Here is a 57,671-nt window from a genome sequence, read left to right on the forward strand (position 1 = left end):
TATAAGCGATATGTAATGGCGAGCACAAAAAAGTGAGCAAAATAAATGGGATATACCAGTGCGGGTAAAGCACGTAACCGTTGCGGATGGTGTACCAGGTATTGAGCAGGTTTTGTTGCCAATCCAATCCGTCTTGCCACCAGCCCAGCATGCGGATGGTTAAAGCAACAAGAGAAATGGTTAAAAAGGGAAAGAGTAAGGCGCTAGCTTTTTTTGCAATAAACTTCTTGTAGTCAAAACGTGCGTAGAACACCCGATGAAAGAAAAAGCCGGAGATAAAAACAAACAGGCCGGTACCGCCGCGCAATAAATTTTCCAACAAAAGTGGAAACACCGGCTGTGCAAGAAAAATAGAGTGCCCGAGTACGATCATGACAATTGCCAGACCGCGCAGGTAATCAAATTCGACGAGTCGCTCCTTCTGTGTTGTCAGTGCAGCTGAACTCATGAAATAGTGCAGGCACTCTTAGGTTCAGGGCGATAAACCCCCACATTTAAATGGCCCGCATCTTTCAAGTTGGCCGCATGCAATTGGCTCATCACACCTTTTTGGCAATACAAATAATATTGCTTGCTCACATCCAAATTGTTGAATTGATTATTGAGCGAGTAAAACGGAATCGCGAGGATATCAATTCCAGCCAATTTTAGTGGATTGGCTTCTTGCTCATCGGGATGGCGAATATCGATAATCACATCCTGTGCGTTGACTTCGCCTACCATCGGCACGGATAAATCTGCATCCAGCTCGTCAACTATCTCATCAATGTTTTGCGCGCGGCGTTCTTCAATCGCGCGTTCCAATACCGCCATATCAAAACGCGATTCTTCATATTCCACTTTGTGCAATTTCGCACGCGTGGTTGGGTTAACCGAAATCACGCCGCAATATTCCGGCATGCTCGCGGCAAAACTTTCAGTGCCGATTTTGCGCGAGAGATTAATGATGTCGCCCTTGTCCATGGTGGCGAGTGGCCGCAACACGATCATATCAATCGCGCGATCAATTACGTTCAAATTAACCAATGTTTGGCTGGAAACCTGCGCAACACTTTCGCCGGTAACGAGCGCAGGAATTTCCAGCGACTCGGCGACCTTTTCCGCTGCGCGCAACATCATGCGCTTGAGTGTGACACCCATGTACGGGTTGTCGACTTTTTCGAGAATTTCGCGCACCACATCTTCAAATGGCACGGTGACAAATTTAACGCGATGTGATGCGCCGTATTTATTCCACAAATAATAGGCCACTTCTTTTACGCCGATTTCGTGTGCGCGTCCGCCGAGGTTAAAGAAGCAATAGTGCGCGCGCAGACCGCGCTTGATGCATAAATAAGTGGAGACGGTGGAGTCGAATCCACCCGAGATCAGCGACAGCACCGGATCCTGTGCGCCGAGTGGAAATCCACCGAGCCCTTGGGTTTTGCTGGTCAGCACCCATACGCGCTCGCCTTTGATTTCAAGCGGAACTATGACGTCGGGTTTGTGCAAGCTGACACCTTTGGCATCCGAATGTTGCAATAAACCGCCACCGACATATTGCTCCACTTCCACCGAGGTAAATGGATGCTTGCCCACGCGTTTGGCGCGCACGCAAAATGTTTTGCCGGCGATACCATCGCGCCAGTGACGTAAGGTGTGCTGGAAAATCGAGTCCAGATCGCCGAGCGGGTAGTCGTTCAGCAGCGCAAAGTTGGCGATACCGGGGGTGCGCGCCAGCACGTCGGATACCTGGGCGACCACTTGCTCATCGGCATCCGGACAGCGAATTTCAATCTTTTCCCAATCGCGCTGGACATCAATATCAACGCCCAGGTTGCCCAGCAATATGCGCAGGTTATCGCGCAGTTGCTTGATAAAGCGCTTACGCACCGGCGGGCTTTTGATGATGATTTCGGAAAAAACTTTAACGACAAAATGCATGGGTGTTGTGCCTGGCTAGGTGCAGCAACCGCTGCTAAGGGACGGCGCAGTGGCTGATTGGGGTAAAAAGGCGGCGATTATAAAGCAAGCGGGCGCTAAAAGTGCGCTTGAGCTGCTTCATTTTACTCATCTCAAGCGCTTCGGAAGAGCAAGCGGCAGTCGCACGCGAAGTGGATCGCAACATCATCAAGGTCAGCGACCTCTCCACCCAATCTGCTGCCCGTGCCAACCAGACCAGCGCTTCAGCACAGGAGCTGGCGCGCCTCGCCACTGAGCTGAACACGCTGGTTGCGCGGTTTGGTAGCTAAAAACGAGCTGCTTTTTTTGCCGGGTGAACGCCCGGCGTTCAGAAGCAGCTCGCCCTTCACTAAATCTCCTTTCCTGGCTCCCTTGCGAGCGCCGGATTTTTCGTGGCACGTGATAGTTATTACGAGAATTGCTGTGGGGGAAAGTGTCATTAATTCTGCACATAAGCTTCATTAAAAAGTAACAAGCTTTACATGTTTGGCTCCTAGAGTTGCGCGTGGCGTTTTGCCATCCACCGAACCAGGGAGAAGACGAAATAATGCTTAATAAAAAAATGCTTACGATATTGGCGCTGGTGTTTTCTGCGTCAGGTGTGAATGCTGCTTTTTATGATGACCTCGTGTATCACCATGCACCGATTCATTATCAGGACACCGACAGTTCCAATTATCCCGCTGAATATATTACGGCGATAGATTACGACTCGGATTGGGTGTCGACCAATAATTGGGAAAACCTTGCGACCGGAGATTTGTCCGCCAAGGTTTATTTCTCGGTGACAGAAAGTTGCAGTCACTATTTTATTATTTACGGTTTTTTCCATCCGCGCGATTGGAGTGATACTGCTTTTGATCAGGAGCATGAGAACGATATGGAAGGCGCATTATTTATTGTGCGCAAAAATGGATCGACTTATGGCGTGCTTGAAGGCGTGATGACGGTTTTCCATAAAGATTTTTTCTCCTTCACTCCTGCGGGAAGCCCGTTAACTAATGGCAGTGAAACAATCGACGGCAGCATTACCTTTACCAACTTCGATGGTTCAAATCGTGCGCGTCTGGCGCAGGAAGCGAAAGGGCATGGATTAAAAGCCTGGCCTTATATCAACAACTTTACCGGCGCGAATAATCAGGACGGCATTATTTATTTTCCATCGCGCACAATCAGCGAAGTTCCTTCGTCAGGTAATGATCGCTCGGTATATTACACATTGGTGAGTATGACCAAGAGTAATGGTCTGTGGGCGCGTGCATTAATGGAGGCACCTGTAGCGAGTGCATCAGCACAAACATTTAATAGCTTCGGCACTTTTAAAGGTAATACTGGCGGCGGTTGTGGCTCTGGTTTGAAAACCTGCAGTAGCAATTCTGCTAATACGCCCTGGGGATGGGATGATCAAAACGATGGTAATAATTATCGCGGTGCAATGGCATTGGATCCAATTTCATTAACCGATTATTACTTTAATGGTTTGGGTTCGTTCAGCACTAAATATATCAACAATCAGTTCCTGAAAGATTTGCAGGTGGCGGGTTACAGTTCCGGTAATGTGCCAGCGGGTTTTCCATCGGAAATAAATCTGAGTCAGTTGTATACCAAGCTGGGTAACACTTGTCCTTGAGTTTGGTTCGTTGGAATTTTAATTACAGGTTTGATCGACAGGCATGGTGCACATGCCTGTCGGATTGCGTAATTATTTCGAACGGAAAATCAGCTCGCGAATTTTTGCCAGCTTGGGCGACACCACCGGCACTGTGAGCATGGTACTGGCGACGGCCATAATCAGCAGCGCGGTGAAGGTCTCGCTGGTGATGATTTGTTTGTCGAGCAAAACGTTGGCGAAGATGATCATGATCAGTGCTTTGGTTTGCAGCAGCCAGCCGATAATCGACGCTTCACCTTTCTGCCATTTCAATATTTTGCCCGCTGCATGAACTCCCACCAATTTGCCCGATACCGATGCGACCAGCAGGATGGTGGCGGCGATAAATACGGTTGAGCCACCCACTTCCCAATTGGTGCGCAGGCCGGTACTGAGGAAGAAGACCGGCATGATGATCATCAGGACAAAATGGCGCAGCTTGTCCATGTCTTCCTGGTTAAACCACTCGGCATCCATCACCGCGCCCGCAAGGAACGCTCCCACCATAAAGTGCAGGCCGGCCCAGTCTGCCGCCAATCCACACAGTGCCAGCCAGATAAAACCGGAGTACCAGCGGTCTTTTTCCGGAATGGCCACCATCAACTTGCGGAATAGATAGCTCGCAACGGTGAAGGCCACGAGGAACATTCCCTGGCGACCCACGCGCTCCCAATCCAGCAGGATCAGCGCCAGTACACCCCAGATGGCAATGTCATCGAGGCTGGCGTAACGCAGGATGCGCTGGCCAATCGGCTGGCGCAGGACTTCCAGTTTCTCCATCAGCAAAATCAAAATCGGCAGCGCGGTTACCGCACAGGCCATGCCCACACCGAGGATAAATTGCCAGGTCATGCCTTTGGAGCCCATCCATCCGTCGCTGAATGACATAAGTGCAACGGCCGCTGCACAGCCAAACAGCAGCGGGGTGCCCAGCGCGAGGCCTGCAGTGATGCCGCTTTCGCGTTTGTATTCCCAGGCCTTTTTCAGGTCGAGTTCGATACCGGCAATCCATACAAAGATCATTACCGCCCACCAGGCGATGCCGTTGAGCGACTTGATGACATCAGGATTAAACACAAAGGTGTAGTACTCGGGGAAGGCATTACCCAGCACGCCCGGGCCGAGCACAATCCCCATAATGATCTGTATAACGACCAGCGGCGCCCAATAATCGGTTCGGCCGAGGCGCCAGATCAGGTAGGGAACGGTAAAGATGATCACCATGGCGATCAGGAATATTTCTGTTGTTGTCATGTGCATTATAGAAAGCCCTTGGTTCTTATAGATATTGTGTATTTTTATCTGCGCCGGAACAGCTGCGCGGCGCAGGCTACAGGGATTTTGTGTGCCACTCGAACCAAACTTTATAGATATTTACTATAGGTTATGCGCTGGAGGCTGGCAGTTGCGAAAAGGGCTGGGCAATCCTGCTAAACGGTGATGTGAGAGCGTAAAAAATGATGCAAATTGGCGCACGCAACTGGCACACTAGCGCTCGCTTTGCAGGGCAGCCAAGGCAGTAGGATTGAAGTGACAAATAATGATCCTTAATGGTGCAAATTTAAAATTTAATGCATTTATTTGGTGCAATTACTCTAAATTTTGATGTGTCTTATTGCGGGAAAGCCTTATTTTTAAAGGCGTGTTGCTATTTATTTTAAATGGCATATATTTTGCCCCTTTTCTGACACCCTAGTCTTGCCCCGCTCACCGAAATGAGTCGCGAGCCCGGATGAAGTGGGGAAAATTTTCAGGTAAATCGCCCGTCGGGTTGTTTATCGACCGCATAACAACTTTTCATAATCCGTAGCCTTCGGGCTATTACAACTTGGAGGCATTCAATGTCTAAGACTTTAGACCTGATCAAAGAACACGAAGCTCGCTGGATTGATTTGCGCTTCACCGATTTCAAAGGTAAAGAGCAGCACGTGACTTTCCCATCAAGCGTTGTTAACGATAGCTTCTTCGTTGATGGCAAGATGTTCGACGGTTCTTCTATCGCTGGCTGGAAAGGTATTAACGACTCAGACATGATCCTGATGCCGGACGATTCAACTGCCGTTCTGGATCCTTTCTACGACGAAGCCACCATCAACGTGCGTTGTAACATCGTTGAACCTGCAACCATGCAAGGTTACGACCGCGACCCACGTTCCATCGGCCTGCGCGCTGAAGAGTACCTGAAATCAACCGGTCTGGGCGACGTTGCCCTGTTTGGTCCGGAACCGGAATTCTTCATCTTCGACAGCGTTCACTTCCACTCAGGTATGGGCGGCGCATTCTACAAGATCAAATCTGAAGAAGCTGCATGGCAATCAGGTGATGACATCGAAGGTAAACACGGCCATGCTCCACGCGTAAAAGGCGGTTACTTCCCGGTTGCGCCAATCGATTCCCTGCACGACATCCGTGGCGCTATGTGTAACGCGATGGAAGCTATGGGCCTGGAAATCGAAATCCATCACCATGAAGTTGCTAACGCTGGCCAATGTGAAATCGGCGTAGGCGCTAATACCCTGGTTAAGAAAGCGGACGAAGTGCAGATCCTCAAGTATTGTGTACACAACGTTGCGCACCAATACGGTAAAACCGCTACCTTTATGCCGAAGCCGCTGATCGGCGATAACGGTTCAGGTATGCATGTTCACCAGTCTTTCTCCAAGAACGGTAAAAACCAGTTCGCAGGCGATTCATACGCCGGCCTGTCTGAAACTGCCTTGTACTACATCGGCGGTATCATCAAGCACGCCAAAGCATTGAACGCTTTCTGTAACGCTTCCACCAACTCCTACAAGCGTTTGGTTCCAGGCTTCGAAGCTCCGGTAATGCTGGCTTACTCTGCACGTAACCGTTCTGCTTCTATCCGTATTCCTTACACTGTTGGTGAGAAAGCCAAGCGTATCGAAACCCGTTTCCCTGATCCAACTGCTAACCCATACCTGTGTTTCGCTTCATTGCTGATGGCGGGTATCGACGGTGTTCTGAACAAGATTCATCCGGGCGAAGCGGCGACCAAAGATCTGTACGATCTGGAGCCGGAAGAAGAAGCGGAAATCCCGCAAGTGTGCTCATCTCTGGAAGAAGCGCTGTCTTCTTTGGAGGCAGACTACGAGTTCCTGTTGGCAGGCGGTGTATTCTCTAAAGACTTCATTGATGCTTACATCGACTTGAAGAAACAAGAAATCCAGCGCATCAACATGACGCCGCACCCGGTAGAATTCGAGCTCTACTACAGCGTGTAATGGGTCAGGTTTTGCTGGTTCGCTGGCAAAACTGCGAAACACTCCGGAAAAAGCCCGCACAGGAAACTGTGCGGGCTTTTTCTTTGGGGGATGCGGGAGTACCCTAGGGAAAACCGATTGATAAGGGGAAGCTAATGCGCAATGTGTTGATATTGATCTTATTGTTGGCGCAGGTTGTTGCTGCGGATGTATACAAAACTGTCGATAAAGACGGAAAAATCAAATATACCGATAAACCTGCGACTGAAAATGCTGAAAAACTGCAGTTGCGTGAAATCAATACTGTACCTGGCGCCCAGCCGCTGCCCAATTCATCGCCAGTGGATTCATTCCAATCGCAGCCAGCTGCAATCAACTATCAGATTGGCATTATCAGCCCGCGTAATGACGTGAGTATTCCGGTTGGGCAGCGCGATCTCGCTATCGCCATCACCCTGAACCCCGCGTTACAAGGTGGGCATTTGCTGGTGTATTTCATGAACGGCGAGCTGCTGGAGGAAACTACTGCAAACAACATCATTGTTAAGGATGTTCCGCGCGGTACCCATACTCTGGTGGTCGAGGCGATTGATGCGGATGGTCGATCTTTGGGCACTTCTGCGCCTGTTCTCGTGAACGTTATTCGCCCAAATATTAAAACCAATGCCCTTCCAAAGCCCAAGCCAAAATGAGCGCACCGTTTTGGTGCTATGATTTTCCTGAAAATCCCCAAAATGGACGACTACTGCTGCTAAACCCGCGAAATCAAGCTAATTTCTCACTTGGTTTGTTTTTTGCAGTAGCCTTCATGCCCATTGTCGAGGCGTTCAGGAGAGCAGTAGCTGGTGAGTCCGCGCGATATCTTCAAACCCATACTGGATAGCTTAAGTACTGCCATTATTCTGGTGGATACCGATTTGCTGCTCTGCCATATGAATCCTGCCGCCGAAGCGTTGCTCGCCATGAGTTGTGAGAGCAATACCGGCGAACCTATCACCTATTTTTTCTACGAATCCGATGAGACTGACCGCCAGTTAAAAATTGCGGCAGCCCAGGCAAACCATTACACCAAGCGCCATGCAGAGTGGCGTTTACTCAGCGGTGGCTCCATCACCGTGGACTACACCGTGACTCCGTTTGGCAATCACGACGGTTTGATTATCGAGATCCAGCCGATTGATCGTCTTTTGCGTATCAGTCGCGAAGAGATGCTCACCACCTCCCATGAAACCACGCGCACTCTCGTGCGTGGCATGGCACATGAAATCAAAAACCCCCTTGGCGGGATTCGCGGTGCGGCGCAATTGCTGGCGCGCGAGCTGCCCAATTCCGGTCTGACCGAATACACCAATATCATTATTGATGAGGCTGATCGCCTGCGTAATCTGGTCGATCGTATGCTCGGTCCCAACCAGTTGCCCAAATGGCAATCGCTGAATATCCACGAGGCGATTGAACGCGTCGCGAATATCATCAAAGCGGAAAGTAGCGATGCGATCAAGATCGTACGCGATTACGATCCGAGTATCCCTCCCATGCAGGGTGACAAAGAAATGCTGATCCAGGCGCTGCTGAATATAGTGCGCAACGCTATGCAGGCGCTGGTAGAGGCGAATGTCCTCAACGGTGTGATCCAACTGCGCACGCGTATCCATCGCCAATACACCATTGGCCGCAAGCATCACTCGTTGGTGTGTCGCATCGACATCATCGACAACGGCCCCGGCATTCCGGCCGACATGATCGAAAACATTTTCTACCCGATGATTTCCGGCCGCGCCGAAGGCACCGGGCTTGGCCTGACCATTTCACAACACCTTATCCATCAACATCATGGCCTCATCGAGTGCCAAAGCGAGCCGGGCAAAACCCGCTTCTCGCTCTACTTACCAATGGAAGCGCAACATGCAGAAGTCTAATAAAGTCTGGATTATTGATGATGATCGCTCGATCCGCTGGGTACTGGAGAAGGCCCTGCAAGGTGCGAACATTGAAACCCGCGTGTTTGACTCGGGCGATAGCGCCATGAGCCAGCTCAATCGCGATACGCCTGATGCGATCATCAGCGATATCCGCATGCCGGGCACCGACGGTCTGACGCTGTTGGGCAACCTGCACAACACCCATCCGCAGATCCCGATCATCATCATGACGGCACATTCCGACCTGGACAGCGCCGTTGCGGCCTATCAGGGCGGTGCGTTTGAATATCTGCCCAAACCCTTCGATGTAGATGATGCCGTCGCGGTAACCCAGCGCGCCCTCGCTCATGCGCAGGAGCAAAAAACCGAGCATGGCGCCGAGGCAGCACTGGAAACCAATACCGAAATCATCGGCGAAGCGCCGGCGATGCAGGAAGTGTTTCGCGCAATCGGCCGTCTGTCACAATCCAATATCACTGTGCTGATCAACGGCCAGTCGGGTACCGGTAAAGAGCTGGTGGCGCGCGCCCTGCACCGCCACAGCCCGCGCCGCAATGAGCCATTTATCGCACTTAATATGGCAGCGATTCCCAAGGATTTGATGGAATCCGAGCTATTCGGCCACGAAAAAGGTGCTTTCACCGGCGCGGCTGCCCAGCGCCAGGGGCGTTTTGAGCAGGCTAACGGCGGCTCATTGTTCCTTGATGAAATCGGTGATATGCCTGCCGAGACCCAAACCCGTCTGTTGCGCGTATTGGCGGATGGCGAGTTTTATCGCGTTGGCGGCCACACGCCGGTGAAAGTGGATGTGCGCATCATCGCCGCTACCCACCAAAACCTGGAGACCCTGGTGGCCGATAACCGTTTTCGCGAGGACTTGTTCCATCGCCTGAATGTGATCCGTATCCATATCCCCAAACTGGCCAACCGCCGCGAGGATATTCCCAAGCTGGCGCGCTTCTTCCTGCATAAAGCCGCGACCGAATTAAATGTCGATCCGAAAGTATTGCTGCCGGAAACCGAAGAGTATTTTTGCACCCTGCAGTGGCCGGGTAACGTGCGCCAGTTGGAGAACACCTGCCGCTGGATTACGGTGATGGCGTCCGGGCGTGAAGTGCATATTGAAGATCTGCCGCCCGAGCTGCTCGAAAACAAAGAGACCAGCACGCCGGCGGATGACTGGGAAAAAGCCCTGCGCCATTGGGCGGACCAAGCGCTTACCCGCGGCCAGCACCAGTTATTAAGTGAAGCCGTACCGACCTTCGAACGCGCCTTGATCGAAACTGCATTGAAATACACAGCAGGCCGCAAACGCGATGCTGCCAACTTGCTCGGTTGGGGTCGCAACACCCTGACACGCAAGCTCAAAGAGTTGGGAATGGCCGGCGGTAATGATCCGGACGGTGATGGCGATGATTAATCGCGAGTAAGTTAACCGGCAATGGGCAAAAATTGCCCGTTGCCTGACTTCTCCGCTATATTCTTTGCGGCATCAAAAACATCTTTTTAGATCTTCTTTTCCTGCTAAGGCAGCTTTACAAAGCTGTGTCTATACTCTGCTAACTGGTATACAAATGGCCGCCGGCGTAATCTGTTTCAGCATTCAGGTTCGCCGGTTTACTACTACAGCTCACTAAAAATTAGCCCCGTATCCAGCAAAAAAGGCAAATTCCCCATCGTCACCTCAAGATTGATGCAGGTTTGCCGTCAATAACAGCTGACATTCCAATAACTCTAATAGCCGAATACATTCGGGGGAAACATGGTACAAAAATCTTTACTCACCAAATTGATGATGGTGCTTACTGCTGCCATGGTGGCTATCGCAGTAATCGTGATGTTTACCAATTATCGTATTGCAGCGAGTGCTCAGGAGCAGAAACTTGACGCTGAAACCTCGGCAATGATCGCATTGACTAACAGCTCAATTCTTGAAGCTGTTTTTGCTTATGATTTCCAACAGATCCAAGCCATCGCCAAATCCCTCGTTAATACCTCGCTGGTGACATCAGTCAATGTTGTAGATCATCGCGGCCAGTTGCTTGCCAAAGCAGCGGACGATGACCGCAGCGAAAACCAGATTACCCGTAAAGCCATTCCGATTGTGTATGCCGGCAACACGATTGGCAGTTATGACATCAGTTTTTCTACGCAAGAACTAAGCGATACTCTGCATGACCAAATCCAGGCCAATGCGCTGACGGTTCTGGCATTGCTGGCGGCAAGTTTGATTACGGTGTATGTATTGATTCGCAGTGTGGTGCTGGCACCGGTTGATGAGGTGACCCGCTCGCTCGCGACTATTGCTGGTGGGGGTGGGGATTTAACCCGTCGCTTGCCGACCGACAGTAAAAATGAAATCGCCGCGCTCGCGCATAATTTTAATCTGGTGATGGAGCACATCGCCGATATTATTCGCAATGTGGTGCAGGTAAATGACAAGGTGCGCGTCAACGTGAATAAGATGAGTGGCGCGACCGAAAGCACTGTGAACTCCACCTCGCAACAACTGCGCGAAATTGAGTTGGTAGCCACGGCGGTAGAAGAATTATCCGCATCAGCGACAGAAATTGCACGTCACGCGGGGGACACTGCCGAGCGCACTAATGCCACCAGTATTCTTGCCGAAGAAGGCAATACTATCGTTAATCTTTCACTCGAAAACGTAAATCGTCTCACCGGGCAAATTGAATCTACCGCGCAAAAAATCCAGGTGCTGAAAAACAATTCCGTCAATATCGGCTCGGTGATGGAAGTGATCCGCACCATCGCCGAACAAACCAATTTACTGGCACTGAACGCGGCGATTGAAGCAGCGCGTGCCGGTGAACAAGGGCGCGGTTTTGCGGTGGTCGCCGATGAGGTCCGCTCACTCGCACAAAAAACCCGTTCATCCACCGAAGAGATTGAATCGATTATCGTGCAGCTGCAACGCGCCGCCGATGAAGCGCACCAGGCGATGAGCACCAGTACGGCATCCGCACGTGAAACGATTGATACCGCCTCGAAAGTGGGCGGGGCGCTCGATAAAATCCGCGCCAACATCGGCATCATTAACGATATGAACCATCAAATTGCTACGGCATCGCACCAACAAAGTTCGGTGGCAAATGAGGTGAGCAAAAACATTACTGCGATTCATGGTTTGTCAGAAAATGTGGTAGAAAATGCGCAGATTGTGAATCACAGTGGTAGCCAGTTGATCAACGAAACCGGCGAACTGAAAAAACAAATCGATAGTTTTAAAGTGTAATTCTTTGCACAGAGTAAAAAAATGGCGTACCGGTTGCGCCATTTTTTATGCTCGAATTTATTCTGTTTCGTTTTGTTTAAAGGGTAGATGGGCGCGAGCGTCTGCCGCATACACATGAATGGAATCTGTTTCAGTTTCGATAAAGTTTTCAATTGCCGCGCGAAATCCGGGTTCCTGAATCCAGTGATTGGAGTAAGTGATTACTGGCTCAAAACCACGCGCAATTTTATGTTCACCCTGCGCGCCGCCATCAAAACGTTGCAATTGGTTGGTAATGGCGTAATCAATTCCCTGATAGTAACAAGTCTCAAAATGCAGGAACTGGTATTCCTCGAAACATCCCCAGTAGCGCCCGTAGATGGTGGTGCTATCGCGCATAAATAATGCGGCGGCGATTATTTCCCCCGGGTGATTTCCTGCTAATTTGTGTGCGCTGATCATGACCAGATTGTCACTCATGCCGGCGCCAAGTTGTTGGAAAAAGGCTTCTGACAAATAACCGGTGTGCCCGCTACGTTTTAAATAGGTATTGCGGTAGAGCGCGTAAAATAATTCCCAATCACGCGAATCAATTTCGCTGCCTTCTTTTATTTCAAAACGGAATCCCTGTTCTTGTACCTGACGCCGCTCTTTCGCAATATTTTTGCGTTTGCGCGAACTCATCTGCGCAAGGAAATCATCGAAATTTTTGTAGTTGCGATTAAACCAATGAAACTGGCAGCCGATGCGTTGCGGAATTTTATTGCTGCGCAGTTGCGCGCTGAGATTGCTGTCAGGAAATAAACAGTGCCAACCGGAAAGTTCTTGCTCCTCACACAACCTGGTAAGTGAACGGCTAATGTTTTCGATCAATGCCGGTGTTTGATGCCCGGGGGCGCATAACAAACGCGCACCAGTGCAGGGCGTAAAAGGAATTGCACCAATCCACTTTGGATAATAGGGAAAACCGCAGCGGCGATAGGCATCGGCCCAGCCCCAGTCAAAGACGTATTCGCCGTAAGAGTGGTTTTTGATATAGCCGGGCATGGCGGCAATTAATTGCTCTCCCTCGCTCACCACCAGATGCTGTGCCTGCCAGCCGGTTGTTGCTGTGGTGCAGCCGCTATCTTCCAGCGCGGCCAAAAATTCGTGGCGGATAAACGGATAATCCGACGGGCGGAGGTGGTTCCACTGCGCGGCATTTATCTGATGGATCGAATTAATAAAACGGATTTGCACGGCATTGCCCCTGTGAATGGCGGAATCATGGCGGATCTTATGGGTTTTACGGGTTTAAAAAACGTAAAGTTTCGCAACCAGCGACCGGCGCGCTAGGCATTGTCATCCTCACTACAGTAGAATCCAGCCATCTTTATAACATCTGGTTTCTCAATGTCTTTGTCTGAACCCGACCCTGGATTTCCTGCCCAGCGTCATTCCAGCGCCAGTTTATCCTCCTTATTGTTGGCTTTTGCCGCAAACTTTAGCGCCGAACGGGTGCGGGTGCGCGACATTACCGAGTCCCTCGGTCAGCGCTCCTTCGGTTTTATTCTGCTGATTTTCGCCCTGCCCAACTCTTTGCCGATTATCGGCATTCCCGGCGTTTCGACTATTACCGGCCTGCCGATGTTGTTTGTCGCTGCGCAGATGGCGCTCGGCCACGATCGGGTCTATTTGCCGGGCTTTATCGCCAACAGTTCACTGGCCACTGCCGATTTCCAAAAGCTGATCACCAAAGTAGTGCCATGGCTGCAACGCGTGGAAAAACTGATGAAACCGCGCATCGCCATCCTCACTCAAGGTAGCGCAGAGCGCTGGTTGGGCGCGTTCTGTTTTCTGCTGGCGTTCCTGTTGGCGCTGCCTATCCCGCTCGGTAACCTGCTGCCGGCGCTAGGGGTTCTGTTTATCTCCCTCGGGTTGATTGAGCGTGACGGTGTGTGTGTGTTGGTGGGGTTGGGTATCGGCATCGCCAGTTGGATGTTTCTGAGCGGTTTGGTGTGGGTTCTATTCAAGACCACCTTGGCACTTATTGATCGTTTGATTTAATCCTGGGGAAATAATCGTGGAATGGATAGCTGATCCCGGCGCCTGGCTGGGATTGTTAACCTTGATCGTTCTGGAAATCGTACTGGGGATCGATAACCTGATCTTTATTGCGATCCTCGCTAACAAACTTCCTCCGCACCAGCGCGACAAAGCCCGCGTGATTGGTTTAAGCCTCGCGCTATTGATGCGTCTGCTGCTATTGATGGGCATTTCCTGGTTGGTCACCCTGACCGAGCCGCTGTTTAGCGTCTTCGATAAATCCCTCTCCGGCCGCGACCTGATCCTGTTACTGGGTGGAATATTCCTGCTATTCAAAGCCACTGTGGAGGTCCACGAACGCCTTGAAGGTAAAGTACATCTGCCGCGTAACACCCAGATACACGCCGCTTTTTGGGCGGTAGTTGCACAGATTATTGTGCTCGACGCGGTTTTCTCGCTGGATGCCGTCATTACTGCAGTGGGTATGGTTGAACACGTCGAAGTCATGATGATCGCCGTGGTGATCGCCATGGTGATTATGATCGTGGCGAGTAAAGCACTGACCGATTTTGTGAATCGCCATCCAACGGTGGTGATGTTGTGTCTCGGTTTCCTGCTGATGATCGGTTTCAGTCTGGTGGCCGAAGGTGCCGGGTTTGAAATTCCCAAAGGTTATCTGTACGGCGCGATTGCCTTCTCGGTGTTGATCGAGATTTTCAACCAGTTGGCGCGTTCCAATCGCACACGCAATTTGATCGGCGAACGGCCGTTGCGCGATCGCACCGCAGAAGCCGTATTGAAATTATTGGGCGGACGCAGCAATGCTGACGAAGTCGGACATGATATTGCCGGTATGACCTCGTCCGATAGTGAAGAGCTGGCATTTGAGCACAGCGAGCGCAGTATGATCCGCAGTGTATTGCAGCTTTCCGATCGCCCGGTGCAATCGCTGATGACGCCGCGCCCGGATATCGTGTGGGTCGATGCCAGCGCGACACCGGCCGAGTTATTGGAAATCCTTAAAACCACGCCGCAAACCCGTTTGCTGGTGGCGCGCGATGAGTTGGATAATTTGCTTGGCGTAGTACAAAGCCGCGACCTGCTGACCGCCGCACTCGATAACCAACCGCTCGATCTCGCCAAATTGGCGCTCTCACCGCTTGCGGTACCTGAGGGCACCAGTGCGCTAAAACTGCTGGAAATGTTGCGCCAGGAGTCTTTGCCGCTCGCCATTGTGATCGACGAATACGGTAGCATCAGAGGCTTGGTAACGACGGGCGATTTGCTTGCTGCGATTGCCGGTGAATTGGCCGATACCAACGACGAGCCGCTGGCAGTCCAGGCGGATGATGGCTGGATGCTTGACGGCAGTATTTCGTTAGAGCAGCTTGAAGAATTGTTGCACATCAGACTTGAACGCGGCGACAGCGATTATTTTACCCTCGGTGGATTAATGCTTGAACAATTGCAGCATGTGCCGGTAGTCGATGAAGAAATTACGCTTGCGGGTCACCTGTTCCGTATTAAAAATATGGAAGGTCGCCGCATATTGCACGTACATGTGATACCCATTGCGGATGATCCCGGTATCACCCAGATCGGTTATTGATTTGTCTTTTTTCTTTACATAAGTACCGTAAATCGACAACGTAAATGAATAAATAAATCGGTGTTTTATTGCAGATTTATTTATTTAATTTCTCTATTTTGAAAAATCAATTACCGATGAAATAGTTTCCTAAGTGTGTTTCCGCACATCTTTTTATTTCATCTTGTGCGAAATTTGCCAGCGAAAACGAATGGATAATATTTTTACGCGAAAAAATGTTGGCTAATGATTATTCGAGAACTGTCGCACTTCATCTTCGCAAACTTCATCAGATAATGCGCGCGCAAAAATACTATCCGCAACCTGTTCAGGATTCATTCATCCTCGCAACCTAGTATCACTCGCGAATTTCAGTTTTAACATTACTGCTGTATTACGATGATTGCACATCGTAGCAAGCAACCATACCGGAGAGACCATACTATGAAAAATTCAATTAAAAAAATGACTTGTGCACTCGCTGTTGTCAGTGCATTTGCCAGCGCGAGCGTAATGGCACGTGACGTGATCAGCTATAACTACGCTAGCCTTCAATATATTGATCAGGAAATAGACGATTTCGATTGCAGCCAGGATGGTTTGCGCATCGCAGGGAGCTACGCATTAAACAGCGACTTTTTTGTGGTAGGTTCTTTCAGTGATGTGAGCGGCGGCCGTTGTGGTTCAGAAAACTATAGCGCCGGTATCGGTTACCGCACATTGTTTGGTGCAGATTCAAGCATCTACGGCACATTGAGTGCGGAAAATACTTCAGTTGATCATGGCAGCAGCGATTCAGGTTTGATTGCAGCAGTAGGTGTGCGTGGCTTTTTCGCACACAACCTCGAAGGCAAAGCGCAACTGGCCCACCACACTGCATTTGACGGCAATACCGTACTGAGCGGTGGTGTGGCTTATTGGTTTGCGCCAACTATCTCGGTAACAGGCGATGCTGGTTTGGGCACGGAATCATCAGAAATTGCTGTAGGTTTACGCATGAATTTCTAATGCGTTAAACAATTTTCTGACAATAAAAAGCCGGCTTGTTGCCGGCTTTTTATTGTCGAGTGAAAACTATTGTTTCGGTCTTATTGGTTTGCCGCTTCCAGCTCTTCACTGACCATCAGCCAATTTTCTTCAGTCTCTTCAACGTGCGTTTGCAATTTGCCTTGCTCAGCGATCAGCTCTTGTAGTTTGGCTTTGTTTCTATCGTCGTAAATTGTGCTATCGCCCAATTGGGTTTCAATTTCACTTAAGCGTTTCTGCAGTTTTTCCAGCTGGGTTTCCAGGCTCTTCAGTTTATTGGTCAGCGGTTTTAACTGCGCGCGTTGCGCAGCAGATTGTTGGCGCTGGGCTTTTTTATCAACTTTGCTATCGCCATCATTGGTAGCGCTAGTTTCTTTTTCTGCCGCAACAGCATTGGTTTTTTGTTGCTGCATCCACTTGTAATAATCTTCCAGGTCGCCATCGAATTCGCTGACTTTGCCATCAGCCACCAATAAAAATTCATTTACGGTGTTGCGCAATAAATGGCGATCATGCGATACCACGATCACCGCGCCTTCGAATTCTTGTAGCGCCATAGTGAGGGCATGGCGCATTTCCAGATCGAGGTGGTTGGTGGGTTCGTCGAGCAACAGTACATTGGGTTTTTCCCACGCAATAATCGCCAGCGCCAGCCGCGCTTTTTCGCCGCCAGAAAAATGCGTAATAGGTTCAAATGCGCGTTCGCCGTGGAAATCAAAGCTGCCGAGGAAATCGCGAATTTCCTGCTCGCGCGCCATCGGCGATAAACGCTGTATGTGCAGCGCCGCAGAGGCATTGATATCCAACGCTTCTAATTGATGCTGGGCAAAATAACCGAGCTTAAAATGCTCGCCATTAGTGCGATCACCAGTAATCAAGGACAATGAGCCCGCGAGCGTTTTTACCAAGCTCGATTTACCGGCGCCGTTGGGGCCGAGCAAACCAATACGGGTTTCAGCGCGAATACTCAGCTCAACTTTATTCAATACCACTTTGGTGCCGTAACCAATGTCGGCGCGTGCGATATGCACCAGTGGTACCGACATCTTGTCATTGCATTTAAAGGTGAAGCTGAACGGCGAATCGATATGTGCGGGCGCAATTTTTTCCATGCGCTCCAACTCTTTAATCCGACTCTGCGCCTGGCGTGCTTTGGTGGCCTGCGCGCGGAAGCGGCGAATATAACTTTCGACGTGCGCAATGCGCTCCTGCTGCTTCTCAAAGCTCGCCTGTTGCTGCGCAAGTTTTTCGGCGCGCTGGCGTTCAAAGGCCGAGTAGTTACCGCTGTAGTTATCGAGTTTTTGTTTCTCGATATTCACAATGCGATCGACAATGTTGTCGAGAAAATCGCGGTCGTGCGAAATAATGATCAAGGTGCCGGGATAGCGCTTGAGCCATTCCTCCAACCACAGGGTTGCATCCAAATCCAAATGGTTGGTCGGCTCATCGAGCAATAGTAAATCGGACGGACACATCAATGCCTGCGCGAGATTCAAACGAATACGCCAACCACCGGAAAAATCCGATACCGGGCGTTTATCATCACCTGCTGCAAATCCCAACCCATTCAGCAATTGCTGCGCGCGTGATGGCGCGGTGTAAGCGTGGATGTTTTCCATATCGCTGTACAAATGCGCGAGCTTTTCACCGTTATGCTCAGGGTCGGTATTCGCCTGCGCAATTTCCTGCTCCAGCCGACGCAATTCGCTATCACCGTCGAGCACGTAATCCAGCGCACTGCGTGTAGTATGTCCTACCTCTTGTGCCATATGCGCGACACGCCACTGTTTGGGGATATCGAGTGTACCGGTATCGCTGTGTAATTTGCCCAGCAACAATTGGAACAGGGTGGATTTGCCGGTGCCATTGGCGCCGATTAAACCGACTTTCTGGCCCGGATAGATAGTGAGGTCGGCCGCATCCAATAAAAATTTGGTGCCGCGCTGTACGGAGATGTTTTGTAATTGAATCATGGCGCGCATTCTAGCAGACTTGTCCCAAACCACTGCTAGCGGATTTTGTTATGCAAACTGCTCCCTCTGTTTCTTGTCCTGGTTTGTGGAAGTTCTCCCTCGAACGCTATACACGCCCCGGTGTTGCCGATATTTGCCTGCATTTGCAGGATGAGCAGGGAGTCAACGTCAATCTATTGCTGTGGTGCGCGTGGCTGGATGCGCGCGGCCTGATGGTGGATGCCGCACGCCTGCACAATGCGCAAAAACGTATCCGCGGTTGGGATGAGCATTACGTGGTTCCCCTGCGACATCTACGACGCAGGATGAAGGTCGAATTTGGCGTCGCTGATGAAGGGATTGAAGCGGTGCGCACGCAGATTAAACAAGCCGAATTATTGGCAGAAAAACAATTGCAATGCTGGTTGGAAGCGCTTGTGCCAAGTTGGAATGACAATGGTAAGTCCAGCGCAAATTCCCCTGCGGATTGGAGCAATGTGCGTTTTTATTTGCAGCACATGAGTGTCACCGATGTGGCAATCACACAATTGCTGAAATTGCTTGGTGATGAGGCAGATTTATCAGCACCAGGAAGCGTCTAGTTAATTGGTGCTCTTATTGTGTTGCTTTGAATTTATTTTTTGGCAATAAAAAGGGCGCCCATGGCGCCCGATTTAGGTGTACATACTATTTAGTTAAGTGAGCCTTTATCGTCATCGAAGGGGAGGCGGGTATTCTCCACTACAGGCGATTCGACATTAGTTTCCACTTTATTGTTTTCTACTTTCGGCGTTTCTACTGCTGGGGTTTCTACCACTGCAGGAGTTTCTACCGCCGGTGGAACTTCACCGGGCAAGGGCGCATCAACTACTTCAGCTGCCTCAACAACTGGCGCTGGTGTGGCTTCTGTTTTCAGTTCCGGTTTCTTTGCAGGCGCTTTTTTCGCAACGGTTTTCTTCGGTGCTGCTTTTGGTTGTGCTGGTGCTACCGCTGCCACTGCACTTGCTTCCGGCTGCTTCACTTCAGGTTTTGCTTCTGATTTTACTTTGGCTTTTGTTCTTGCAGCCTTGGGTTTTGCCGTTGCAGTCGTTGCGGATGCAACTGTTTTACTTTCAACAGGCGCCGCTTTTTTAACTGCCTTTTTTGCTGCTGCAGTTTCAGCGACTTCCGCCTTGGGCAGTTTTGCTTTGATGGTTTTGGCCGCTTTTTTGGTTTTTCCTTTGAGTTGTTCGGCAACCGCTTTGGCGATTTCTTTGGCAGATGCTTGCGCTGATTTTAATTGGTCCAATGAAGCTTGTGCACTTGCAACCGCTTTTGTCTGCACAGCCAAGTCTTTTTTAGCTTGGCTCAGGCGCGCTTTGGCGGCAGGGGTCTTACTCTCTTTTGCTGCCAAATCCGCTGCTTTTTTCCTGGCGCTTGCCAAGGCCTTTTGTTCTGCTGCCACTGCTTTTTCAGCAGCAGTTAATTCTTGTGCGCGCGCTTTGTCCAGTGCAGCACTGAGTTTGGCGATTTCTTGTTCCAATTCGGCAATCGAATTTTTTGGAGTTTTGGGGGCGGCCATAAAAAATACCTGTATGAAAAAAGCGTTGGAAAAGAATAATGGGTAGCACAGCAAACTGTCGTTGTATTTCGGGCGAATTGTAGCTGTGCATCGCAAAAAAGTGTATGCCTGTATTGTTGGATTGGGTCTGAACTTTGTGAATCGTGCGCAGTCTGAATCGGTTCTGTTGTCAGGCAACTTTGTGCGCCTTGTAGTAAATGGGGAGGCAGTACACACTTTGGTCGACTGTTTAGCGGGGGTTGGCGCTAAAAACGCGCACTTTTGGCTGTAGTTGGTATACCATTGCCGCCTGCTCTGGCGCCGCAGTAAGGTGTCGGCTAGGACCAAGCGAGCGGTACGCTTGCTTCATACAGACAACGATTACAAATCAATGATTACTAATAAGGTGCATTATGTTTAACAAACGTTTATTGGTTGTTGGCCTGATGGCTGCTACTGCTGGCCTGATTGGCTGCAACAAAGAAGAAGCAAAACCAGTTGATGACAGCGCCAAGCTGGCTACCCTGGAGCAAAAAGCGAACTACATCATTGGCCAAAACCTGGGTAAAAACCTGCAAAACGGCGGCCTGACCATTGAGCCTGATTCACTGGCGTTGGCGCTGACTGATATTCGTGACGGTAAAGAGTCACGTATCAGCGAAGAAGATATGCAGAAGATCATGCAAGAAGTTCAGCAAAAAGCCATGGCTAAACAAGAAGAAGAACAAAAGAAGCTGAGCGAAACCAATATTGCTGAAGGCAAAAAATTCCTCGATGAAAACAAAGCGAAAGAAGGTGTGACCACTACTGCTAGCGGCTTGCAGTACAAAGTGATCACCGAAGGTAAAGGTGCCAAGCCAAAAGCAACTGACACTGTTACTGTTAACTATGTTGGTAAGTTGATTAACGGTACCGAATTCGATAGCTCCATCAAAAATGGCCAACCAGCTACTTTCCCTCTGGACGGTGTAATTCCAGGTTGGACTGAAGCTCTGCAATTGATGCCACAAGGTTCTAAATGGGAAATCGTAATCCCGTCAGAATTGGCTTACGGTGCTGGCGGTCAAGGTCCAATCCCGCCGTCATCAACTTTGATTTTCGAAGTTGAATTGCTGGAAATTAAAGCGCCAGAAGCTGCATCGAAGAAGTAAGGATCGCAACTGATCTACACCCCATAAAAAAACCCGCGTAATGCGGGTTTTTTTATGGCCGGACTTAACGCCAGTGCTTTATGCCAAGCCCGGTATGCACAAGGCTTAGCTAACGAGGTCTTTGTGCGAGGTATGCAATACCGAAATAAGGCGGTCTTCGGCGCTGAAGCGAACTTCCAGTGCTTCGCCCAAATGTGACAAGTCAGCGCTTAAAGAGCTAACGTCGTCGGTTTCCAGGTATTTGTCATTAAAGTCGAGCAGCTTTTCGGTAGTGGTATCAATAGTGTCGTAGAGCTTGCCGGCTTCCTGCAGGGCATCGGCATCCTCGAATTCGCGCCCTTCTTTGATTAACTGATCGTAAACTTCAAAATGCCCGGCAGATACATAATCCACCAAAATCTGGCAGAAGCTGCGCAATTTCTCGCCGCGCTGCAAATCACTTAAATCCTGGTCCAATCCGCTCAGTGCACAATATTGCACCAGCATTGCCTGACGTTCTTCCAGCCAACGATCAATAATTTCACTGACGCCGCCCCAGCGCTCTTTGGCAGTTTTGCAATTCTCTAACATCCGGTAATCCTATGCGTGTCTCTGCGCAGTCGGTCTTTAAGGGAGCCGCTCATCGGCCCCAGAAAAACATAAACATACTGCTGTTGGTTTTGAGTTGCCACAATAGGCCATCTCTTCCATCAGGGCAAGACACCTAGGCCAGTTTGTCGCGCTTGCGCAACACTTGGTAAAGATTCACGCCAGCAAGGCCAATAAACGCGATGAATGTCCAAGCCGCGAGGCTAAGACCGAGGATTTTATCCACATGGGCGCAATTACCATCACCTTGCAGTAGCAGCTTCAGCGCATCCATAAAAGGGAAAACTTCGAACATATAAGCGAGGCCCGGTCCGCAGGCTGGCACCTGGTCGGCCGGCAAACTTTGCAACCAGAGTTGGCGACCTGCAAAACAGGCACCGAGAATGGCGCTGGCAATGCCAAGGGTGGCGTAAACGCGGCGACCAATAGGCGCTGGATTATGCAGTGCTGCCGCAAGAGCCAGTAATCCGGTGAGCACAACAAAGCCGCGCTGGGTAATACAAAGTGAGCAGGGAATCATTTTCATCACATGCTCCATGTAGGCAGCAGCGAGCATCATTAACGTACAGACGATAAAAATAAGGAAGTTGGTTTTGCGAACACTGGGGATCATAGTGAATCCTTAAAAGTGGGTACTGCTTATAATGTGGTGACCGATTAATTTCGCGGTCTATGGTAAGCAATAATCCGGTGCCAGAGCCAGCAATTTTCGGCTGCGCGAGGCCGCCAGCAGGGTAAAAAATCGCGTACATCAAGCGGAGTGGTCTATGCTTTGGACAAGTGCGATTATCGCGTCAGTTGGAGCGCAGAATGTTGCGCAAGTTCAGGTGTGTGGAGTAAGTATGAAAGTGGCGGTTAACTATTTTATTGCACTGATGGCGTTGGCAGCCTTACCGGCGCTCGCCAGTGGCGGTGGTCCCAAGGTCGCCGAGGGCGTGAATTACATTGCCATCGAGCCGGCGCTGGTGGTGAATTATGGCGGGCCGGGTAAAGCGCGTTTTATCAAAGCAGAGCTATCGCTGCGCACGGAAACGGGCGCGGATGCGACGGAAGTGATGCACCACCTGCCGCTGATTCGCGATCGCTTGATCAGTATCTTCAGTGCGCAAACCGAAGAGATCATCAGCACGGCGGAAGGTAAAGAGTATCTGCGTGTGTATGCGTTAGCGGAAATTAATAAGGCGCTATTGAAAGTGGAAGGCCACAGTGTTGATGGTCACGACGACAAACACGGTGCAGATGACAAGAAAGGCAGCGATAAAAAAGCAGAATCTGATGCACACAAAAGTGCCGAACCTAAAAACGATGAGGTGAATGCAGTTGATCATGTCGACGCAACACCGGCACTTCCCTCCGCTGCTGATGTAAAACCAGTGAAAGGTCCTGCGTCCGATTTATTCTTCAATAATTTTGTAGTACAAAAATAATCAGTACAGAAGTAAGCTTTGTAGCAGTTGCCCACCAGGCAACTGCTCTATCCCTCTGCATTAATTCTCGCAGCTATTAATTCTCACAATTGCAACCGCGATACTGGGAATAATATTTTTCCAAATATCCGTCAAAATCCATGTGCTGTCCGGTTTCCAATTTTTCTTGCGCATGCAGCGATTGCTCGCTCATCTGCACAAACTCTGTGTATCTATTTGCATCCAATTCATGTGCTGCAAAATGAGCGCGATGTTGTTCCGCCAGTGCGAGCGTGTGCGCATAAAAACTTTGCTTTGCGCTGGTCATATCGCGCAATACGCGTGCGGAAGGTGTTAATTCTGCATCCTTGATTTTTGCCAACTGCAGTTCCAGCGCCTGGCGATAGGCATCACCGCCTTTGGCCCGGTCGAGCAATTCGGCGCACGCGTTGCTGCCCTGCAAAATTTCGTCGGCCCAGCTGCGCATGCTAATCGTGTGATCGCCGCGCAGTAATTCCAATGCTGGATCGCGCCCGCTATTCACAATGCGTTTTTGGTTTTCCTGACCCTGGTAAAATTCGCGCTCGTCAGTTTCCGGACTTTCACTCAGCAAACAGTAAAGCAAAAATGCATCCATCACCTGCATTTGCTCGATAGTAATACCCAGCGGTTCGTAGGGGTTCAAATCGACGCAGCGTACTTCCACATATTCCACACCGCGCAAACGCAATGCTTGCAATGCCGTTTCGCCGCGCTCGGTAGTGCGCTTGGGGCGGATGCTCGAATAAAATTCATTTTCGATTTGCAACAAACTGCTGTTGAGTTGTTGGTAATTTCCTTCAGCATCTTTTACGCCGATTTGCTCGTAAGCCGGATGGCTTTGCGTAATCGCACCGCACAGGGTTTTTAAATAATCATTCAGGTTGTTGTAATTTACCACCAGCGTTTTTTGTGCATCGCTTTGGTAACCCAAATCGCCCATGCGCAGTGATGTCGCATAGGGCAAATACATGGTTTGTTCAGCGGCGGGGAATGGTTGCAATTTGTGCGCGCGATTGTTGACAAAGCAGGCACAGACTGCCGGTGATGCGCCGAATAAATAAATCAGTAGCCAGAAGTTGCGGCGGAAATTGCGGATTAAACCAAAATAGCGCTCGGTTTTAAAATCCTGTAGCGATTGCTGGTTGCCACCCTGTGTTTGCAGCACACGCCAAAAATCGTCGGGCAGGCTGAAGTTGTAGTGGATGCCGGCGATGGTTTGCATGGAGCGGCCATAGCGATGGCCAAGGCCAATGCGATAGACAGTTTTCATTTTGCCGCTATTGGAGCTGCCGTAGCGCGCGACGGGAATCTCATCATCGCTGCCGAGGATACACGGCATGCTTGCCGGCCAGAGGCGTTCACGGTTACGGGCAAGCTGGTGGTAGGTGAAGCGATGGATATCATCCAACTGTGTCAGCAAGTGTTCGACATCGGCGAAGGGTTCAGTAATAAATTCGAGCAGGGCTTCGCTGTAGTCAGTGGTGATATGCGGATGGGTAAGTGCCGAGCCGAGCGTTTGCGGATGATCGGTTTGCGCCAGGGTGCCTTCCGGCGTAACGCGCAGGCTTTCTTTTTCCAGCCCGCGCAGGATTCCGCGCAAACTGGCGTTGTTAGCAGGTTCGGTAAAGGCGGCGAGCAGTTCACGCCCAATACCTTGAGATAGACCTTGAGATACAGACACTTCAGGTTCCTTTAGCTGCAAGAGCAATCAGGTAGGCCGCAAGGGCGACGATTGGCAAAGTTTAGGACAAGTCGCCCTGAGGCGCTGGCTCATCTGCTGCGCTGGTAGCGACATTATCCTGCTCCGGCGTTTCAAATAAATCCTTACCCGCCTTAGGCAACGGCTCGGGCATTATTTCCGGGTCGATGAGCGGCAATCCTTTTTCGTTGGGGCTGCAGCTAATCACTTTAATACGCTGTTTGTAGTCTTTCGAGCTGGCCTCGAACATCTGGTTAATCGCTTCATCTTTATGCGCCGTCTTATACAGGGCGGCCAAATCGCGCCCGTCCAGCCAGTTATTTTGTCGGCCGAGAAAGAGTTTGTCTTGGTTCTGCAGGATAAAAAGTTCGCTCATAACCCGATCAGTCCTGGTTGCCTACTATGGTGTAGGCGCGAATGTGGGGGTGACGGCGATTAACTTCAAGGTGCCGAAAGGCACCAGTGAGGCAATTTCGCCCATAGTTGTGCAGATTTTAGTCGGAGTGGGCCGCCACCGTGTGTGCGCCTATGTTTTGCATGTCGTAGCCAGAAGGGGATTGATAAACCCGCAAGCCGAACTCAGGCAATATCGCAAAAATGTGGTCAAAAATATCCGATTGGATCGACTCGTAATTAACCCAGCCGGTATCTTTTGAGAATGCATATATCTCCAGCGGAATACCGGTTGGCTCAGGTGCGAGCTGGCGAACAATTTGGGTCATACTGGTATGAATGGATTTATGCTGGCGAAGATAAGCGATCAGGTAGGCGCGAAATGTTCCCAAGTTAGTGAGCCTTCGTCCATTCACCAGTGAGCTTAAGTCAACGCCAGCCTGTTGGTTTTCGGATTCAATTTCGGCGATTTTTTTCTCGATATAATCGCTCAATAATGCTGCGCGACGCAGGCGAACAATATCGTCCGGCTGCAAAAACTTTACGCTGGTCGCATCGATAAAAATAGCACGTTTGATCCTCCGTCCGCCGGACTCGCTCATCCCGCGCCAATTTTTAAACGAGTCTGCGATCAACGCGTAGGCGGGAATAGTGGTGATGGTGTTATCCCAATTGCGCACTTTTACCGTCGTCAAACTGATATCGACTACCGAGCCATCCGCACCGTATTTCGGCATTTCAAGCCAATCGCCAAGCGCGAGCATTTCATTTGCAGAGAGTTGGATGCCGGCAACAAAACCGAGAATCGCATCTTTAAAAACCAGCAGCAAAACGGCGGTCATTGCACCCAAACCGCTAAACAAAATGATGGGTGATTTACCAATCAATATAGAGATTACAAAAATAAAGGTGATGAATGCTGTAATGAGTTTAATACTTTGAACAATTCCGCGAATGGGAATGTTGCGTTTACTGCTCTCCGGTTTAAATATTTCCTCCAAAAAATTAAGCAGTGCGAATAGCGATAGCAGTAAATAAAAGAGTATCCACAAATAGGCCATTGTTGTTGCCAACGTGGTAATTTCTTCATCTTTGGGTAGCCAGATGCGCACTTGTACCAAGAACACAAAGCCTTGGAAAACGAGTGCAATACGCTTGAGTAGATGGTGTTTATGAAGCGCTATACCCCAAGGCAACTGGCTTTTATCGGCACTACGCTTAAAAGCGCGTAAAATGACCGTGTGCAAGAAAAAATGCAGTACCACCGCTGTAACAAGAAAAATACCTGCAACAATCGCAGCGTAGACCCATTCGTTGTATTCCCAATTGTGGGTGTTGAGCCAGTGCACCAATTGTGCTTTGAGTTTTTCTCCCAATCCCATAAATTTCCCCGTTGGCATTGCTCAATTGTGGTCAGATTAACCATTCTGACCCAAAGCTAAGCGATTCTATCCCGCGAGGCAACCCCTTTCCAGTGCCATAAACGACAAACTCATTGGAAAAGTTGGATGTATCTTTCAAGTAGTTAATTAATATTTCTGTGTATGGAGCTACAGGAATAAGAGCTTATTATAGATGGAATAAAGGTAAAATCGAACCTATGTATAAGATGTCACTTCGAAAGTGCTAACCAGCCTAATTATAATCAAGTGCAAATTCTTTCGTAATTTTTGATAAATCTTTTATCAGCTTATCCTCATCTTTATATATAGAGTTTAATAAATTAAAAAACCAACATAATAATTCATCATTTGATTCTTGCAATTCAGGATATAAAACGCAGATAACTGCTCTAACTGCACAAAACTCATCCTCCTCAATATTGGTGGCAGCTGAGTTGTCATCCAAATAACTCCAACAATTCACTCTCGCCCTGTCCAAGTCAATTTGATTGACTGACATTTCAACCCAGTACTTTTGGGCGACATGTATGCCCTGAGTTCCCACTTCAGGGCATACGCTTTTTATTAAAGATAGAAACCTCAATAACAACAATATACAAACTTCATATCTGTTGGATGTAATAGAAACTATCTCATCAATTAAATCATCTAAAGACATTAATTATTAATCCCCGTTTTTTGCATAACGTTAAAACATGTTTGGCATGGCACTTTCAACACTCCATGCCCCGGAGGGGTTTTACCAATTGCAATCGTCCTCATAAAGCCATGACCTTTCCCCCAAAACCTAGGCCATGACGACGATGAGATTTCCAATTATCCTAACCCCAAGGAGATCTCATTATGAAAAAGCGTTACACCGAAGAGCAAATCATCAAAGCCATCAAAGATCATGAGGCGGGCGTCAAAGTTGACGATATTTGTCGGCACGTTCTACAACTGGCGCAGCAAGTATGCCGGGATGGAAGTCAACGAAGCCAAACGCATGAAAGATTTAGAGCTTGAGAACAATAAACTCAAGCGAATTTTGGCTGAAAAGCTGCTGGAGGTTGAAGCGCTCAAGGACGTGATTTCAAAAAAGTGGTAAAGCCTACAGGCAAACGTCAAATGGTAGGCCACCTAATCACTGAGCATAAATTGAGTGAGCGCACAGCCTGTAAGTTAATTGGTATCAGCCGAAGCTCGCATCGCTACTCATCAACCAAAGGCAATGATGAAGATCTTCGCGATCAGCTAAAGGCATTGGCTGTGCAATATCCCAAGTACGGTTATTTGATGCTGCATAACCTGTTGCGGCGAGACGGACTGGTTGTTAATAAAAAGCGAACCTACCGCCTTTACCGCAGTGAAGGCTTGCAAGTGCGCACGAAAAAACGAAAGCGCCTCCAGCGACCACGGCAACCAGTGGCTGTGTTAACACGAGTGAATGAAAGGTGGTCAATGGATTTTGTGTATGACCAATTAGCTAATGGACGCCGCTTTCGAGTACTCAATGTGATTGATGATTTCTCACTCGAGATGATCGGGCAATTGGTTATGTTTTCAATCAGTGGCTATCAGGTAACACGCTTTTTAAACCAGCTTATTGAGGCACGCGGAGCACCTGGCCGAATTGTTTGCGACAACGGTACTGAATTTACCAGCAAGGCGATGTTTTTCTGGAGTAAAGAATCGAGAGTTGGGCTGGGGTTTATACAACCAGGCAAGCCTACCCAAAATGCATTTGTTGAAAGTGTTAATGGCAAATTCCGGAACGAATGTTTGAATCTGCATTGGTTCCGGACGATTGAAGAAACGCGTTATGAAATTGATTTATGGCGGACTCACTACAACCATGAAAGACCACACAGTTCACTAAATTATTTGTCGCCAGTGGCGTTCGCGAAGCTGGCGGCTTAACATGGAAATCTCATCCTTGAAGTGGTACTGAGATTGGGGATAGGTCAATTCCAATGCTTATGCTCGCCTCAGGTTTCAACATATATGAAGAAATGAAGGCGCAAAAATTTTCGATGATAACTCTCGAAAAATGGCCACTAGAATCAATTGGGGTGAGAGTAGACTTAAAGCGAACTTTCATAGTGAGCCTCAAAAAGTTTCGAACTCTGAGGTCACGGTACAGGTTAAAATATATTCCAAGCGTGTAACTGACTTACCTATAGGAATTGACTTCGATAGTTTTCACCAGCAATGCGACGAGGATGAAGTGTTCGGTTATTCATACCTCCCTCCTCAGCCGAAAAACTCTTTCAAGCCTATCAAGAGCCTGACGACTCTATATACGATAAAAAAGAAGAAGTTGCTAAGGTAGAAAGATTTTATTACGTGGGTGGAGAAACTACCGAAACTGATTTTGATCCTGCGGTCATGCTGATGGAACTTATCAAAGGTGCAAATGTTAATTCCGCTTATACCTCCCTCGCCGATTTAAATGGATCAATTATAGTGGGACACCTTAGGACTAATAACGAGGTATGGCCTACTTCCTTGCAGTGGGAACTGAAATCAAGCGAGGGCCAGTTACTTCTTTACATGCCGTTTAAATTTATTAAGAACCAAGGTGGTCAATCTATTTCGAAGTATGTTGGGGTTTGCTTCCCCCAGCAATACTTTTGGAGCTCGAAGGAACTCTAGCTGGTCGCCAGTACGACTAGTTGATGAGAGAAAAGTTAGATTGTTTTTTGTGGATTCTTGAAAGTTTCACTTTGCAATATCTTAGCACTGACTGCGGTTACCACTGGTACACCTTTTCTCATTTCGATTGTCGTAATTTGATTTGACAACGAATTGCTCGAAATTACACCTACAGTTGCTCGTTCAAAAAAAAGAGGCGTCACTGTAACCAATCCGCCATCGTTCGAAACCTGTATAGAGTCTTTAACTTTTTGTGTTTGGTAAGTTGAAGGGAGACTAAATGCGAGGGTAGCGTACGCTTTATAATCCAACTTAGAAAAAATCTTAGTTTTTCCATCTTCTTTTTCGATAGAAATTTTTGCGTTGCTATCAAAAACAGAAAGAAGTTTTTCGGCGTCCTTATCACGCACTGCGGATTCAATTAGACTTATTACTGCTTGTGCCTTTTCTTCAGTGATTTCATTGGACGCAATTTGGCCTTTTTCTTCACGGTATGGCAGCTGGGATGGAAGGCTAAACGACCATATTAAAAACACAGCAATCACAAATGCTGAAAATTGGAGACGTGCGCGATGTCGACTAATCCTATCTGAAAATTTTAGGAAAATAATTACAATAGCTAAAACAACTAAACCGGGAACACCGTGTTCTTTGGCGCCGTTTAACATTTCAACCAAGATCTTATCAACAGACATATTACGCTCTAGAAACATTCATTGGAAATGGGATATTTGACTTGCGATGGTGTCTTTTGAGGAGCGAAATAACAAGGTTTAACTGTTCATTTAAGAGACAATTTTTCAATGGAGTGTAAGCACCTAACCAACTACACCCTATCTCTGCCAGTCATTTCCCACTAGCGTACAGCCTCTTTTTTACATCAGAGGCTTTATGAAAAAACGTAGCAATGAACAATGGCAAGACCTATTTTCGCAGCACGATACCAGCGGTGTATCGGCAGCAGAGTTTTGTAAACAGAATAACCTGTGCCCCAAGTACTTCAGCCTGCGCCGCAAACAATTGGGATGGACGTCCGGTGAAATCGAATCCGGTTTTGTGCGGGCACATGTGACACCGGAACCGCAGAGTGTTGTTGCAGATGCGCTGGCAGCCTCACTGGCTATTCACTGTCATGCTGGCAAACTGGTATTCGACACATTGCCACCCTCAGCATGGCTGGCCCAATTGCTCCGGGAGCTGGCATGATCCAGTGGGGCGATGTACCAGTGTATGTCCATCGGCAACCGGTAGATTTTCGCAAATCCATTAATGGATTGAGCCTGTTGGTACAGGAATCCATGGCACTGGATGTATTTTCCTCCGCACTGTTTGTGTTTGGTTGCCGTGGTCGCAACAAAATCAAAATCCTGTACTGGGACAAAACAGGTTTTTGTTTGTGGTACAAGTGACTGGAGAAGGATAAATTCAAATGGCCACGTAAAGGTGATGACGTATTACCCCTGACGCGTGAACAGTTTGATTGGCTGTTGCGCGGATTGGATATCGAGAAATTACAGCCACACACAGAAAAATATTTTTTCTCGGCGGGATAAAAACTATTAAGATTAGGGCCTATTGAATAAAATACGCGCATGAAAAATACCCCTGATCTTCTACAAGAAAATATCGATCTGCAAAAAATGGTTGCCGATAAAGATGATATTATTTCAGAACAGGAAAAGTCCCTTCACAGCAAAGAAAAGCGTATTCGAATCCTGGAAGAATACATCCTTTCCCTCCAGCAAAAACAATTCGGCAGCTCCAGTGAAAAACAGGAAGTGATGCAAAACGAGCTGGTCTTTACTGAAACGGAAGATACGGCGGAAGCCGAAGCCCCGGAGCAAGTAGATGCATTTGCCGATGAAACGATTGTAGTGGCAGCGCATAAACGCAAGAAGAAACGTGTATCCATTCCCAAAGAACTGCCTCGTATCGAGATTATCCATGACCTGTCAGATGATCAAAAGTGTTGCCCACACGATGGTACTGAATTAAAAGCGATTGGTTTTGAATCCCATGAGCAGCTCGACATTATTCCCGCCAGTGTTCGGGTGTTACATCACAAGCGTTTGAAATACGCCTGCCCGTGTTGCGAACACTATCTTGTCACCGCCAGGAAACCCGCACAACCGATTGAAAAAAGCATTGCTTCACCCGGCCTGTTGGCTCATATCGCCACGCAAAAATATGTGGATGCCTTACCCCTTTATCGCCAGACGGAGATCTTCAAACGTATTGGCATCGAAATGGACCGCACCACACTCGCCAACTGGATGGTTCGCTGCGGTGCAGTAGTACACCATTGATTAATCTGATACATGAAAGAATGTTGGAGCAAACCATTCTTCATGCAGATGAAACGTGCGTGCAAGTATTGAATGAGGCTGGTCGAGCTGCCGAAACACAAAGTTTTATGTGGGTATTGCGCAGCACACAACCAACCTGTGCAGCGGTGCTCTATCACTACGAGCCCACACGTAGTGGTAAAGTGATTACTGACTTATTGCATGATTTTGATGGCGCCCTCATGACTGATGGATATGCGGGCTACAATGCGCCTTGCGAAAAAAATGGAATTACCCATCTGGCCTGCTGGGCACATGCACGGCGGAAATTTATCGATGCACAAAAAATCCAGATGAAAGGAAAAACCGGCAAAGCGGATCAGGCGATTGCGTTCATCCAGCAGCTTTACGGAATTGAAAAAGCGATGAAAGACAAAACGCCGGAAGAAAAATATCAACTGAGGCAAACACAATCGCTGCCGGTGTTACAAAAAATAAAAGCCTGGCTGGATAAAAGTGTATCACATGCGCCACCGCAATCGTTGATTGGCAAAGCGTTGTATTATCTGCATGAGCAATGGCCAAAATTGATTCGTTATGTGGAATCGGGAGATTACCCGATTGATAATAATGCAGCGGAGAATGCAATTCGCCCGTTTGTGATTGGGCGAAAAAATTGGCTCTTCTCCGCCAGCCCAAAAGGTGCCACAGCGAGTGCGAATTTATACAGCCTTATTGAAACTGCCAAAGCGAATGGGCTGGAGCCTTATGCATATTTAAAAATAATTTTCACTGAGCTACCCAATGCAACAAATCTTGAACAGATTGAGGCGTTGTTGCCGTGGAATGTAAAGGGTGCAGTTGGTTAAGCGCTTACCAAACAACGATTCCATATTTTTCAGACCACAGCTCAACACGATCCCCAACATTGATTATTCGTCCATCAGAATAGTTCATGTAAAGCTCCTGGCTAGTTAGAACCTAGCATTCTTCACCTTCTGTACATCGCTCCAAATGCAGATTTTCGCCTAGAAAAAAGCCCGGCGATTTATTGCTGGGCTTAGATAAATGTTGGAGCGATTAACCTCTTATGAATCTTTGAAGTAGTTCTTATAAAAATTAATCAACAATTCTTTCTCAAGAACATTAGCTAAATCAACAGGTGTTTCTCCATTGTCATTCTTCCTTAAATAGTCTGCACCTTGTTTCAGTAGGTAATTGACAACGTCCACATAACCTTGTTCGGTTGCATTATGAAGAGGGGTATATCCATCCTCACCCGATGAATTGATATCTGCACCCGCTAATAAAAGCAATTTAACTTCAGCCAATATTCCACGGGTTGCTGCAATATTTATCGGGAATTCACCAAATAAACTCTGGGTAAAAACACCAATATTTTGCATCTCTGAATATTCAGGAAGGAGTGAATATTCCCTCAGGAGGCTGTCTAATGAAATACTATTTGCAGTCATCTTTACAGTTCTCACTAATCCAATTTTCTAACTTCTCAACAGCACGCTCCGTATTTTTAATTTCGGTCACATGCCCTGCATCTTGATCATTGAACCATTTCTGACTATAGCGCTGACGCAAAGATAAACACATTTTTAATCTATTCAAATTAGCTTTTGCATCATCGCAGCTATTCCCAGAAGAAGGAATTTGTTGTGTACAAATCCGTTTATATTCTTCACGCTCTTTTGCTTGTTCATTTCGATTTGGTTTATCCCAAGTAGAAGCCCAAGCGGCAAATCCAAGAGCCAATCCACCACTTGCAAGTGTACCACCGGATACCCCACCACCGAATGCAGGTATTGCAATGAGAAAAACCAATCGACCATCTGGATCGTAATGCGTTATTGGATTTTGATAGGCATATCCATACGTATTAATCCCACCCCCTAACCCAATCGGATCAGATTCAATATATCTCCCAATACTCGGGTCATAATCCCGAAAGTAGTTGTAGTAGTTGCCAGTCTCTGCATCAAAGTACTGTCCCGGAAAACGACTAAACACTTCAATACTATTACTCGCATTCGCAGCGACTTTACCAAAGGGCTCGTAATCACCCATCCAGACTACCTGCTGGCTTTGGTTGGTAATGACTTGCGGTGTATTTAAATGATCGTTGTGGATGTAATAAATTGTAGTGCCATTTACCAACGCAATTTGTTGATTGCCCCAATAAATATATTCACGCAGCGTAACACCCGTGCCGTTAAGTACCGCGATCAACTGACCGGATTCATCATAGTAATAAAGCTCCTTTGATCCATTCGGCAATGTTTTGGATACGCGCTGCCCCAACGGATTGTAAGTATAGGTTGCTGACTGCACACCGTTGACACTGACACTGCTTAAACGATTGGCCTTATTAAAACTGAAGCCTTGTGTGCTGTTATCGTCTGCTGTCCGCTGGATAGGATTACCCGCTGCATCATAAGTGAAATTGCGGTTACCGCTGGCACGTGTAATACCAGTGAGGCGGTTGCTGTTGATTTCGTATTGATAGGTATCGCTGTTGCTATTGCGGATTTCACTCAGCCGGTTGCCTACGCTGTCGTAGGTGTAAGCCAAGCTACCATAGCCGCCACTTGCAGTGATCAAGCGATTCAATGCATCGTAACTAAAGCTTTGGCTCTTGGAGCTATTAAGGCTGTTCACAATGCTGGTGATGTTATCGACCGGGTCGTAACCATAAGCACGGCTAAGCAAGCCACCCACTTCAATATTCGTCAGGCGATAATCCTGGTCATACTGATTGCTATGCGTCAGGTTGTTACCGTATTTATAAGTAGTGGCCGGACCGAAGGGCAAATACGCAGTATTGCTGATAAGCGTCTGCGTTGCACCGGTACCTATTTTGGTAGTGATGGTGCCAAGACGACCAAGATTGTCATAGGTGTAAAACACGCTGCGTCCGGAAGGATAAACAATGCGCGTCAAGTTTCCGCTTTTATCATAGGTATATACGTTCGCTTTAATGACACCTTCCGGGCTGGTATTTTTTTGGCTAACCAATCCCTGGAAGTTATACGCGTAAGTAGTACCCACACCGGATTTATTAATAGTGCCCAACCGACCAATGCCTTTATTAGTGGCAGAGAAATTGTCATAGGTAAGCGTGACATTCTCTGCTGGTGCTGCCGGATAACTTATCGTCTTGAGGCGATTGAGTGCGTCATAGGTGTAGTTTGTGACAACACCTCGGGCATCCGTACTCCTTGTTCTATTTCCCGCTGCGTCGTACAGATATGTAGTAGTTCCGGTATCAGGACTCGTTTGTGAAAGCAGGTTGCCCAATCCGTCGTAGTTATAGGTTGTAGTATTACCGCGCGCATCCGTAACTGTTTTTATTTGATCCTGTGAGTTGTAGGTAAATTGTGTTTCACCTAAATTTGGATCGATGATTTTTTTAATGCGGTTCAGTGCATCGTAGGTTTGCTGGGTGGTATTGGTACGACCATCAATAGTAGCGGTACGGTTATTGTTAACATCATACTGATGTCGATCCAGTTGCGCGTTATTCCCGGACACTTCCATTACACGATTGAGCTCATCATACAAACTGGTCACTGAGTATTTGATCGCGCCGCTGGAATTTTTGATAACTTGCTGAGTGCGATTACCCGCTGCATCCAGGGTGTATTCAATACGTTCATTCAGTGAGTTTTGAATGGCCACCAAACGACGTGCATCATCGTATTCATACGTAAGCGTACTGCCATTAGGTAGCGTTGTACTGGTTAATTGGCCGACGGCATCGTATGTATAAGTAGTTAGTGCATTCTGCGTTACATCCGTTGGATGCTTTAACAATGAGGTCAACAACCAACCGCGTTCATGGTAAGTAAACTCAGTAATGATATCGTTAGGATCAGTAACAGACAGCAAATTACCGCTGGCATCATAACTGTTATACGTCGTTACATGCCCGAGCGCATTGGTCGTCGTCGCGATCAATCCTTGAGCATTATAGGTATTGGTCGTGATGTCATTAACATCAGTCCGTGGGCCATCTTCTGTAAGAACCTGACCTGCTTCGTTATAGGTATAAGTAATCTTTGGTTCGCTGTTACAGGAACACTCATCAAGCATGCAAAGGCAACAATAGAAAAAGAAGCGGATAATTTCATCGTAATAGTTCCCTTATTACTGGACTGTAATAGATTGAATTGATTGGTTTAACAAACGCCCATTAGCGTCGTAGTTATAAATTGTTTCTTTTTCCGGTTCCGTCACTTTGGTTTTCACAAAAAGTGTGGGATGCCATTGGGTAGTAATGGTGCGGGCTTCTGGTGTGGCGAAGGCTTCGGTACGGGAGGTTTCCTGACCCAATGCATTATAGGTGTAAGTAGTCTTCACACCTTTCCAATCGGTTTTGCTCTCGATCCACCCCTCATTGGTGTAGGTATAGTTTTGATTTGCTCCAACACAATTCGCTGATGGCTGTCCTTCCACTTTTGTTACGCGGCGAGATCCTGCGATTTCATCAAAACGATAAATGGCTTTTTTATTTAATGCATTGGTTACTGTGGTGCTACCATCAGAATTAAATGTAAGTAATGTTTTTCCCACCCCACCTGCATTCTCGCTGGAAATTGCACGGCCTTGAGCATCGTAGGTCCAAGTGGCATAGCGTTTTCCTCGCTCGTCTATAATTGCAGTGAGGGCCTTCGGATGGCGAGTATCTTCATAAAGATATAGTCTGTGCGTGTTATCGGGACGCGTGACATCAGCAATTAGTCCCAGTGAATTGTATTCGTAGGTAGTCACTTTGTTATCGACTGTTTCAATGCTTCGTAACCTGCCATTTAGATAGCTAAAAGTTAGTTGTTTACCGGTCGAGTCGGAAACAAGCGACAACTGTCCAGATGCATCATAAACTAATGTTTGCTTAACTCCGTTTCCATATGTTTTTGAGAGTAAACTACCAGCCGGCGAATACTCTTCAATTACACCTTTATCCATGTATAACCAGTTTTTGTTTTGATTTAGCTTTAAAGTTGCGGTACTGCTGGTGTTTGAAATCCATGTACTACCGTTCTTTTGAAAAGTAAGAACGCTCCCGTTAGGTCTGGAAATTTGGATCGTATCTCGTAAATCCGGAGCATCCATCAACTGGTGTGGATTAACTCGCATAATAATAAGATTCCGCTTTACTGAATTGCCATTTGTAACTTGGCAAAAAAGCCCATTAATTTTTATATTCAGTGGTAACCATGCACCCCAAGGGGCACCCGGAATCTGTCGTAATCCAGATAACCAAGGGTCGCACAATTGGGTTGGCGTTGCCTCACTTGGGCCGGTTGTAAATCGGATTTTTTCTGTTTGAGAAATACCTATAGCTCGGATCGCTGTAGTTGCAGTAGTGTAAGTATCACTCCAAACGTTTTTCGGATTCATGCTGTCATAAGTTCGAGTGAACTCCACTTGCCCTTCTCCAGCAGCAGGAATATCTACTTCTTTCTCATACAGTCTGCCTGTGCTGACTTCAATTGGGTCGCCGACGCAGACCTCAGGAGGTGGATTGTCAACAACATCAGTCAATGAGTACTGTTTTTTTACTCCCTGAATTGGATAATTATTGTACCTCTCTTGCAGCACATTGGAATTCTCGGCGTAGTATTGCATTGTCCCGTGAACCAAGCCACTGGCAAATTGAGCACTGGCTGAGCAGGAACTTGCTGAAAACGATACACACTTGTCGGTAGTACCGGATGACACCCGAGGGAAGCTACAATAATTTTCGGCTGCCCACGAACAGGCATTTTCATAGTTCTCAAAATATACTGTATCGCCAGGGACTACTCCAAGATCTGTGTCAACGAACCAAATGAAATTTGTTAAAGGTTCACCTACAGCTGCCATTGGGCGTTCAGCAATGGCGAGTAAAGCCAATACAAAAATTAATTTTAAAATAATATGTATGTCTGTTTTTTGCGAGACCTTTACACATTCACTTTTGTCGTGCAGCGAAATGGGGGCGTGGCTTTTTGAGGAAGCAATTATTTTGTGATGAAAAAAACCTGCTTCTGAATAGGTGGGAAAATATTTTTTATATGAGGTTAATAACGGCATATTAAGAATCCTTTTTCAGTTGGGTATGCTATTTTCGGTTAATTTTTCGAAAATCAATGCGTTTATACGTAGATTCCTCTAGGTATTATTCGCGTTTTATGGGAAAGGGATTTTCTTTTTAAGATTGATTTGTTTTAGTTTTTTTGTTCATTGGGCTCCATCTAATTTTAATAATCCGTGAATGAATTGTATCGATCAAATTTTATTGATCTATCCCGTTTTGCAGCCAAGTGATCTTCACGTGAAATTATGTGTTTTAAAATACATTTCTTGATTAAAGTCACTTTTGTTTGTGTTCGTAGAAAAGGTAGGTGTTTCTTGATGCCCCTCCAATTGCACTGAATTACCCCGTACGTCCATGTAATGGGTTTAGCAACACCATCTACACCTTCTGTTTGGCGGCAGCGACTGATCGCACCATATGCGCTGAGTGACCAACCCAATCCCGCAATTCCGTTGCCGCCTCCACTGGAATAACTAAGGCTTACGTTCGGAACCATGCCAGCAGAGCCAGGAGCAGTGATCACAGGGATTTTGTAAGTAGCTTGGCCACTGCTGGTTACATCGAATTCGGCAGGTAGTGCACGAGTGGTATCAATAGTAGATGCAGCCGTTGGTATGGTTGCCATTTGTGGGGCTATCGGTGTTGTAACGCTACCTTGGTTATCGGGATCATTAGGATCTACTATCGCGCTAGCAATAATTGCTTGTAGTGCATTTTGATTTGCAGAAGAGAGAATTAGGTTTTTTGTTGTACGTTGTGATTCGGTATAGCTTTCTTCCATTGGCAACAAATAACCAACACCATGGCTATGCGTAACAAAACTGGCAGGAGCAGGCAATACTATTGGAGTAACAATATCGCCATGAAGCAGAATAAATTGAGGAACGCCATGAAAATAGTAGTCAAGCTTGTTATCGCCATTTAAATCTGCTTGATACACTTGATATTTATTAAGATTAGTATCAACAGTAACAGCTCACGTAGATGATACTCCAGATAACGCCCAAAACAGCAATCCCATAAAACGCTGCATACATGCCCCGAATAATTATTAAATTTCCGAGGGCTAATATCTCAGTATGCAATTTAGGTGTCAATTGCCAAACAAATCAATCCCACCGTAAATTAACATTACGGTGGGAGCAAGCATTCATCAACTTTCGTTAGTGGGCTTGCCAATCGTCGCCAAAATTCCACCATCAACATACACAATCTGGCCAGTTACAAAATCGCTTGCTTTTGATGCAAGGAAAATTGTTGCGCCTTGTAAGTCATCCGGGTCGCCCCATTTGCCTGCGGGGGTGCGGTTGATAATAAAATCATTGAATGGATGTCCATCAATACGAATAGGTTCAGTTTGGGCAGTTGCAAAATAACCGGGGCCGATGCCGTTGACTTGCACATTGTATTTTGCCCATTCGGTAGCCATATTTTTGGTGAGCATTTTCAATCCGCCTTTTGCTGCCGCATAAGCGCCGACAGAATTGCGGCCAAGCTCACTCATCATCGAACAGATATTAATAATTTTCCCTTGGCGACGCTCAACCATTTTGCGTGCGACCGGACGTGTCATAGTGAATACACCGGTCAAATCAATTTTGATCACTTCTTCAAAATCTTCCAATGACATTTCCAAGAGTGGCACGCGTTTAATAATGCCTGCGTTATTAACAAGGATATCTATTGGGCCGTGGTCATTTTCGATTTGTTCTACCGCCGCCGCTACTTGGTCTTCATCGGTCACATTAAATCTGTAACCAAATGCCTGAAAACCTTTTACGCGATATTCATTCACTGCATTATCAATTTTTTCCTGGGAGGAATTGCCGTTGATAATTAATGTTGCACCGGCACTGGCGAGGCCGCTAGCCATCGCCATGCCCAAACCGTGGGTTGCACCGGTGACCAGTGCAACTTTTCCGGTTAAATCAAATAGTGGGTGATTCATATTTTTTTTCCTTCACAACGTCATACCCGAATACTTGTTGGGGCGCTGTTTGCCGTGCCCTGTTCGGCTATTGGGAGTGACAAACATTGGACGCAGCAAGCAGCGCCCCTACGGTTATGACATACATATAATATTGATGATTTATTTCAGGTCGCTGGGGTTATGGAAATCCATATCGGTGTAATCATGGTTCTCGCCGGCCATGCCCCAAATAAATGTGTAGTTAGCAGTGCCTACACCTGAGTGCATTGACCAGGGCGGTGACACTACCGCTTGTTCATTGCCCACCCAAATGTGGCGAGTTTCTTCTGCCGGTCCCATAAAATGGCAAACGGCATGGGTGTCCGGAATATTAAAATAAAAATAGGCTTCCATTCGACGGCTATGGGTGTGCATTGGCATGGTGTTCCAAATGCTGCCGGGTTTTAATTCAGTCATCCCCATTTGCAATTGGCAAGTATCCAGCACAGTACTGATCATCAGCTGATAAATTTCGCGCTCATTACACGTATCACCTGCACCCACTTGTAATACTTTGCTGTTTTCCTTGTTCAGTTTTTTGGTGGGATAACTTTGGTGTGCAGGTGTAGAGTTCAAATAATATTTCGCCGGATTATTGGCATCATCACTACTAAAAATAACTTCTTTGGCTCCGCGGCCAATATAGAGTGCTTCTTTAGTTCCGATAGAAAACACTTCGCCATCAACGGACACTGTTCCCGAGCCGCCAATATTGATAGCACCCAGCTCGCGACGCTGAAGAAAAAAATCCGATTTCAATTGATCAAAGGTTTCCAGCGGCACAGGTTTACTCACCGGAAATGCACCGCCTACCATCAAGCGTTCATAGTGGGTATAAGTGAAGAGTACTTCGTCAGCAGCGAAAATATTTTCCACTAAAAAGTGCTTGCGCAATTTTTGCGTGTCGTAATATTTGTAGTCGTCGAGGTGGACTGCAAAACGTTCTTCCAAGACTTTCATAATAAAACCTTCTCAATATTCGGCTGGTTACTGCCTGCACTTACTAACGCGCAGGCATAATTCTGGTTGCTGATTACAGCGTAACGACATTCATCGCCAGGCAAAAATTAACCTGGCTGTGTGGTGAATTATTATTGTTTGAGTAATTTATATATTTCCAGGCTTGCCCCAATAAATGGGCTGTTGCCTTTAGGGTCATTGGAGAAAATGCGCTCGGTCATGTAGTAATCATAAGTGCCGTCGCGACCGAATCCCAAACCTGCAACCAGGCATTGGTTATTCATACTGACTTTGCCATCTTTGTGCAGGGTTATAAATTCATTAACAAGACCTTGATAACTTTTGATCGCTGCATCGCGATAAGATTCCGGCAAGTAACCTTTATTAATGGATTTCGCCAGGAAGTAAGTGAACATAGCGCTGGCAGATGATTCGCGATAGTTAGCGATCTCACCCGGTTTATCCGTTATTTGCCACCAGGTGCCGGTTGCTTGATCCTGATAGCGCAAAATGTCCGGCGCCAGTTCTGCGATAATATCGGTCAATGTTTTGCGTAATTCAGTTTCTGATTGAGGAATAAAATCCAGCACATCGACCAGCGCCATTGCATACCAGCCCATACCGCGCGACCAGAATTGCGGTGCGCGACCGGTTTCTTTGTCGGCCCAATCTGCTTTTTTGGATTCATCCCACGCGTGGTAATATAAACCGGTTTTTGGATCGCGCAGATGTTCACGCGCAATAACAAATTCATGCACTGTCTCTTTAAAGCTTTCATGTTGCTGCGCACCGGTCTCGTAAATTGAGGCATAGCGTGCGAGGAATGGCATACCCATGTATACACCATCCAACCACAGTTGATTTGGATAAGTAGCGCGATGCCAGAACGCGCCTTGGCTGGTGCGTGGATGGCGCTTTAAATTTTCACGCAAAAAATCTGCTGCTTTACGATATTTCTCCGCTTTGGTTTTTTGTTCCAGCAAAATAACCATTTCACCCGGCTTGGTTAAATCGATACTGAACAGATCCGGTTCAAAAGTTTCAATGTGTCCATCATCGCGAATATAACTGCCGGTTACTGACTCCAATGCATTGGTGTAAGCCGGATTAGGGCTTATTGCATTTAAATCCTGCAGCACAGCGATTTGCATACCCACAACATCGTATTCAAATTTGCCTGGGCGCTTGCGATATTCATCCCAACCTTTGTAGTGATAGTTAAGTGTTTTTCGCTCCAATTCAGAGTCCGCTAATTTTTTCCCCCAGTTAAGTGCAGTATCCGCATCCAGCGGTTTTTTTTTCGCATCTGCACTTAATGCCGATTCAAAACGTACCCGCGGTGTTTTAGTCAAACGTACAACTTCACGATCTAGATAAGCTTTAAAATCCGCTTCCGTTTTAATGCCATCCAATTCATGTTCCCACGCCGCGAGGAAATAATATTCCAGTTCGCCGCCTTTATCCTTCATAACGGAAACATAAGAGTTTTCATCTTGTGTCTGTTCTGAGCGATCATCGCGACGAAAAATAACTGCCATACCTAAATGATCATCCGCACCGCTCAAGCTTTGTTTGCCCCAGCTCGCAATATAAGTCCATGCATAACCACTGATTTCTTGCGGTCCTTCAATTAAAGTCGTGCCGGGGTGCTTTACCAAACCTATAGCAAGGTTGGGCAGCTGTTTACTTAAATCCAGCTTCACATTCACTAAACGACTGCCTGCCTGCATGGAAAAGTGTACGGCAAGATCTACTTTCTGGTTGGCAACCTGCCAGCCGTTGTAATTAATTTTAAAGCCGGAGTAGAGGTCGCCATTATTGGTGATGATGGCATCGCGAGTCTCCACGGTTGAAACTAAATCGACACTTTTGCCATTCCAGAAACCGAAACCGCCCATGCCGAGTGATTTGCCTACTTTAAGAACATCCACGCCCCAAGCAGAATTTTCATGATAGGAATCGTAGCCATCCAACCCGATATTTTGCAGAATTACATCGCTGGTTTTTTTGCCGAAGATATCAAAACCATTGCGCCAATCGAGATAGATACGGTAGGCAACTTTATCGGACTCAATGCCGGGACCTTCGTAGCGAATCCAGTAGGAGTGGTCGGTATATTGTGGTGGCGGAGTAACGCGGTCTACATTTTTAAATGTACCGCCGATATATTCCTTATCTTTCCATTCACCGCCTTCTTTGATAGAAATTTCAGCTTGGGTGTATTTTTTTCCTGCCGGTTTGGCAATTGCAGGATCATCGGAAATAATGAAAGATTTGATTTCGGCCGGGGCAAAATCACTGACCAATAACAAACCGTCAAGTGAACCATCACCATCGGAGTCCACAGTTTGCGAAGGTAACACTAGATCACCATTCAATACCGCAAGGTTTTTGGCTCCAGCTGCATCAATACCTAAATCGTAAAATGGAAAATAAACTGCTTCTTGTTGTAACGCGAAATTATTGGCATTGCTAATTTCTGCTGCTGCCAATGTGTGACCAGTGAGAGTGGATTGCGCAACCGGTGTTGTAGCAGTAGCTTGTTGTTTTTCGGTTTTTTCTGGTGAGCAACCGCCGAGTACTGCCAGAAAAATACCACCATAAATAATTCTACGAGCCGCTGTACTATCAATCAAGCCGACAATCAAACCGTCAATCAATACGCTCACGCTTCTCACCTCTCGTTGCTTAATAAAAAGTCACACACCACATAATCAAATAGGGATACCAGTTTGCTGGCATCCCTATTTTTTACTTTACATCAACATCGGTTATCAGAACTTATACTGGACACCCAGGTTGAATTGGCGACCGGTTGAGTGGTAGTAAGACAAACGTTGCTCGCTTTCAGAACCAACCCATTGGTCATCTACTTCATCAGTTAAGTTAAGTGCTTCGAAAGTGAATTTAAGGTGGTCATTAAAGTTGTAGCCGAAGGACGCATCAACGTTAACAGTACCATTGGTTCCATTTTCGCTACTGCCTTCTGTACCTACGGCTGCAGTGATATAACCACTCCGTTCTACTACAGAAACGCGACCACTGAACTTGTCATTTTCGTAATACAAGGTGGCAGCTGATGTTTCATCAGAAAGACCGGTTAGTGGTCTGGTTTTTACAACATTACCATTCACATCCAAATAGTCGATATCTGATTCAACACTGGTGTAGGAAAGAATTGCACCAAAATTACTAAGTGCACCTGGAAGGAACGTAAACGGTTGTTGGTAGCTAATCTCGTAACCATCCAAATCACCGCCTGGGCTATTGGCTGGTACAGATACAGCCCAGTCAACATTTTCGTTACAAGTCGTTGTTGACTGTCCAGCAGCAGCACATGCGTTAATTGCGGCCTGAATTGGTAGTCCTGTATCAGTATAGATAGTGCTGGTTCTTGAGGTTTGCACAAATGTTGCAATCTCCTTCTTGAACAGTGTTATCCCAATCAAGCCTTCTTCGCTGAAATACCACTCTACACCCAGGTCATAACTTTTAGCGTGGGTAGGATCAAGTTCAGGACTACCGGTGGTAATAGTACGGGTGGTACCGGTAGCGGCAACAGTGGTGGTTGGAACGATTTGGTTTGGGGCGGCTCTTGAAATACCTTCAGAGTAGCTAGCTTTAATGAACAAATTACTAATTGGCTCAACAGTTAAATTGAACGATGGTAATGTGTCGGAATAGCTATGTTCATAAGTGAGATATTCACGCGATGGTAAGTTACCATTGAGCCAACCACTTGTTGTTTGATCTGTTTCAAATTTGCGTACACCAATATTACCGCGAACCGGGATTGCGCCGATATCAAACTTGTAATCCAATTGTACGTAGGCACCAGTTGTTTTTTCACCTACTTCGAATGTGCTACCGTAGTTTGGCGACATTGCTGCGCTGAACAGATTGTACTCATTCATAATTAATCCACGATTTGGAATTAACCATGCGCGATCTTCGCCCAACCCGGAATCATATTGCTGAATAAAATCAGGATTAGATGCAAGTACAACACCGTTTACACCTTCGCCAGCAGCCAGCACAAATTGATTGGTCGCAAAATCAAAATCTTTGTTGTCAGCACCAAACTTTAGTTTCAAGTTATCGTTAAGATCGTATTCAAACGCAACACTTATTGCCTCACTTTCGTTGATAGTGGCTTGTGGACGTTGACGTACGGCACCTGCGGTCCATGATGCTGGATCATATGCAGCATCACCGAAGGTTAATACAGGTTTACTGTAATCACGATAATCGTAAGTAAAAGATTGGTTTTCGGCTTGCATCATTAATGTATTTTGAATCGGGTTATCAAAATCCGATTTGGTTTTTCCGTACATCGCATTCAAGCGGAAGGAGTCAGTAATGTCTTGTTTGAGTTTTAAGGTGCCTTGGGAGAAATCAGTACTCATTTCATCGTAGCGATTTTCTGAAATTAAACGAACACCACTCAAACTTGCATAAGCCATGGTGTTGTCTTCAATTACATAATCCAAAACACTGCCTGTAGTAAGGTTGGTGCCAGGGTTGAGAGAGCCTTGCATGAAAACTTCTCTACGTGTTGCGTCAAATTTTGCAAATAATCCATCAAGGCTAATTTCGGTAGAATCTGTTGGCCTGAATTGTAATGACAAGCTGGCGCCAGTGCGTTCCATAGTATGCTCATAAGAGTCATAACGTGGGATACGTGGCGCAAACGGACGATTTACATCTTGCAGTACGCAAGCAGTTGCAGGATCGTTATCAACATCCTTACACCAACCATTTACCATATCAAAGTCATTTGGATTTGCTGGCGCTGCTGTATAGCCTGCAGTTCCGCCGGAACCAACTGTCTGACCTTTTACCGTTCTAAAACGATTGGTCACTTGATTGCTCCAGCGTACGGTACTATAACCCTCGTCTTTAACTGAACGCTCAGATACTGCTACCGATAAAAGTGCACCGAATTTTCCATCGGCAAAAATATTACTTACTAAAAATGCCGCACTTGGATCACTCTCTTCAGAGAGATCGTTGTAGCCCATTTGGCCTGATGCGGTGAACACAAAACCATCATAGTCAAAAGGTTGCGCTGCTTTTAAATCAACGGTAGCACCCAATGAACCTTCTTGAATTTCTGCTGAATTAGTTTTGTGTACAATCAAAGAGCTGAATAAATCAGAAGAGAATGTATTAAAGTCGAAACCACGACCACGATTGTTGCCAGTACCTGAGTCAGTACCACCGGTGGTAGATATGGTTTCCATGCCATTCAAGCGTACGGTAGTAAATTGTGGGCCGAGACCGCGGACGGTAATTCCGCGACCTTCGCCGCCGGAGCGTTGGATCGCAACACCGGGAATACGCTGCAACGATTCTGCAAGGTTGTTATCCGGAAATTCGGCAATATCAGATGCAACGATTGCATCGACAAAACCACTCTGATTTTTTTTGATATTAATGGCATTCGCCAAACTATCGCGGAAGCTGCCGGTTACCAGAACTTCTTCGATAGTGTCGTCGGTGCTGTTTTGTGCATGGACACCAATAGGCAGTGCGCAGACCGCCATGGCTAACACGAGCGGGTTGAGTTTAAAACTTCTCATAGCTATTCCCCATCATTATTGTGATTAAATACATTGAGCTAGCAGAGCTGATGCTGTTCACTGAAGTTTCAGGCAGTGTTGAGCATGGTTTTCACAAACATCACAGATTCTTTCGCGCAACTGTGGCGATAAATCCGTTGTAATTTGTAACCTTTTTAACCGACCAACCTGAGCTTAGTCGATTTATGGTGGTTTTCATCGTGATTAAATGAGTTAACTACCATTAAAATTTTTATATTTCAAATTGCTGTATTAATAAAAATATTAAATCTCTTTTAATGTAAGAGATATGCATTAAATTTTAAATTCAACACCTTTGATGGTGACATTAGTGGCGGCAAAATTATCTAATTGCGCTAACACACCAATGTCGCCAACGTCGATAAAATGACAATTATTCAAATGCAGGTTTTGGATAGGTGAACGCTTGTAACCACGCACCTGGAAAACATGATTGGCTTTTTTACAGATAAGGTTGCGAATGTCGATGTTGCGCACTGTCGGGGTAAATTTTCCGGCATCACCTTCTTCGTAATCGAAATCGATCACAATGGCAGTTTGCACTTCGCCGATAACCACATTGCGCACAAATAAATTTTCAATCAAACCGCCGCGCACAGAATTGGTTTTTACGCGGATGCCGCGCTCCAGTTCCGGACTGCTCATTTCGCAGTCCTCAACAAATACATTGCGCACGCCGCCAGAAATTTCGCTGCCAATCACGACTCCGCCGTGACCGTTGCGCATTTTGCAATTGCTGATAAGGATATTTTCGGAGGGGATATTCAGACGGCGACCATCGGCATTGCGGCCGGATTTAATCGCGATGCAATCATCGCCAGTATCAAAAAAACAATTTTTGATCACCACGTTTTTGCATGATTCAGGATCGCAACCATCAGAATTGGGACCAATACTGGCAAAAGTTACCGTATCGATAGTTACATTTTCGCACTGCACCGGGTTGAGCAACCAGAAAGGCGCGTTAGTGATGGTAATGCCTTCAATCAATACATTGGTGCACTTATAAGGTTGTACAAACACGGGTCGCAAATAGGAGCCCTCAGCGTAAATCCGCTGGGCAACCGGCACATTGTTTTCCATGTCCTGCATAAGTTTGTTGCGTGCAGCTTCCTGGGTTGGAACACCGGGGACACCCCAGTCAACACTACTAAAATTGCTGCCTTTCCACGGCCACCAGGTGGTGCGATTGGCTTGGCCATCCACAGTACCTTCACCGGTCACGGCGATATTGGTTTGCCCGTAGGCATAAATAAGTGGCGAATATCCAATGATTTCCATGCCTTCCCAACGAGTAAATACCGCTGGTAGGTAGGCTTTGGGATCAGTGATAAAGGCGATGGTTGCGTCTTTAGTAATGTGCAGGTTCACGTCGGAACGCAAGTGAATGGCACCGCAAAGATACCTGCCCTGCGTAACCAATACTTTTCCACCGCCGGCTTTATGACAAGCTTCGATGGCGGCAGCAAATGCTGTGGAGTTGTCTTGTTGGCCGCCGGCTTTGGCTCCAAAGTCGCGAACATCAAAGGTGCGGTCTGGAAATTGCGGGGCGCTGACGTGCCGGCGAATTTGATCTGCCATAGACCAGGCGTCAGTTGTCGCTGCAGATATTTTTGGACTGCTGGCCGGAGCGCTGCAACCCGCTAATGTGCCCAGTGCACAGCTACCTGCAACACCGCCAAGGGTATTGGTAATAAAGGCGCGGCGGCCTGCTTGGAATAGGCGGAAATCTGTCACCGGTGTTAGCTCTCGTGTTATGTCTTTTGTAGTAGTTATGGACTTTTTTGTCCGCGCCTTATTTATCAGGGTATGGGCGCTTGTAACTCAAGGGTATTTGTTTCTTGTGGCGATAATCAGTTCACCTCAAAAAGATATTTATCCTCATATAGAGTGAAAATCATTCTGTATGTCATGTTGGATAAATGCAAGCTGGTAACCCAATAATTTTCATCTATACGCCATTTTTTACTGATTTTTACGTAAAAAATGCAATGTATACGTTTTCATTTATTGAATCATTTAAATGTAAACGTATACACATCTAGATCAATAAAAATTATTTAAAATATTTTTCATTTTTTAGAAAGTATTTTTATCCTAAAAAATATCATTTTTAATGATATTTTTAATTTATAGGATGTTTGCGGTTTGTGTAACAGGCTAACATTAGCCTAAAACGGTTTTGAAATCGGTTACATTCGTGGTTTTGTGGATTTTGGTGCTATTGCCGGAGTGAAAAATCGACTGTAGATTTGATCCCGGTATTGACCGAATACCATTGCCGATTTTGAGGCGCCGCAAGGCGCCTTTTTTTTCACGGCGAGAAAAAACGTCCTGCTAATGCCGTCTTTTACTATGCAAATGCAGCGACGAACTCCAGTGGCGAACTACACTCTATTAAGTAGCCGTAGTGGCATAAAACCTATTCATCGGTTAACGAATCAAGAGAGAGATCAGCGTGAGCAGCATTATTGTTTTGCATGACAGTGATAACGTTGGAATTTGTAAGGTGTCACTCCCCGCTGGTGTCTTGTTTGCAGAAAAAGATGTCACCCTCCTGCGCGATATCCCCGCCATGCATAAAGTGGCGGTGCGCAATATCGCCACAGGTGAAGCCATCCTCAAATACGGTCAAACAATTGGTTTTGCCAGCCAGGATATTCCTGCTGGCGACCATGTCCATGTCCATAACTGTGTGATGGGTGATCTTGAAAAAGACTACGGCTTCTGTGAGGAGGCCCGTCCGACTGAATTTCTTCCTGCTGAACAGCGTGCAACCTTCCAGGGTTACAAACGTATCAATGGCAAAGTGGGTACGCGCAATTATGTCGGCATTCTGACTACCGTGAATTGCTCCGCGACAGTAGCCAAGGCGATTGCCCAACACTTCACTTATTCCGGTGAACTGGAAAAATATCCACATATAGATGGTGTTGTCGCTATGACTCACGACAGCGGCTGCGGTATGCGCTCTGACGGTGACGGTTACGAAACTTTGCGACGCACCTTTAATGGCTACGCACGTCACCCGAATTTTGGCGGTGTGATGATGGTGGGCCTTGGTTGCGAGACGATGCAAATCCAGCGTGTGATGGAAGAATGCGGCCTTGCTAATTCCAACACTTTTACCGCTTACACAATTCAAGATGTCGGCGGCACTCGCCTTGCGATTGAAAAAGGCATCGAAACCTTGCGCGCAATGCTGCCGCTGGTGAATCAATGCGAGCGCGAAACTGTTTCGGCGAGTGAATTGATTATCGGTTTGCAATGCGGCGGTTCCGATGCGCTCTCCGGTATTACTGCCAACCCGGCGCTGGGTATTGCGGGCGATATTCTTGTGCGCCACGGCGGTACGGTTATTTTGTCGGAGACGCCGGAAATTTTTGGCGCCGAGCATTTATTAACGCGCCGCGCTGAATCGCCGGAAATCGCACAAAAATTATTGGACCGTATTAGCTGGTGGGAAGATTACACCGCGCGCAATGATTTTGAATTAAACAATAATCCATCGCCTGGTAACAAAGCCGGTGGCCTTACCACGATTATTGAAAAATCCCTTGGTGCGCAAGCCAAAAGTGGCTCGACTAATTTGCGCGATGTTTTTCTCTATGGTGAAGACATCACTACCAAAGGTTTTGTGTTTATGGATAGTCCGGGTTATGACCCGGTCTCTGCCACTGGCCAGGTTGCATCAGGCGCGCAAATTTTGTGTTTCACCACCGGCCGCGGTTCTGCATTTGGTTGCAAGCCGGCACCGAGTATTAAATTGGCGACCAACAGTCAAATCTATAGCCATATGCAAGAGGATATGGATTTAAACTGTGGTCGTGTGTCCGATGGTGAAATTAGTCTGGAAGAATCCGGGCAAGAAATTTTTGAAGAAATTTTGGCTGTTGCATCCGGTAAGCCAACAAAGAGCGAATTGCTGGGTTACGGTGATAATGAATTTATCCCGTGGAAAATTGGTGCGGTGGTTTAACATTAAAACTCTCCGCACAATAGATAACGGAGTCCATAAACTACACTGATTCAAAGAATATAAAAGTAATCCGAGGCCAATCAAAGAGTTGGTCCGTCCAAAAACCTGGTGAGAACCAGGTCTCTATAAAAAGAAATTTACTAGAAAGCAAATTACGGCAGCTCCATTCACATTGATGAAAACATTGATGCGGTTTTGTATTGCCAAAAATTTGCCACTATTACAGAGGACGATAAAAAAATGAAAATAGTCATTCCAAAAGAAAGGCGTGCGCATGAGCGCCGTGTAGCGGCGACACCGGATACCGTAAAAAAATTAATTGCCTTGGGTTTTGATGTGGCGATTGAAAAAGATGCGGGTATTGCCAGCCGAATTAGTAACGAATCCTATCAGGACGCAGGCGCAAGCATTAGTGATGATCTCGCCGGGTTATTGGGATCTGCGGATATCGTATTAAAAGTCCAGCGCCCATTGCTAACCGGTGAAGGTGACTTGAATGAACTGGCACTGATCAAACGCGGTGCAATGTTAATTGCAATGCTCTCACCCTACGCAGAACCTGCTGCAATTCAACAATATGCCGATGTTGGCATCACTGCCATGACACTCGAATTTGTGCCGCGTATTACGCGCGCGCAATCGATGGATGTGTTGAGTTCGCAATCTAACCTCGCTGGTTATCGCGCCGTGTTAGAAGCAGTAAATGTTTACGACCGCGCTATGCCAATGATGATGACCGCGGCGGGCACTATCGCACCCGCGCGAGTAATGGTGCTGGGCGCCGGTGTTGCCGGTTTGCAAGCAATTGCAACAGCCAAACGTTTGGGCGCAATTGTATCTGCCACTGATGTGCGTGCTGCGTCGAAAGAACAAGTAGAAAGCCTCGGCGGAAAATTTGTCATGGTAGAAAGTGACGAAGTAAAAAACGCTGAAACCGCCGGCGGTTACGCCAAAGAAATGAGCGATGACTATAAGCGTCGCCAGGCAGAATTGGTTGCCGAAACAATAAAGAAACAAGATATCGCTATCTGTACTGCATTAATTCCCGGTCGCAAAGCACCGACGTTAATTAATGATGAGATGGTGTACAGCATGCGCCCCGGATCGGTCATTGTCGATCTCGCGGCCGAGCAAGGTGGCAACTGCACACTCACCACACCCGGTGAAGTGGTTGAGGTAAACGGTGTAACTATTATTGGCTTATTCAATATTCCAAGCCGTTTGTCTGCCGATGCCAGCGCGCTCTACGCAAAAAATGTGCTGAATTTCTTAACCCCGATGATGAATGCCGATAAGCAATTCAATGTGAATTGGCAGGATGACATTATCGCCGCGACACTGCTCACGCGTGATGGTGCCATTATTCATCCTAACTTCAAACCGGCCGGCGCCGCTTAATCGGGAGTGCATCATGGAAGCCAATTTTGTTTCGCAATTATCAATTTTTGTATTAGCCATTTTTGTTGGCTACTACGTTGTGTGGAGTGTAACCCCCGCATTGCATACACCCTTGATGGCGGTAACCAATGCTATTTCGAGCGTGATTATTGTTGGTGCATTAATTGCCGTCGGCCCTGAAGGTATGAGCCTGTCCAAAGTGCTCGGTTTCTGCGCCATGGTGTTGGCATCGATCAATATATTTGGTGGCTTTACTGTCACCCATCGCATGCTCGCGATGTATAAAAAGAAAAATAAAGTGGGGGAAAAATAACCATGACATCACTTAATGAAAATTTAACATCGTTTGCTTATTTGGTGGCGGCGGTGTTGTTTATTATGGCGCTGCGCGGTTTGTCATCGCCCGAGTCATCGCGTAAAGGTAATTTGTTTGGCATGTTGGGAATGTTGATTGCGGTGGTCACTACCGTGCTCAGTCCAGCAGTGACCTCGTACGGTTGGATTTTATCGGCGTTGGCAATTGGTGCAGTGATTGGTATTTTTATTGCTCGCAATATTGCAATGACCGCCATGCCGCAATTAGTTGCCGCATTCCACAGTTTAGTCGGTATGGCGGCAGTATTGGTCGCCGGCGCGGCGTTTAGTAATCCGGCAGCGTTCGGAATTTTAAATTCAGCAGGCGATATTTATATCGCCAGTCGAATTGAAATGGGTTTGGGTGTTGTCATTGGAGCGATCACCTTTTCCGGATCAGTAATTGCATTTACCAAGCTGCAAGGTTTAGTGTCAGGCAAACCGATTGTGTTTGGCGGTCAGCATTTTATTAATGCATTTCTCGGTGCGGCGATTCTCGGTTTGATTGGCTATTTTTGTATTGATCAATCGCCCTGGGTGTTCTGGGGAATGACGGCCTTGGCATTTGTAATTGGTGTATTGTTGATCATTCCTATCGGCGGCGCAGATATGCCGGTGGTAGTGTCAATGCTCAATTCGTATTCAGGTTGGGCAGCTGCCGGTATCGGTTTTACTCTGCATAACGATGCATTAATTGTAACTGGTGCACTAGTCGGTTCCTCTGGCGCCATTCTCTCCTATATCATGTGCAAAGGCATGAACCGTTCTTTCTTTAACGTGATCCTCGGCGGTTTTGGTGCGGATACCTCTGCGGCAGCGGCGGGTACACACGAAGAAGAGCGGCCGGTAAAGCGCGGCAGTGCAGAAGACGCGGCATTTATTATGAAGAATGCCGGCTCGGTGATTATTGTTCCCGGTTATGGCATGGCGGTAGCGCAGGCGCAACATGCATTGCGCGAAATGTGTGAGGAATTGAAAAAAGCCGGTGTGAAAATCAGCTACGCAATCCATCCGGTTGCCGGGCGTATGCCGGGGCATATGAATGTGCTGCTTGCCGAAGCCAACGTGCCTTACGATGAAGTATTTGAATTGGATGATATCAACAACGAATTCCAAACTGCCGATGTCGCTTTTGTGATCGGCGCTAACGATGTAACTAACCCGGCCGCCAAAACCAATCCGCAGAGTCCGATTTTCGGTATGCCAATTTTGGAAGTGGAAAAAGCGCGTACGGTTTTATTTGTGAAGCGCTCAATGGCTTCCGGTTACTCAGGTGTGGAGAACGAACTTTTTCACAGGGATAACACCATGATGTTGTTTGGCGATGCCAAGAAGATGGTGGAAACGATTGTGAAAAATATTGTCTGATGCGGCAAATAAAAGTATGAAGCTACTGCTGGGTGCCTATTCTTTTTAAGAGCAGGCCCTCCTTTTTTAACGAACTTTTATTTTCAGTAAAAATTGTTGTTAATCGATGTATTTATGAAAATCGAACATTTCGCACTTAATGTACAAGATCCTGTCGCTATGGCGACATGGTATGTAGCTCATATGGGATTGACTGTTGTGCGCAAGCAGGATGGTGGTGCCAATACCCATTTCCTCGGTGATGAAAGTGGTGATGTGATGTTGGAAATTTACAACAATCCGCCGGATCAAGTACCGGATTATGCCAATATGAATCCGCTGTTGGTGCATCTCGCCTTTGTGTGTGAGAACCCGATAGAAAAGCGTGCAGAATTGGAAGCGGTCGGTGCGAGCTTTGCGGAAGAGGTAATTATCAAAGATGGATCGCATTTGGTGATGATGCGCGATCCCTGGGGATTAGCGATTCAATTGTGTAAACGTGGCAATAAAATGTTGCGGTGCCAACAGTAGAAATTTTTAACGTACTTAGAATTTGTTTGCCATTGGCGACTGTGTTTCAAAAACGCATAAATACCCGCAAGCGGGGCCTGCCAGCAATAAATTGCTGTCGTTCCGTGCGCGCAAAACATGTTGTGCTCTATGCGCACTACACCCATTTCGCCATCCATGGCTCAAGGGTTTTACAACGAAGTATTAACGGCAAACTCGTAACGTGCGATTTAAGCTACCGGCCTATGCGCCAAGTTCTTTATCAAAAATAGCCTTATCAATAATGGCACCGCGATGACGAATAATAATACCCGCGCAGCGAATGCCTTGCCTGGCAGAATCTTCGAGGGATTTTTTCATCAAGCGACCTGCCAGATAGCCAGCATTAAAAGTGTCCCCTGCGCCGGTGGTATCAATAACGCCTTGCACTGGCGGAACCGGAACACGGATTTCAGTGTCGGGTGTGATGATGATGGCGTCATCGGCACCGCGTTTTAAAACCAGTTCGGCAAGATTGAAGGTGGCGTAGCGTTGCTTGCAGCCTTCAACGCTGTCATCACCCCAAAGCAATTGTTCATCGTCGAGTGTCAGCAGTGCGATGTCGGTATATTCCATAATCGCGAGCATGGCTTTTTGTGCTTCAAATTTATCAGTCCATAAACGCGGGCGATAGTTGCTGTCAAATGCGATTATCACGCCTTGCTGGCGCAGCTTGTGCAAACTGTTATACAAAAATTCGCGCGATTTCTCGCCGATAATAGCGAGCGTAATACCGCTCAGGTAAACACAGTTGCAATCAACCAGTTTTTGACAGAGTTGGTTGGCAGCGTCTTGCGATGAAAAGAGTTCGCGCGCGGGAGCTTCTTTGCGCCAGTAGAAAAATTCGCGTTCGCCATCGGGAGTGTTGCGAATGATGTATAAGCCGGGTGAGCGACCGGGTAATTGCTTGATCATGCCGGTGCCGATATTTTCATTCGCTATCCGTTGCATGATCTGGACACTGTAAGGGTCTTCGCCAAGTTGGGTGACATAATCCGTTTTTAAGCCGAGGCGTGCCATATACACAGAAGTGTTGTAGGTGTCGCCTGCAAAAGATAGGGCCATAATTTCACGGCCATTGCTGTCGGCAGTGGGAAAGGGAGCCAGTTCCACCATGACTTCGCCAATTGCTGCTATGTGTGCCATTTGAGTAATTCCGGGAATGATATTTAATGTGTATTGCTTGTCGCTAATGCATTTTTTACATCAATAAAAGCAGCGCAAAATATAACACTCTTGCAGGGTAAAAAATAGAAATAGTTGGCCGTGGGAAGAATTTGATTCGATCAAAAAATTGTTTTTTTATTATTAATAAGCTGCTACGAATTTGCATAAAGGTTTACAATGTTCTCCATTGTAATTGCGAATATATGTGTGTTGCTAAATCAATCTTGCTGGATTTTTCTAATGACTCGTTTAAACCAAAAATTATTAAATGAACTTCCCAATGATATTATTCTCCCCACCTATGACCGTGCAGCACTTAAGCCCGGTATTGTGCATTTAGGGATAGGTGCATTCCATCGTGCGCATCAGGCGTTTTACACCGAGGCGGTATTGAATAAATTTGGCGGTAATTGGGGAATTGTTGGCAGCAGCTTACGTTCTGCCGGCGTGCGCGATCAATTAGTACCACAGGATTGTCTTTACACATTAGTTGAACGCTCGGGTGATGGCGAAAAATTGCAAATTATCGGCGCAGTATTGGACACCTTGGTTGGCCCGGAAAATCCTGCTGCATTGGTTGCGCAAATGGCTGCTACTACTATAAAAATTGTCTCGCTGACCATTACCGAAAAAGGTTATTGCCATGATCCAGCCACCGGCAATTTAAATCTTGCGCATCCAGATATTATTCACGATCTTGCACATCTTGATCAGCCGGTATCCGCTATCGGTTTTCTCGTCGCCGCATTAAAACAACGGTTTGATCAAAAGCAGAAGGCGTTCACTTTACTCAGTTGCGATAACTTGCCTAATAATGGCGAAGTACTTGAAAAAGTCGTCATGCAATTTGCCGAAAAAATTGCGCTGGACTTTGCTGCCTGGATTAAAACCAATGCGACATTTCCTTGCACTATGATTGATCGCATCGTACCGGCTACTACTGACGAAGATCGTCGCGATATCGAAGCGCGCTTGAGTGTAAATGGCGAAAGCGTGCGCGACGAAGGTATGGTGGTATGCGAGCCGTTCAGTCAGTGGGTAGTGGAAGATAAATTTGCCGATGGCCGTCCCGAGTGGGAAAAAGTTGGCGTGTTATTGGTTGATGATGTCCGCGTATTTGAGAAAATCAAATTGCGCTTGTTAAACGGCGCGCATTCAACTATGGCATACACCGGTTATCTTTCCGGCTTCCAATATATCAGTGAAGTGATGGAGCAGTCCGCTTTTGTCAATTTGGTTAAAACCTATATGGCGCGCGAAGCCGGTGAAACCATAAGCGCACCCGAGGGCTTTGATATTGAAGCCTATAAGCAACAATTGCGTGATCGCTTTTCCAATAAAGCGCTGAAGCATCGCACTTGGCAGATCGCAATGGATGGTTCGCAAAAATTACCGCAACGTTTGCTGGAAACTCTGCGCGAGCAATTGGCCGGCAATGGTCACATTGATATTTTATCTTTGGGGGTTGCCGCCTGGATTCGTTATGTCTCTGGAGTAGATGAGAAAGGTGCTCCGATTGAAGTATCCGATCCGCTTGCAAAAGAATTGCGTGCAGCCTGTGATGCAAACCAAAACAATCCGGCAGGCATGGTTAAGGCGGTGGTTGGAATTCAAAAAGTATTTGGTGCTGACCTTATCAATGAGCCGCGCTTTATTCAAACTACAACGCAATGGTTGGAGCGTTTTTACGCTAAAGGTGTATTGGCAAGCGTAAACGAAAGCTTTGCCGATTAACGTTGAAATGATGTGCCGGCGCCCGCGTAAGCGGGCGTAGTTTTTATGGAGACAAGAAAATCATGCCGCTTCGTTTTATTATCCTCCTGACGGTTTTCCTATTGCTCTTCGGCTGCGCCAACTTGCAACAAGATAATTACGATGCAATCGTCGCTAAAAACAGTGTTGTTGATAACTCTTTCGTCAGCGTGCAAGCGGCATTGGACGCAGCACCTGCCACTGCAAATAAACCTTATCGTATTTATATAAATCCTGGCGATTACTATGAAAAAATTATTATCGCCAAGCCCAATATTCAACTTATCGGTGCCGACAAAAATACTACACGCATTTATTACAATGCATATGCCGGGCAACAATCTACCGAATCTGGTGCAACCCAAGGCCAAATATGGGGTACGCTCGGTTCAGCTACCATTATTATTCGCGCCGCCAATATTCAGGTGCAGCAGATTACGGTTGAAAATACATTTGATTTTTTAAGCATTGATGCGCTTGCCATTGATGACCCCAAGCGCATTGCTAATACCCAGGCAGTTGCTTTGCATCTGGATAATGGCAGCGACCGGTTTTTAGCGCGGGATGTGCGTTTGCTAGGCTATCAGGACACCTTATTTGTAAATGCCGGACGCAGCTGGTTTGATAAAAGCCTGATCGCCGGCAATGTGGATTTTATTTTCGGTAAAGGCAATGCTCTGTTTACCCAATCAGAAATTAAAACCCTTGCGCGGGGCAAGCCAACTTATCCCCATGCTTTTTTAGTTGCACCCTCGACTAATATTGGCAGCGAGTACGGTATGACGTTTATTGGTTGCAAATTA

46 protein-coding genes and 2 pseudogenes (2 of these 48 running past the window's edge) are annotated in these 57,671 nt (G+C 47.0%); 25 read left to right on the top strand and 23 right to left on the bottom strand.

Annotated elements, in window-relative coordinates:
* Both AC1RJL_RS11140 and thiI read right to left on the bottom strand, forming a co-directional pair.
* Nucleotides 1–448, bottom strand: the 5' end (the start) of a protein-coding gene (locus AC1RJL_RS11140) for an acyltransferase (RefSeq protein WP_492913936.1). It extends 614 nt beyond the left edge of the window; only the first 448 of its 1,062 coding nucleotides appear in the window; its start codon is at nt 446–448; the stop codon falls past the left edge of the window.
* Nucleotides 445–1,923, bottom strand: a complete 1,479-nt coding sequence (gene thiI / locus AC1RJL_RS11145; protein WP_492913938.1) for a tRNA uracil 4-sulfurtransferase ThiI — start codon at nt 1,921–1,923, stop codon at nt 445–447. Before thiI ends, AC1RJL_RS11140 begins: the two co-directional genes overlap by 4 nt.
* Nucleotides 1,924–2,030: 107 nt before the next feature.
* Here thiI and AC1RJL_RS11150 point away from each other — a divergent pair, with 107 nt between their 5' ends.
* Together AC1RJL_RS11150 and AC1RJL_RS11155 are read left to right on the top strand one after the other, a co-directional pair.
* On the top strand, nt 2,031–2,231 hold the full coding sequence (locus tag AC1RJL_RS11150) for a hypothetical protein (protein WP_492913940.1): 201 nt from the start codon (nt 2,031–2,033) through the stop codon (nt 2,229–2,231).
* A 257-nt stretch (nt 2,232–2,488) separates the two neighbouring features.
* The gene (locus AC1RJL_RS11155) at nt 2,489–3,571 is read left to right on the top strand and encodes a hypothetical protein (RefSeq protein ID WP_492913942.1); all 1,083 of its coding nucleotides are present in this window, start codon (nt 2,489–2,491) and stop codon (nt 3,569–3,571) included.
* A gap of 72 nt (nt 3,572–3,643) precedes the next feature.
* Here AC1RJL_RS11155 and AC1RJL_RS11160 read toward each other — a convergent pair whose 3' ends face one another.
* Nucleotides 3,644–4,852 carry a cation:proton antiporter gene (locus AC1RJL_RS11160; RefSeq protein ID WP_492913944.1) on the bottom strand — a complete coding sequence of 403 codons (1,209 nt, stop codon included), beginning with the start codon at nt 4,850–4,852 and terminating at the stop codon, nt 3,644–3,646.
* A 581-nt stretch (nt 4,853–5,433) separates the two neighbouring features.
* Here AC1RJL_RS11160 and glnA point away from each other — a divergent pair.
* The 5 genes from glnA (at nt 5,434) to AC1RJL_RS11185 (ending at nt 11,988) form a co-directional block, all read left to right on the top strand.
* Nucleotides 5,434–6,834: a type I glutamate--ammonia ligase gene (gene glnA, locus AC1RJL_RS11165; RefSeq protein WP_492913946.1), complete on the top strand. Its 1,401-nt coding sequence runs from the start codon at nt 5,434–5,436 to the stop codon at nt 6,832–6,834.
* A 134-nt stretch (nt 6,835–6,968) separates the two neighbouring features.
* Entirely contained in the window at nt 6,969–7,505 is a 537-nt protein-coding gene (locus AC1RJL_RS11170) for a DUF4124 domain-containing protein (protein ID WP_492913948.1), read from the top strand.
* A 153-nt stretch (nt 7,506–7,658) separates the two neighbouring features.
* Nucleotides 7,659–8,732: a nitrogen regulation protein NR(II) gene (glnL, locus tag AC1RJL_RS11175; protein ID WP_492913950.1), complete on the top strand. Its 1,074-nt coding sequence runs from the start codon at nt 7,659–7,661 to the stop codon at nt 8,730–8,732.
* Nucleotides 8,719–10,155, top strand: coding sequence for a nitrogen regulation protein NR(I) (gene glnG / locus AC1RJL_RS11180; RefSeq protein ID WP_492913952.1), 1,437 nt, complete (start codon nt 8,719–8,721; stop codon nt 10,153–10,155). The genes glnL and glnG overlap by 14 nt, the downstream gene beginning before the upstream one ends.
* Nucleotides 10,156–10,497: 342 nt before the next feature.
* A complete protein-coding gene (locus tag AC1RJL_RS11185; protein ID WP_492913953.1) occupies nt 10,498–11,988 on the top strand; it encodes a methyl-accepting chemotaxis protein in 1,491 nt (496 codons plus the stop codon).
* A 57-nt stretch (nt 11,989–12,045) separates the two neighbouring features.
* Here the strand turns inward: AC1RJL_RS11185 and AC1RJL_RS11190 are convergent, their stop codons facing one another.
* Nucleotides 12,046–13,206 carry a GNAT family N-acetyltransferase gene (locus tag AC1RJL_RS11190; protein WP_492913955.1) on the bottom strand — a complete coding sequence of 387 codons (1,161 nt, stop codon included), beginning with the start codon at nt 13,204–13,206 and terminating at the stop codon, nt 12,046–12,048.
* A gap of 153 nt (nt 13,207–13,359) precedes the next feature.
* Between AC1RJL_RS11190 and AC1RJL_RS11195 the strand changes: the two genes are divergently transcribed.
* From AC1RJL_RS11195 to AC1RJL_RS11205, 3 genes are all read left to right on the top strand, one after another.
* On the top strand, nt 13,360–14,013 hold the full coding sequence (locus tag AC1RJL_RS11195; RefSeq protein WP_492913957.1) for an exopolysaccharide biosynthesis protein: 654 nt from the start codon (nt 13,360–13,362) through the stop codon (nt 14,011–14,013).
* A 16-nt stretch (nt 14,014–14,029) separates the two neighbouring features.
* Entirely contained in the window at nt 14,030–15,601 is a 1,572-nt protein-coding gene (locus tag AC1RJL_RS11200) for a TerC family protein (protein WP_492913959.1), read from the top strand.
* Nucleotides 15,602–16,024: 423 nt separating this feature from the next.
* Complete coding sequence (locus AC1RJL_RS11205) at nt 16,025–16,588, top strand: hypothetical protein (protein ID WP_492913961.1); 564 nt, start codon at nt 16,025–16,027, stop codon at nt 16,586–16,588.
* Between the two features lie 80 nt (nt 16,589–16,668).
* On the opposite strand, the gene AC1RJL_RS11210 is transcribed toward AC1RJL_RS11205, so the two are convergent.
* The gene (locus AC1RJL_RS11210; protein WP_492913963.1) at nt 16,669–18,579 is read right to left on the bottom strand and encodes an ATP-binding cassette domain-containing protein; all 1,911 of its coding nucleotides are present in this window, start codon (nt 18,577–18,579) and stop codon (nt 16,669–16,671) included.
* A 50-nt stretch (nt 18,580–18,629) separates the two neighbouring features.
* On the opposite strand from AC1RJL_RS11210, the gene AC1RJL_RS11215 reads away from it, so the two are divergent.
* The gene (locus tag AC1RJL_RS11215) at nt 18,630–19,160 is read left to right on the top strand and encodes a TIGR02444 family protein (protein ID WP_492913965.1); all 531 of its coding nucleotides are present in this window, start codon (nt 18,630–18,632) and stop codon (nt 19,158–19,160) included.
* 89 nt (nt 19,161–19,249) lie between these two features.
* Here the strand turns inward: AC1RJL_RS11215 and AC1RJL_RS11220 are convergent, their stop codons facing one another.
* Complete coding sequence (locus AC1RJL_RS11220) at nt 19,250–20,119, bottom strand: hypothetical protein (RefSeq protein WP_492913967.1); 870 nt, start codon at nt 20,117–20,119, stop codon at nt 19,250–19,252.
* A 392-nt stretch (nt 20,120–20,511) separates the two neighbouring features.
* Here AC1RJL_RS11220 and bamJ point away from each other — a divergent pair, with 392 nt between their 5' ends.
* Entirely contained in the window at nt 20,512–21,249 is a 738-nt protein-coding gene (gene bamJ, locus AC1RJL_RS11225; protein WP_492913970.1) for a BamJ family beta-barrel-assembly machinery protein, read from the top strand.
* Nucleotides 21,250–21,354: 105 nt separating this feature from the next.
* On the opposite strand, the gene rsd is transcribed toward bamJ, so the two are convergent.
* Nucleotides 21,355–21,819, bottom strand: a complete 465-nt coding sequence (gene rsd, locus AC1RJL_RS11230; RefSeq protein WP_492913971.1) for a sigma D regulator — start codon at nt 21,817–21,819, stop codon at nt 21,355–21,357.
* A 133-nt stretch (nt 21,820–21,952) separates the two neighbouring features.
* Nucleotides 21,953–22,450 carry a disulfide bond formation protein B gene (locus tag AC1RJL_RS11235; protein ID WP_492913974.1) on the bottom strand — a complete coding sequence of 166 codons (498 nt, stop codon included), beginning with the start codon at nt 22,448–22,450 and terminating at the stop codon, nt 21,953–21,955.
* Between the two features lie 154 nt (nt 22,451–22,604).
* On the opposite strand from AC1RJL_RS11235, the gene AC1RJL_RS11240 reads away from it, so the two are divergent.
* Complete coding sequence (locus AC1RJL_RS11240) at nt 22,605–23,264, top strand: flagellar basal body-associated FliL family protein (RefSeq protein ID WP_492913976.1); 660 nt, start codon at nt 22,605–22,607, stop codon at nt 23,262–23,264.
* A 76-nt stretch (nt 23,265–23,340) separates the two neighbouring features.
* Here the strand turns inward: AC1RJL_RS11240 and gshA are convergent, their stop codons facing one another.
* From gshA to AC1RJL_RS11260, 4 genes are all read right to left on the bottom strand, one after another.
* Nucleotides 23,341–24,966: a glutamate--cysteine ligase gene (gene gshA, locus AC1RJL_RS11245; RefSeq protein ID WP_492913977.1), complete on the bottom strand. Its 1,626-nt coding sequence runs from the start codon at nt 24,964–24,966 to the stop codon at nt 23,341–23,343.
* A 61-nt stretch (nt 24,967–25,027) separates the two neighbouring features.
* Nucleotides 25,028–25,360: a hypothetical protein gene (locus tag AC1RJL_RS11250; protein ID WP_492913979.1), complete on the bottom strand. Its 333-nt coding sequence runs from the start codon at nt 25,358–25,360 to the stop codon at nt 25,028–25,030.
* 118 nt (nt 25,361–25,478) lie between these two features.
* Nucleotides 25,479–26,759, bottom strand: coding sequence for a mechanosensitive ion channel family protein (locus AC1RJL_RS11255; protein ID WP_492913980.1), 1,281 nt, complete (start codon nt 26,757–26,759; stop codon nt 25,479–25,481).
* Nucleotides 26,760–27,012: 253 nt separating this feature from the next.
* Nucleotides 27,013–27,438, bottom strand: coding sequence for a hypothetical protein (locus tag AC1RJL_RS11260; protein ID WP_492913983.1), 426 nt, complete (start codon nt 27,436–27,438; stop codon nt 27,013–27,015).
* Between the two features lie 234 nt (nt 27,439–27,672).
* Here AC1RJL_RS11260 and AC1RJL_RS11265 point away from each other — a divergent pair, with 234 nt between their 5' ends.
* Together AC1RJL_RS11265 and AC1RJL_RS11270 are read left to right on the top strand one after the other, a co-directional pair.
* Nucleotides 27,673–27,867 (top strand): transposase, encoded by a 195-nt coding sequence (locus tag AC1RJL_RS11265; protein WP_492913984.1) that lies wholly within the window; start codon nt 27,673–27,675, stop codon nt 27,865–27,867.
* A gap of 20 nt (nt 27,868–27,887) precedes the next feature.
* On the top strand, nt 27,888–28,679 hold the full coding sequence (locus tag AC1RJL_RS11270; protein WP_492913986.1) for an IS3 family transposase: 792 nt from the start codon (nt 27,888–27,890) through the stop codon (nt 28,677–28,679).
* Nucleotides 28,680–29,449: 770 nt separating this feature from the next.
* Here AC1RJL_RS11270 and AC1RJL_RS11275 read toward each other — a convergent pair.
* A complete protein-coding gene (locus AC1RJL_RS11275; RefSeq protein ID WP_492913988.1) occupies nt 29,450–30,109 on the bottom strand; it encodes a hypothetical protein in 660 nt (219 codons plus the stop codon).
* Between the two features lie 196 nt (nt 30,110–30,305).
* Between AC1RJL_RS11275 and tnpA the strand changes: the two genes are divergently transcribed.
* The 3 genes and pseudogenes from tnpA to tnpC all read left to right on the top strand — a co-directional run bounded on the left by tnpA (nt 30,306) and on the right by tnpC (nt 32,568).
* Nucleotides 30,306–30,620, top strand: a complete 315-nt coding sequence (gene tnpA, locus AC1RJL_RS11280) for an IS66 family insertion sequence element accessory protein TnpA (RefSeq protein WP_492913990.1) — start codon at nt 30,306–30,308, stop codon at nt 30,618–30,620.
* A pseudogene (gene tnpB, locus AC1RJL_RS11285) lies at nt 30,617–30,967 on the top strand (IS66 family insertion sequence element accessory protein TnpB). The gene tnpA and the pseudogene tnpB overlap by 4 nt, the downstream one beginning before the upstream one ends.
* 39 nt (nt 30,968–31,006) lie before the next feature.
* Nucleotides 31,007–32,568 (top strand): annotated as a pseudogene (gene tnpC / locus AC1RJL_RS11290) (IS66 family transposase).
* Nucleotides 32,569–32,787: 219 nt separating this feature from the next.
* Here the strand turns inward: tnpC and AC1RJL_RS11295 are convergent.
* The 9 genes from AC1RJL_RS11295 to AC1RJL_RS11335 all read right to left on the bottom strand — a co-directional run bounded on the left by AC1RJL_RS11295 (nt 32,788) and on the right by AC1RJL_RS11335 (nt 48,059).
* Nucleotides 32,788–33,174 (bottom strand): ankyrin repeat domain-containing protein, encoded by a 387-nt coding sequence (locus AC1RJL_RS11295; RefSeq protein ID WP_492913991.1) that lies wholly within the window; start codon nt 33,172–33,174, stop codon nt 32,788–32,790.
* Nucleotides 33,161–35,803 (bottom strand): RHS repeat-associated core domain-containing protein, encoded by a 2,643-nt coding sequence (locus AC1RJL_RS11300; RefSeq protein ID WP_492913993.1) that lies wholly within the window; start codon nt 35,801–35,803, stop codon nt 33,161–33,163. The genes AC1RJL_RS11295 and AC1RJL_RS11300 overlap by 14 nt, the downstream gene beginning before the upstream one ends.
* Before the next feature lie 54 nt (nt 35,804–35,857).
* Nucleotides 35,858–37,786, bottom strand: coding sequence for a DUF6531 domain-containing protein (locus tag AC1RJL_RS11305; RefSeq protein WP_492913995.1), 1,929 nt, complete (start codon nt 37,784–37,786; stop codon nt 35,858–35,860).
* Nucleotides 37,787–37,953: 167 nt separating this feature from the next.
* Complete coding sequence (locus AC1RJL_RS11310; RefSeq protein ID WP_492913997.1) at nt 37,954–38,730, bottom strand: SpvB/TcaC N-terminal domain-containing protein; 777 nt, start codon at nt 38,728–38,730, stop codon at nt 37,954–37,956.
* A 213-nt stretch (nt 38,731–38,943) separates the two neighbouring features.
* A complete protein-coding gene (locus tag AC1RJL_RS11315; RefSeq protein WP_492913999.1) occupies nt 38,944–39,738 on the bottom strand; it encodes a gluconate 5-dehydrogenase in 795 nt (264 codons plus the stop codon).
* A gap of 141 nt (nt 39,739–39,879) precedes the next feature.
* Entirely contained in the window at nt 39,880–40,719 is an 840-nt protein-coding gene (gene kduI, locus AC1RJL_RS11320) for a 5-dehydro-4-deoxy-D-glucuronate isomerase (RefSeq protein ID WP_492914001.1), read from the bottom strand.
* 131 nt (nt 40,720–40,850) lie between these two features.
* Nucleotides 40,851–43,388 (bottom strand): DUF4861 family protein, encoded by a 2,538-nt coding sequence (locus tag AC1RJL_RS11325; protein WP_492914003.1) that lies wholly within the window; start codon nt 43,386–43,388, stop codon nt 40,851–40,853.
* 105 nt (nt 43,389–43,493) lie between these two features.
* On the bottom strand, nt 43,494–46,301 hold the full coding sequence (locus AC1RJL_RS11330; RefSeq protein ID WP_492914005.1) for a TonB-dependent receptor: 2,808 nt from the start codon (nt 46,299–46,301) through the stop codon (nt 43,494–43,496).
* Nucleotides 46,302–46,595: 294 nt separating this feature from the next.
* Nucleotides 46,596–48,059 (bottom strand): glycoside hydrolase family 28 protein, encoded by a 1,464-nt coding sequence (locus AC1RJL_RS11335; RefSeq protein ID WP_492914007.1) that lies wholly within the window; start codon nt 48,057–48,059, stop codon nt 46,596–46,598.
* 721 nt (nt 48,060–48,780) lie between these two features.
* Here AC1RJL_RS11335 and AC1RJL_RS11340 point away from each other — a divergent pair.
* From AC1RJL_RS11340 to AC1RJL_RS11360, 5 genes are all read left to right on the top strand, one after another.
* Nucleotides 48,781–50,301, top strand: coding sequence for a UxaA family hydrolase (locus AC1RJL_RS11340; RefSeq protein WP_492914009.1), 1,521 nt, complete (start codon nt 48,781–48,783; stop codon nt 50,299–50,301).
* 240 nt (nt 50,302–50,541) lie between these two features.
* Nucleotides 50,542–51,699, top strand: coding sequence for a Re/Si-specific NAD(P)(+) transhydrogenase subunit alpha (locus tag AC1RJL_RS11345; RefSeq protein ID WP_492914011.1), 1,158 nt, complete (start codon nt 50,542–50,544; stop codon nt 51,697–51,699).
* A 13-nt stretch (nt 51,700–51,712) separates the two neighbouring features.
* The gene (locus AC1RJL_RS11350; RefSeq protein WP_449522301.1) at nt 51,713–52,012 is read left to right on the top strand and encodes a proton-translocating transhydrogenase family protein; all 300 of its coding nucleotides are present in this window, start codon (nt 51,713–51,715) and stop codon (nt 52,010–52,012) included.
* A 2-nt stretch (nt 52,013–52,014) separates the two neighbouring features.
* Nucleotides 52,015–53,421, top strand: coding sequence for an NAD(P)(+) transhydrogenase (Re/Si-specific) subunit beta (locus tag AC1RJL_RS11355; RefSeq protein ID WP_492914014.1), 1,407 nt, complete (start codon nt 52,015–52,017; stop codon nt 53,419–53,421).
* 114 nt (nt 53,422–53,535) lie between these two features.
* The gene (locus tag AC1RJL_RS11360) at nt 53,536–53,931 is read left to right on the top strand and encodes a VOC family protein (protein WP_492914016.1); all 396 of its coding nucleotides are present in this window, start codon (nt 53,536–53,538) and stop codon (nt 53,929–53,931) included.
* 222 nt (nt 53,932–54,153) lie between these two features.
* Here the strand turns inward: AC1RJL_RS11360 and AC1RJL_RS11365 are convergent, their stop codons facing one another.
* Nucleotides 54,154–55,095, bottom strand: a complete 942-nt coding sequence (locus AC1RJL_RS11365; RefSeq protein ID WP_492914018.1) for a sugar kinase — start codon at nt 55,093–55,095, stop codon at nt 54,154–54,156.
* 261 nt (nt 55,096–55,356) lie between these two features.
* On the opposite strand from AC1RJL_RS11365, the gene AC1RJL_RS11370 reads away from it, so the two are divergent.
* Both AC1RJL_RS11370 and AC1RJL_RS11375 read left to right on the top strand, forming a co-directional pair.
* On the top strand, nt 55,357–56,850 hold the full coding sequence (locus AC1RJL_RS11370; protein WP_492914020.1) for a mannitol dehydrogenase family protein: 1,494 nt from the start codon (nt 55,357–55,359) through the stop codon (nt 56,848–56,850).
* A gap of 62 nt (nt 56,851–56,912) precedes the next feature.
* Nucleotides 56,913–57,671: the 5' portion of a pectinesterase family protein gene (locus AC1RJL_RS11375; RefSeq protein WP_492914022.1), read on the top strand. The gene runs 348 nt beyond the window's last position; only the first 759 of its 1,107 coding nucleotides appear in the window; the start codon lies at nt 56,913–56,915; the stop codon falls past the right edge of the window.

The organism is Cellvibrio sp. GW822-FHT04B05, from assembly GCF_058800985.1.

Bases quoted from the DNA above. Each gene is read 5' to 3' on its own strand.
- thiI (WP_492913938.1), bottom strand. From the start codon at position 1,923: ATGCATTTTGTCGTTAAAGTTTTTTCCGAAATCATCATCAAAAGCCCG.
- AC1RJL_RS11155 (WP_492913942.1), top strand. From the start codon at position 2,489: ATGCTTAATAAAAAAATGCTTACGATATTGGCGCTGGTGTTTTCTGCG.
- AC1RJL_RS11160 (WP_492913944.1), bottom strand. From the start codon at position 4,852: ATGCACATGACAACAACAGAAATATTCCTGATCGCCATGGTGATCATC.
- glnA (WP_492913946.1), top strand. From the start codon at position 5,434: ATGTCTAAGACTTTAGACCTGATCAAAGAACACGAAGCTCGCTGGATT.
- AC1RJL_RS11170 (WP_492913948.1), top strand. From the start codon at position 6,969: ATGCGCAATGTGTTGATATTGATCTTATTGTTGGCGCAGGTTGTTGCT.
- glnG (WP_492913952.1), top strand. From the start codon at position 8,719: ATGCAGAAGTCTAATAAAGTCTGGATTATTGATGATGATCGCTCGATC.
- AC1RJL_RS11185 (WP_492913953.1), top strand. From the start codon at position 10,498: ATGGTACAAAAATCTTTACTCACCAAATTGATGATGGTGCTTACTGCT.
- AC1RJL_RS11195 (WP_492913957.1), top strand. From the start codon at position 13,360: ATGTCTTTGTCTGAACCCGACCCTGGATTTCCTGCCCAGCGTCATTCC.
- AC1RJL_RS11205 (WP_492913961.1), top strand. From the start codon at position 16,025: ATGAAAAATTCAATTAAAAAAATGACTTGTGCACTCGCTGTTGTCAGT.
- AC1RJL_RS11210 (WP_492913963.1), bottom strand. From the start codon at position 18,579: ATGATTCAATTACAAAACATCTCCGTACAGCGCGGCACCAAATTTTTA.
- AC1RJL_RS11215 (WP_492913965.1), top strand. From the start codon at position 18,630: ATGCAAACTGCTCCCTCTGTTTCTTGTCCTGGTTTGTGGAAGTTCTCC.
- AC1RJL_RS11220 (WP_492913967.1), bottom strand. From the start codon at position 20,119: ATGGCCGCCCCCAAAACTCCAAAAAATTCGATTGCCGAATTGGAACAA.
- bamJ (WP_492913970.1), top strand. From the start codon at position 20,512: ATGTTTAACAAACGTTTATTGGTTGTTGGCCTGATGGCTGCTACTGCT.
- rsd (WP_492913971.1), bottom strand. From the start codon at position 21,819: ATGTTAGAGAATTGCAAAACTGCCAAAGAGCGCTGGGGCGGCGTCAGT.
- AC1RJL_RS11235 (WP_492913974.1), bottom strand. From the start codon at position 22,450: ATGATCCCCAGTGTTCGCAAAACCAACTTCCTTATTTTTATCGTCTGT.
- AC1RJL_RS11240 (WP_492913976.1), top strand. From the start codon at position 22,605: ATGCTTTGGACAAGTGCGATTATCGCGTCAGTTGGAGCGCAGAATGTT.
- AC1RJL_RS11250 (WP_492913979.1), bottom strand. From the start codon at position 25,360: ATGAGCGAACTTTTTATCCTGCAGAACCAAGACAAACTCTTTCTCGGC.
- AC1RJL_RS11255 (WP_492913980.1), bottom strand. From the start codon at position 26,759: ATGGGATTGGGAGAAAAACTCAAAGCACAATTGGTGCACTGGCTCAAC.
- AC1RJL_RS11260 (WP_492913983.1), bottom strand. From the start codon at position 27,438: ATGTCTTTAGATGATTTAATTGATGAGATAGTTTCTATTACATCCAAC.
- AC1RJL_RS11265 (WP_492913984.1), top strand. From the start codon at position 27,673: ATGAGGCGGGCGTCAAAGTTGACGATATTTGTCGGCACGTTCTACAAC.
- AC1RJL_RS11270 (WP_492913986.1), top strand. From the start codon at position 27,888: ATGGTAGGCCACCTAATCACTGAGCATAAATTGAGTGAGCGCACAGCC.
- AC1RJL_RS11275 (WP_492913988.1), bottom strand. From the start codon at position 30,109: ATGTCTGTTGATAAGATCTTGGTTGAAATGTTAAACGGCGCCAAAGAA.
- tnpA (WP_492913990.1), top strand. From the start codon at position 30,306: ATGAAAAAACGTAGCAATGAACAATGGCAAGACCTATTTTCGCAGCAC.
- AC1RJL_RS11295 (WP_492913991.1), bottom strand. From the start codon at position 33,174: ATGACTGCAAATAGTATTTCATTAGACAGCCTCCTGAGGGAATATTCA.
- AC1RJL_RS11300 (WP_492913993.1), bottom strand. From the start codon at position 35,803: ATGCTTGATGAGTGTTCCTGTAACAGCGAACCAAAGATTACTTATACC.
- AC1RJL_RS11305 (WP_492913995.1), bottom strand. From the start codon at position 37,786: ATGCCGTTATTAACCTCATATAAAAAATATTTTCCCACCTATTCAGAA.
- AC1RJL_RS11315 (WP_492913999.1), bottom strand. From the start codon at position 39,738: ATGAATCACCCACTATTTGATTTAACCGGAAAAGTTGCACTGGTCACC.
- kduI (WP_492914001.1), bottom strand. From the start codon at position 40,719: ATGAAAGTCTTGGAAGAACGTTTTGCAGTCCACCTCGACGACTACAAA.
- AC1RJL_RS11330 (WP_492914005.1), bottom strand. From the start codon at position 46,301: ATGAGAAGTTTTAAACTCAACCCGCTCGTGTTAGCCATGGCGGTCTGC.
- AC1RJL_RS11345 (WP_492914011.1), top strand. From the start codon at position 50,542: ATGAAAATAGTCATTCCAAAAGAAAGGCGTGCGCATGAGCGCCGTGTA.
- AC1RJL_RS11350 (WP_449522301.1), top strand. From the start codon at position 51,713: ATGGAAGCCAATTTTGTTTCGCAATTATCAATTTTTGTATTAGCCATT.
- AC1RJL_RS11355 (WP_492914014.1), top strand. From the start codon at position 52,015: ATGACATCACTTAATGAAAATTTAACATCGTTTGCTTATTTGGTGGCG.
- AC1RJL_RS11360 (WP_492914016.1), top strand. From the start codon at position 53,536: ATGAAAATCGAACATTTCGCACTTAATGTACAAGATCCTGTCGCTATG.
- AC1RJL_RS11365 (WP_492914018.1), bottom strand. From the start codon at position 55,095: ATGGCACACATAGCAGCAATTGGCGAAGTCATGGTGGAACTGGCTCCC.
- AC1RJL_RS11370 (WP_492914020.1), top strand. From the start codon at position 55,357: ATGACTCGTTTAAACCAAAAATTATTAAATGAACTTCCCAATGATATT.